Origin of the sequence: Micromonospora sp. NPDC051196 (assembly GCF_040682415.1) — a bacterium.
Classification (GTDB): Bacteria; Actinomycetota; Actinomycetes; order Mycobacteriales; family Micromonosporaceae; genus Micromonospora.
The window spans coordinates 1-57223 of the sequence record NZ_JBFBAY010000019.1 but is presented as its reverse complement, the minus strand read 5'-3'; the positions used below and the strand labels follow the sequence as shown (position 1 = coordinate 57223).

The window sequence follows — 57223 nt, the reverse complement described above, 5'->3', positions numbered from 1 at the left end:
GGCGACAAATGGACGCTGCTGACCATCACGGTCCTGGCGTCCGGCCCACTGCGCTTCACCGCGCTGCACGAGCAGGTCGCCGGCATCTCGCAGCGGATGCTCAGCCAGACGCTGCGCGCCCTCACCCGCGACGGGCTGGTAGCCAGGACCGCATACCCGCAAGTACCCCCGAGGGTTGAATATGCCCTGACGCCGCTCGGCCGCTCACTGAGCGAGGCCGTGGACGGACTCGTGCACTGGGTCCGTGGCCACCAGAGCGACATCCTCCGCAACCGCCACGAGTTCGACCAGGCACCCGCCGAGAACACAGCCACCCCACCCCACGCGTAGCCGCGCCCGATCACCCGCGACTGCGGCAAAGCGATCTTCAGTCGAGTTCAGACACACTGTCATCGGCAAAGCCGTGAGCGGCTGGTCATGTTCCGGAGGCACTGTAGGGGGCGAGGATTAGTTGGGGCGGCGGTCGAGGTCTTGCGGGCGCGGTCGTAGCGCATGGTGCCGGCCAACCTCATTGCCGCGACGTACGGCGTAGATAAGTCGTAGGCCCCTGTGCGCGGACATCCGCCCGTCGGCCCCACCGACCGTTCGACTTACCCCGGCACCCTGTCACGCATCGCGACGCCCGGCCGGCAGCACATCCCGCACCCTACGCGTTCGTGGAGCCGGTCTTGCGGACCAGCATGTACCCGTACCGGGGCTCCGCGTCTTCGGGTGGGGTTTCGCCTTGAAAAACCAGGGCGAAACCGGCGGCGGTGAAGCGGTCCTCCATCTCCCGGGCCGAGAGCCAGTACCGATCGAAGTCGATGCCGAGACTGCCAACACGGCTACCGGGACCGTTACGATGCCCTGTCCCGTCGCCGTGCTTGAACGCCGCCACCAGGTAGCCGCCCGTCCGCGCGACCCGGGCCAGCTCGGCGAACGCCCGTACCCGGGCGTCCGGTGCCAGGAAGATCAACGAATACCAGCAGACCACCCCAGCCAGCGACGCGTTCCCGAACGGTAACTGCCGCAGATCGGCGACCGCGTACCCGAAACCCGGATGCTCCCGCCGCGCCACCTTCACCATTCCTGGCGACAGATCCACCCCGCGCGGCGACAGGCCCCGGCTCGCGAGGTACGGAAGAAGTCGTCCGGTGCCGCAGCCCACGTCCGCGACCTCCGCGCCCACGGCCAAGGTCAGCTCGGCGAACAGGTCGAGCATCGCGCGCTCGACCGGCATGCTCTCCAGCACCCCGACCAGGTTTTCCGCGTACCACTCCGACAGCACGTTGTGCGCGTCCCGCAGTTCCTCGGTACTGGCGTCCATCCCTCCGCTGACCCTCTCCGTTGTCGGCCGTCGGGGCGGCGAATCTACCGCAGGACGCCGAGCTGAACGATGCTCGCGGGCGCCAGGCAGAATGTTCCGAAGAGGATGGCCGCAGGGCTCAGCCGCGGCTGGCGTACAAGTAGACGGTCACCGCGTCGGGGGCATCGAGGTTGAACAGGACGGCTCGACGTGTGCCGTCGGCAGTGGGTTGCTCTTCATCGAGGCCGGAGACGGACTTGGCGGTTTCGGGGTCCCACAGGTCGCCGCCGCCGACGTTGTGTTCTGCGTCGACTGCCCGTAGTCCGGGTGCGGGCGTCGCAGTGAACTTCGCCGTGGCGATGAAGGCGTCGAGCTCGGTTCTGGGTATGCGAAACTTCGCCGAAAGCAGAGTCTCCAGGCCGTTGCTGTAGGCGGCGGTAAGGAGCACGGTTCCGGGCGGCAGGGTCACGTGAGCGACCGCTTCCACCTGAGCCGCGCTGGCGACCTGCGGCGTGGACTGCACTGGGAGCAGGTCGATTCCGTTGGTGCTGGCGACGAGCCCGGCCCCACAGCACGTGACCAGCGACAGCACGAGGCTGATGCACGCAAGTACCAACGCTATGGTGCCGCGCCGATTGCGGGTGGCCGGGACAACGGTCTCGATCATCGCCGACACAATACGGTGTGCACGCTCATCGGCACGTCCGGACACCGGGTGGCCTCGGGAGCAGTCACCGTCGGGTGGCACGCGGTCGGCGGTAGAAGCGGACGTTTCCTGGGGCTTGCCGATGGCGAGGGTTCGTCGGCACGTCGACATCAGTTGATCGCCGTTTCGCACTTTGGTGCCTGACAGAAGATGGGCCTGGGCGGCCACACCGGTCCTGTGTGGGCATGCTCGTGCCTGACTGGGCGTACCGCCGATCCGGACGCCTCGTCTTCAACGGCGAGTCAGGCTTCCCCGGCCCGCCGAGCACCACGGCGTGGCGAACTACCGCCCTTTCGTCGCCGGTCAGCGTCGTCGTCGCGGCCCCGGTCGGATAAGAGCAGCTTCTGGTCGACCACGCGAAGACCCTGGCCGCCGCATACGAGGCACTGCCCCTTCGTTAAGCCGAGTAGTTGTCAGTAGCGACTACAGGAGATTGTGCTTACGGGCGAAGTCCGGGAACTCCGTTCCGGAGCAGGGCAGACGAGCACCCGTTGCTCTCAATGCCTCAATGAGGTTCCCCGCAGCCGTCAGGGTCTGCTTGCCGTCCCGGCAGGCCGCCGCGAGAAGCCAGATGGTGCCGTGAACGCGGGCGCCGTAGGCAACGGGCGACCTGCGTCGCGTTCCTGTCGTCCGTGATGGCCACGCCTTCCCGCAGTTCGGCGGCCGCGAGGACGGACGCTTCCCCGAGGTCGCGCTCACCTGAGCCGAGCCGCGCGGCCCATTTGGTAAAGCACCGCACCTCATCGAGCGTGTCCAGCTGGGCAGTGGTCAGCCAGCCCGCCTCGCAAGCAACGGCCAGTTCACGATGATCCTCAGATCCCGCCCGCAACTCCTCCCGAACCACCTGAGTCGTCCAACATTCGGCATCGAGCAGCAGATCCTGCAAGACGTCCAGCCGGTCAGCGAGAGTGAAGTGGCTGAAAACCATGGTGTCGAGCACAAGGGACGGAGCTGACGTGCGGTGGGCGACTCACGGCGCGATTTCCAGGTCGTCGTCCTGCGGTAGGTCCGCCTCGGCGATGTGGCCATGCATCAACTCCAGAGCCCTGGCACGTGTGATTCGCCTGTTCCGCAACGCTCCCATCACGGCCTTTGCGTACGTGGGCGATACCCGTACCGACTCGAGGTCGGGCTGCGGTACCCAGCCCACCGCCTCCATGAACCCCGCGTAGGTCGGCCGAACCTGGCTCCAGGCCCTACGGGTCTCTGCGTCGATGGCCCCTGCCTGCTCAGCCTGCCGCAGCGCCAGCAACCAGGAGGTACGGTATCGAGCCGCATAGCTCACGATCTGATCCCGGCTCACCGTCCCACGGGCTGCGGCAATCGCTTGCACGGGCAGCAGCAGTTCGGCGGCGAAGGCATCAATCACCGTCTCCCGTTCTGCACGTGAGGCACTCAGGCCGAGGTCGGCGGAATATTCATCACCAATGATGAGGTGCCCCAACTCATGGGCAGCGGTAGCCCGACGGCGGCCAGGATCGCCCGTGGTGCTCACGACAGCAACGGCGATGTCGCCCTCGACGAGCGATGCGCCGTCGCCCGGCAGGTCGGTGACCAGAACCCACTGACCTGCGCGCTCGCAGACGTCCATGATGCTGCCGATCGGTCCATCGCCGAGATCGAACCGCTGCCGTAACCACCGGGCTGTTCCACGCGCATCGTCCTCGGACGTCACCGGATGCGGGTAGCGAAGCAGCGGACGGGCACGCAGGACGCCAATGTCCAGCAATTGCTGGACATTGCGCAGCCACTCCACCAGGGCGATTTCGAGGCGTTCCGACGACAGTGCTGCCTCAGTGTCGGTTTCCTCGGTCAGCGGCGCCGCCCGTCGGGACAACACCGCTGGCGGCGGCTGAATCAAGTACTCCATCGACACCTTCAGCGCCCTGGAGAGCCTAGCCAGCTCCAAGCCGTCCAAACGGCGGCTGCCAGCCTCAACCTTGGCCAGCATGGTGCGATCTAGCCCCACCATCGTGGCGAGATCCTGCTGCGAGATCCCCAACGAAAGGCGGGCTTGTCGTACCTGCTCACCGACAAGGGGCCAGTCCCAGCCATCAGCCATTGTGCGATAATCGCACACTCCGCGCCGGAATGGGTCAACACACGGAAGTCCAGGATTCCGCGTATCCTGCTGACGCCGCAGGGTCATCGCACGTTTCGCGGCTTCGGGGGCAAATCCGAAGCCGCGAACCCCGCCGCCGAAGCTCGTCATCCGGCAGCACGGGCACCGGCCAGCAGACGCTCGACCTACACACCCACCGTCGAGCAACTCGTCGTGCTCAGCTATCTCGCTCCGACAAGCACCGCGCTGCCTCCGGCCTTCGCGACGATATTCCGTTCTGGCAACCAGCGCCGCCACGCACCAGCCGCGAGCTGGCGCCACCGTGCAGGAGCAGCCGCCGCCGTGGTGGCGCCGAACAACTCCGCGTAGCCCAAAGGTTCAGGTCGTCGTCGTGTTCGTGTCCGCACCTGCGACCCCGCGCGAAGCTGTCGCCTATCCGTCCGCCAATGAGCTCCTCGTGGCGAGGGCGCGCGAGGCGTTGGGGCTCAGCGTCGCCTGGACCTCTTCAGCGGGTTGGTTCAGTGCTCGTTCTGTTCCTGGAATTCGACGATGGCGGCGCCGTTGTCTCGGGCCCAGTCGGTCAGGACCCCGATCGGTTCGACCAGGGTCTGCCCGAGTGGGGTGAGGCTGTACTCGACGCGTGGGGGCGCCTCGGCGTAGGCGTGGCGTTCGACCAGGCCGTATGCCTGCAGGCGGCGCAGGGTCTGGGTGAGGACCTTGTGGGAGATGCCGCCGATAAGGTGGGCCAGCTCGCCGGGGCGCCGGGGTTGCAGGCTGAGGGCGAACAGCACGATCACCGTCCACTTCTCGGCGATGATCTCGACGGCCAGACGGGTGGGGCAGTCGGCGAGGAAGACCTGACCGTGGGCGTCGTGCACGAGGTCAAAAGGTACCAGCGGGTTCCTATCGGCTCCGTAGCGTTTTCCGGTGAAGCCCACCAGGAGCACAAGGAGCCATTCATGCCACGAGTAGTCGTGTTCGACGAGACCGGCGGACCGGACGTTCTGCGCGTCGTCGATGAGCCGGTCGTCGAGCCCGCAGCCGGCGAGGTACGCGTACGGATCGAGGCCTTCGCAGTCAACCCGTTCGACCAGATGGTCCGGGCCGGGCAGTCCCCGCGGCCCGTGCAGTTGCCGCACGCGCGGCTGGGCGTCGAGGGAACCGGTGTGATCGACGCGCTCGGGCCCGGGGTGACCGGACTGGCCGTCGGCGACCCGGTCATCCTCGGTGCGATACCCGACTTCGAGACCAGGGGCGCGTACGCGGAGTACACCACGCTGCTGGCCGACCGGGTGGTGCCACGGCCCACCGGGCTGGAGCCCGTCGGTGCGGCGGCGCTCTGGGTGTCCTACTTCACCGCCTACGGCGCGCTGGTGGACAGGGCCAGGATGCGGCCCGGGGACCAGATTCTGATCACTGCGGCGTCGGGCGGTGTCGGGCGGGCCGCGATCCAGATCGCCAACCAGATCGGCGCCGTGCCGATCGCGGTCACCCGACAGAGCGCCAAGGTGGAGAGCCTGTTGGCCGCCGGAGCCGCCGCGGTGATCGCCACCGACCGGGAGGACATCGGGGAGGCCACCCGGCGGCACACCCGTGGGGTGGGCGCCGACATCATCCTGGACGCCGTCATGGGCCCGGGCCTGGCCGAACTGTCGCTGGCCGCGAAGCTCGGCGGCACCCTGGCCACGGTGGGCTGGCTGGACCCGCGGCCGGCATCCTTCCCGGCGAATCCATCGCTGACCATTCACCGCTACATGGCTTTCGCGGACATGGTCGACCCGGAGACCGCGCGGCGCGTCGCCGCGTTCCTGGCCGCCGGTGTCCGCACCGGCGTGCTGCAGCCGACGGTGGACCGGGTGTTCACGTTGGACGACATCATCGAGGCACACCGGTACCTGGAAAAGGGAACGCCGACGGGCAAGATCGTGGTGACGCCGTAATCGTCGCCGATGCGCCGTAGGCGCCAGCCTGTTCGTCTGCCTGGCCGGCACCGCCGGAAGTCCGAGTTCGCCGCCATCTTCGACGGCCTCGAACTGGTTTCGCCCTGCGTGGTGCCGGCCAGCGAACCCCCGCCGCTGACGCCAGGGCCGAGAATGGGTTGTCCCAGTCAATCTCCCCGCCAGCTTGATCGACCGCGTCGAGCAGCTGCTCGCAGGTCCGCCACGCCCGCACAGTCGAGTCCCGCGTGTCCCGCGCGTGCTTCCAAAGGCCATCCCAGCCGTACGCCGGGCACCGCCTAAAGAGCGAGACCGCCTCATCCCACCGAGGGCCAGCCGGTAACCGGACAGCGAAGGCGCACACCGAGCGTTGCCGCTTCCAGCGGCAGCCAGCCCGTAGCCGGCTTAACACGTATCGGCTACCGGCTGGAGCGACGTCCGCCGGTGTCGCACACTCTCCGGCACGGGCGATCGGGGACGGCGCGGCGCTCCCGCTGTACGCAGGGTGTCGCCGCGTAGCCTCCATTGTCAGATGCCACGGCCGATCGATCAGGTGAAGCATTGATGATCTAGGAACCCTAAGCGACCACGGAAACCTGGGGAGGTTCCGAACTGGTAAATGTGGATCGAATGGGCAAACTGGACCGAGTGTGTCTACAAGTCGCATCGTCGGATCGCTATAACTGCTGCTCATGAACCGCTGCGCCCGGTCACCGAGCCGGGCGAGGATCGCAACCATGTGCCCGGCTCCGTGAGCCAATCCAGGATGCGCGCGCTGCGCCCGGTCACCGAGCCGGGCGAGGATCGCAACAACTACCCGCGCTGCAATTCCCACATTCGGAATCCGGCTGCGCCCGGTCACCGAGCCGGGCGAGGATCGCAACGGTTTGTCGCGCCGGCCCTCCCGGCTGTCGCTGGCCGCTGCGCCCGGTCACCGAGCCGGGCGAGGATCGCAACGCCGGCTGGTCGACGGCCGGCGTGCAGGCCGGCGTGGGCTGCGCCCGGTCACCGAGCCGGGCGAGGATCGCAACGCGTCCGGCCGCGACCACGCCCTGGCGCACCGCGCCGTGCTGCGCCCGGTCACCGAGCCGGGCGAGGATCGCAACCTCGTGCGGGCCGGGAAGATCTACGCCGGCCGCGGCGCTGCGCCCGGTCACCGAGCCGGGCGAGGATCGCAACACCCCAGCCGTCCCCGATGTCGAAACCGTCGGCCTCGCTGCGCCCGGTCACCGAGCCGGGCAAGGATCGCAACAGGCGGGCGAGGAGGCGGGTCACCTCGCACCCGCCCGAGCTGCGCCGGGTCACCGAGCCGGGCGAGGATCGCAACCCGAACGAGGCCGACGCGGTCGAGGATGCGGGCGGGCACGCTGCGCCCGGTCACCGAGCCGGGCGAGGATCGCAACGGCCGCGAGCCGAACGCCCTGGAGCTGTCGCGGTTGAGCTGCGCGATGACGGTCGAGGCGCTCATCTTCGACTTCGACGGCCTGCTGATGGACACGGAGACGACGCTGCTGGAGAGCTGACGTTGGGAGTGGCGGCGGCATGGCCTGGAGTTCGATCCGGTCGGTTTCTTCGCCGACCATGGCGGCGACGCGGACGAGCCGCGGTACGGCGCGCTCGCCGCAATGGTCGGATCGGCCTACGACCGTGAGTCCAGTCACGCGCTGCGGATGGCGTACCGGGCCGGAACTGAATGCGGCGCTGGAGCCGGCACCGGGCATCGTCGGCTGGCTGGACCGGGCCGCGGAGCTGGGGCTGCGCTGGCGAGCCGGTGCCGGTTCCTGCGCGCGCATGTGTCGGAGGGTGTCTTGGTGGTTGAGGAGCAGGCGGTTGAGCAGGGTGGTGTGGTCGGGCAGTTGCGGCGGTAGGCGTGGTCGGTTGGTGCGATGTGTCGCGGTTTTGTCGGTTGTGAAGCGCAGAAAGGGCGGTGGGCCGCCCGTGCGGGCGGCCCACCGTGCGGGTCGGTCAGGTGGTGGAGGTGTGGAGTACGTGGGCGGCTTGGCGGAGTAGGTTCTCGATGGCTCGGCTGGCGGTGTAGAGGTCGTGGTGGTTGTCGATTTCTGTGGCGTATGCCCAGTCGAAGGTGCCGTTTCCTATGGCGGGGACGTGCCAGAGGTCGCCGTCGTGGTCGAGGAAGAGTGCGCAGTTCCAGGGGTCGGCGAGGAGGGTGAGGGGTTGGGTGGTGCAGGTGATGGTGCAGGCGCAGTCGGGGTTGTTGTAGGTGGTGCGGGGCTGGTGGTGATGGACGATGCAGCGGCAGTCGCAGAGCCGTCGCCACGGTGGGATGTAGGCCATCGGGATCCTCCGGAGTCGTGGGTAGGCGTACGCGGCGGCCCGCCGCCGGTGGTGTGGGGCGGGTACGCGGTGGGCAGGTGCGGTGTCATCGCGGTTTGCTGCTCGTTCTTCCGGGGCCGAGGAGTGCGGTGTTGGATCTGGCGGGTTTCCTCGGCGGTGAGCAGGTAGGCCCGCAGCTGCGGTGTGCCTTCGCGTCAGGCGCGGTAGAGGCGGTGGGTGCCGTCGATGAGCAGCGGGGCGGGTTGCTGTCCGGTGATGGTGAGGTGGGCGACGATCAGGGTGTGGTCAGGTCGGTGGTCATGGCATAGGTCCGGTGGAGGTCGGTGCTGGCCGGGCCGATGAGGCTGACGGTGTGCGGGTCGTCGAGCCGGGTCAGGCCGTACGCGGTGGCCCAGGTCGCGACGTCGAGCGGTCGGGTGTCGCGGGACAGTGCCGCGATCAGGGCCTGCGCGGCGTTGAGAGAACACCTGTGGCCCGAAGTGGAACCACTGGGGCTGTCGAGGGCTCGTCACGTGGTGCCCTTGGTGGTGGTGACGTGGCGGTAGATGGCGACGCAGCGCAGGATCAGTTCGTGTGACGGCAGGGTCAGCAGTCGTTGCCGTTTGTCGTTGTGGAGTCGGTCCCAGATCAGGAGCGTGACCGAGGCCGACCACATGTCCACGATCACGCCGTCGATCTTGAGGTGCTGCCGGTTGGCGACGATGCGTCGTAGCGTGTCGATGAGGGTGGTGTCGCCGGGCGGGTGGTTCGCGTCGTCGGGCCGGGCGGCCTCGGGCAGCAGGGTGTAACAGTCCTCGCAGGTGTCGTCCCTGCGTGGCGGCTCGTCGGTGTCCCACCGGTGGATGTCGGCGGCGGGAAGCCCGCACACCGACTGTCGGGCGTCGCGGGGGTGGAGGAGGTGCCGGCTCATCGGCTGCCTGCCCGGCCGGATCCGCACGTCGTCGTGCACTGCGCCATGGGGATGCGTCCCTTCGTGACACCTGTCGGGGCAGCGGCCTGGGATGGCCGCTGCCCCGACAGGTGTGCGTGATCAGACCTTCAGTAGGTCAAAGGCAGCCACCTTCAGCTCGCCGACGTTGCCGGTGATCACCCTGTTGGCGCGGACGGTGGCGTTCTTGGCGGGCTGGTAGTGGTCGAGGTACTCGGTGATGGCCTGAAAGCCGGCCCACCGGCTGCCGGCGATAGCCTTCTGCGTGTCGGCCTCGCGGATCAGGTACTTCAAGGTGCCGAGGCGCTGCTTGGCGTTGTTGCGGGTCTGGTCGGAGGCGTTGTCCTTGACCGGCCACACCTGAGCAACGACGGTCTCGAACTCCCGCATGGTCATCTCGGTCTGCAGCATCCGCTCGGCGGCCTTCTCGAACGTCTCCATGTACTGCCACATCAGCCCGAGGGCTTCCCGGGCCTGACTGATCTGCGAGTTGACGTTGGAGGTGTGCCGGAACGTGTAGTGCCCCACCGAGTTCGCGAACGCCGCCCGTTGGGTGTTGGCACACACCACCCGGATCGGGCTGGCGTCCACCCGCAGCGCGGCGCTGCCGTCGTGGCTGGTGGTGCCGATCAGGTACAGGTCCAGACGGTCGACTCCGCCGATCTGCATCGCCTGCGGCAGCTTCATCGTCACGAACACGCTCTTGCCGCGGCGCAGGCTGCCGGCGGTCTCGAAGTGGGCGCCACCGACCTGATCGACCAGGCGGTCGAGCATGTCGGCGCACTGCTCGTTCTGCACCACCGTGTAGTCGGTGCCGACGATGCCGAGGTACTCGGTGGCGCCGGTGACCGGGTTACGGCGGACAGTCATCCGCTTGTCGTCGGCAGGGATCTGCACCTCGACGCCGTCGACGATGTCGATGCCGACGGTGCGGATGGTGCGCACACCCCAGTCACCGAGCCGCGCCGCGGCCATGATCTCTTCGGCGCGCATCGTGTCCTGCGTGACGGTGCCGAGCTGGTGCCACGCCGACAGGCGGGCGGATGCGAACGCGGTCGTCCCGTCGCTGAAGGTTTCCAATTCGTGCGGCACAGGGTTTCTCCCTTCGCTTACGGCTGCGGGGCCGAGCACACGGCGCGGCCCCGCAGCGGGGTGGTGTGAGTCAGGACTGATCGCTGTCGTCGGTCTGCCCGGTGTCGGCGGGTGCCGGGTGGGCGAAGGTCAGCGGGGCGTCGGAGACCAGGAGGATCCGGCCGGCGGCGGCTGCCTTGGTCAGGTTGTTGCGTACCGCCCCGTTGCTGACCGCCCGGTCCAGCTGCGCGGCAAGCGCGGTGGCGATGTCCTGTGGGGTCATCGCCGTGCCGGGATGGGCGGCCAGGTGCTCCAGAGTCAGGCGTTCCAGCTCGCCCCGCCCGAACGGCTGGCTGCCGTCGGCGTTGACGCTCCCGTCGCCGCTGCGCGGGATCGTCGTCCTGGCGACGCCCGCCAGGGGAGAGGGCGTGCGGGTGGGCAGGGTGACGACGTGTGTCTCACCGTCCGCGTCGACGATGTGCAGCGTGCCGTCGGGGCGGATCAGCGACTGCACCGCCGCGATGGCGGTCGGGGCGGTGGCGAGTGCGCGGATGACCTGACGGCAGAGCGGGCAGCGGGGTGGTTGCGGGTTCGGGTCGACCTCACTGGCCTTGGTCGGGCCCGGGATCCACCGCTGCGGCAGGCCGGGAAGCCGGCGGGCGGCGTCGGCCTGCTCCATCGCGGTGAGCAGCCGGGTCGCGGTGGTCTGCCCGATGCCGCTTTCGGCCACGATGACCTCCAGGGTGGCGCCGTCGTCGCCGTGGTCGGCCAACACACCCTTGATCGCCATGACCTTGCGGTCACCCGGCCGTGCCGGCTGCATCACGGCAACCCGGCGGGCTGCCTCGTCGGTAGTGTCGGCGTCACCGCCCTCGCCGCCGTCCTCCTTCGCGTCGCCGGACCCTTCGTCCAGGCCGGTCGAGCCGCCGTCGTCGTGGCCGGCGCCCGGCTCGCCCGGGTCGGGTTCCGGGTCTGTGCCCTCGGCGCGGTGGGTCTCGTCGTCCTGGCCGGGCTCGGCGTTGACGTCCGGGTCGGTCGGCGGGGCGGGCAGGTCGACCGATGCGGTGTCCGGCTCGCCGGGACCGGTGTCGGGACTCGGGTCGGCGTCCTCGGGGGTGCCCTTACTGGCGGTGTGCATGTCACCAGGGCTGACGTCGTCCGGCGTGGTGCCGCTGGCATCGACAGGGGTGACGAGGGTCCAGCGGGCGGGTATGCCGTCGGCCGAGTCGGCGTCGGCGTTCACCGGCACGACAAGTCCGGCGTCGGCCAGGGTCCTCAGCGCCTTGTCCGTGGTGGAGCGGGCCTTGCCGGACTTGTCGGCCACCTCGTGGACGGTGCCTTCACCGAGGTCGGTGAGGGCGTCGAGGACGGCCTGCGTGGCAGGCGTCAGGGACAGGTGATCCATCAGATTTCCCTCCTTCAGGGGTTGGTGGGGCGGCCCGGCACCGTGTGGTGCCGGGCGGTGGTACGCCGGGCCGCGGGCCGCAGCCCGGACGGCGATCCGCGAGCGGACTGCCGTCCGGTGTGCGGGCAATGGCGATCCGGTGGCTTCGACCGACGTGACACCGCACGGACCCAGCAGGCCGACGCCGGTGACATCGCCGCCGCTGATGAGCCGGGTCCTGAGCCGGCGACCAGGGTCAGCAACTCGCTTCGCCGCTACCCGCCGCATCTCGGCGGCTGCGGGTCGCGGCGCGAAACACGATGGTCGGGCCGGTGGAGGCCCGGCCGGTGGCCGGGGTGTCCCCGCGGTTGACAGGCCGCCGCACCCGGGCCGGCTGCTAGCTGGTGAGGTGGGTGAGCTCGGCGGGGGTGAGCTGGTCGGGGGTGCGGCTCCGCCAGGTGTCGGAGTGGCGCAGATGCCACCAGCGCAGCAACGCTCGGCAGGCCGAGGCGAGGTCATCCCCGCACACCGGCAGGGGATACGTCATCGCGGGTGCGGTGAGTTGATGCAGGGCGCCGATGTAGGCAGTCGCCGTCCATCCCTGATCGGTTTCGGTGACCTCGCCGACGACCCGGTCGGGGTAGGGAATGTTGAAGGCGCTGGCGGCCTCACTGTCGGGCACCACCAGCCACGTGTGCTGCTCACGTCGGCGCAGGGTGGCCACGCCACGCGCCGGGTCGCCGCGGTACAGCAGCAGGTGACGCTCGTCGCTGCTGCCCAGTACCGGCCGATGGTTACGCCACGCGCGGTACGCGGTGACGAGTATGGCCCCGAGCACGAGGTGTCGTTCGCGGGCGGCGAGGGCGTCGGTGAGTGTCTGCTGGTAGCCGGCGATGTGAAGATCGGCGCTGGCGGCCAGACCGCGGCGGCCCCGGCCGGCGAGGGCGTCCACTCGGTGGAGGGCCTGGTCGAGTGCGGTGGTGCTGTCGGTGAAGTCGCGGGCGGTGGTGTGGAGGAGGCGGGCGAGGTCACCGATCGGGTTGAGGGTGGCGGTGTCGTGGCGCCACAGGGGCTCGGGGAGGACGTCGTGGGTGTCGGCGGCGATACGCCGCAGCGCCGGATCGGTCAGGAACACGGAGGACTCCTTCGCGGATAGGCCGGGCATGGCGAAGGCCGGTCGCCGTACTGCGGCGACCGGCCTCGTGGCAGGTGGCGGGTGCTAGGCGAGGGTGATGGCGCACAGCCTCGCGTCGGGGCGAAGACCCCGGACGTAGGTGCAGGCCTCGTTGAGGAACCGGAACCGGTCCGCGACTGAATCGCTGGCCGGGGTGAGGAGGCGGCCTTTGGTGGTGATCAGCGCGTCACCGATCAGGGCGATGCGCCAGTGCAGCCCGACGTAGGTGTGTTCGCCCGCCTGGTAGGCGGACAGTTCGTAGGGGTCGAGGTGGTGGGCGATCATCGCCAGTACCTGGGGTTGCTGTTCGAAGCGGCGACGTGCCTCGTTCGGGGGGATGGTGGCGGGGGCGGCGTGGTGGTGGGCGAGGAAGTCCTCCCACGGTCGGGCGGGTCGGGTGGTGGTGGCGATGAGGGTGTTCCAGGCACGCCACCGCAGGGTGGCGTGCCGGGCGGCGGTGGCGGCGGTGCGGGTCAGGTCGAGGCGGCTCTTGCGGCCTCCGGCGGCGCGGGTGACCGCACCGAAGCGGCGGACTGCGTCGAGCAGGTAGTAGCCGAAGAAGCGGGTCAGCCAGCCGATCACCGGCCGGTGGCGTACGTGGTAGCGGCGGGTCGGGGTGCCGTGGGCGTCGAGGAGGTCGTGGACCTTCTCGCAGGCGGCGAACCAGTCGGCGTCGGCGCCGGGGGAGAAGCAGACGGTGACCGTCAGTCCGACGATCGCCGCAGGTGTGGGCATGACAGGGTGCTCCCTTCACGACAGAGGTGGGGGCGGGTGGTGCCACCGGGCGGGGCGTCTGCACCGGGACGGTTGCCGTGTGGGCGCGAGGGGGATCAGGAACCGACCGCGAGGGTGGGTGGGTGATCCCGCTGGCGCGGGCAGGTCCGAGAGGGAGAGACGGGGCGGCGGTGCGAGCAAAAGGTGAAGCTGCACCGTAGCGTCGTGACCTGACAGCGCCATCTCCGCTGCGCCTTGTCAACATGCCGCTGAGCAGCCCTGACAGGAATGGCGGTGCGGCTGTCAGGGCCTGTCAGGTGAGGAAGACACCGTCGTCGTCGAAGGTGGGGTTGTCCGCCACCGGCTGGCCGTGATCACTCGGGAGGTCGGCCAGCCGCACCCGGGTGGTCGTGCCGGCGGCAAGCCACACCGCGTCGGCCGGGTCGGCGGCATGCGTGGCGGTCGCGCACGGCACCTCGCCGCCCAGCAGCCGGTGCAGGTGTTCCTCGCGGTGGGCGCTGCCGAGCCAGAACAGCACCGGGTAGCGGGGGCCGCCGCGGCGGGTCAGCTGTGCGTAGCGGTCGAGTTTCGCTACCACCCGGCCCAGCGGTTCGGTGCCGGTGTCGGCTTCCAGGAAGAACCCCACCCTCGTGTCGCCGCTGCGCCACAGGCCGTGTCCGTCGGCGGTGATGGTCCGGAACTGCTTCGTCGTGGTCGTCTCCGACCACCACCGGTCCAGGCTCGTGCCCGGCCGGTGGCGGGCGTGGGCGGTCAGTCGGACGAAGAATTCGTTCGCCAGGAGCAGATGCGCCAGGTGCGGGTTGGCCGACAGGCGGTGCACGATCTGCCGGGTCGCCCGCACGGTGGGTTCGGGTCGGTGGTGGGCGGCGGCCTGGAAGCGGTGCCCCAGGTGGCCGAGGGTCCAGTGCCACGGCCGGGTGCCGCCGCCGTCGCGGTGGAACCGGAACCGGTCCAGCAGGCCCAGGGCGGCCAGTTCACCGAGGCGGAGCTGACAGGTGCGTCGGGCCTGAAACAGCATCCGGTGGATCTGGTCGGTGGTGAGCACCTGGTGGTCGTCGAGGAGTTGCAGCAGCCGGCGGTCACGGCCGGTGATGTGTGGGTAGATGGCCAGCAGGCCAGCGGAACGCGATGTCGCCATGAAGCATTACCCCGATGCAGAGAGAGTCCCGAAGGGAGTCTGGACAAGACGATCGTGGTCGTGGGGTTGCCGTAGCCCCGATCAGCGCAGGTCAGGGACCTGACAGGCCCGCAGGCGCAGGCTCGTTGGGGGCCTCGTGTCGCCGACACCCCCACACGAGCCCCCACCGCCGCACCCCGCCGAGCCCCCGAACGAGCGGCCGGTCACCGATCGCGGCTGTTCAACCGTCGCGTCATCGCCGTACGGGCGAGCTGCTGCATCGGCGGCTCACCCTCGGCGTGGGCGTGCGCGGCGGCACATTCCTGCCGGATCGCGGTCGCCTCACCCACCACCGGCACGGGCGGGTGAGTGGTGAACGTGAACGCCGGCAGTTCCCGGTTGTCGACCAGCAGCCGGGCAGCGGCCGTGTACACGTCGAGGTGCGCGAGATCATGCTCGTCCACCTCAGGTTTGGTATGCCGGGACAGCTCCCGGCCGTCGGCCGGGTCGACAGTGAAGTACACCTTGCTGCGCGCGTTGGCCGACACCGCCGCGGCGATGTCCTTCGGTAGCTGCGCGAGGTCCTGGTGGGCCAGGACGAGCCCGAGGCGGAACCCACGCGCCTCGGCCAGCATGTCACCGACACTGCCCGGCAGAGTGAGGAAGTTCTGACACTCGTCGATGTAGAGGACAGCGTCTTTGCGCTGGTCCTCAGCGACCGCGGCGCGGGCGATGGCGGCCTGCCACACCCGGGCGACGATCAGCGACCCGAGGATCCGGCTGGTCTCCTCACCGAGGATGCCCTTGGGTAGCCGGCACAGCAGCACCCCGCCGTCGAGAACCGCACCCATGTCGAACGAGCTGCGGGCGTTGCCGATGACACTCTTGACGAAGTCACGCAGCAGGAACGCCCGTAGCCGGGCCAGGACGGGGGCGATGACCTGGCCGCGGAAGGTCTCGTTGATGCCGTCGTACCAGAGCCAGAACCCGCCGAGGCCGTCCGGGTCGTCCAGGCCGTGGGTGAACCGGCCCCGGAACTGGCGGTCCTGCAACAGCGACGGCACCAGACTCAGCGTCGGTTTCGCGTGCCGCATCAACGTCAGACAGGCCACCCGCATGGTGTCGTCCATGCGTGGTCCCCACTGACCGGCGAAGATCCTCGCGAAGATCCCGACGAGGTTGTCGACGGCCAGATGCGGATCGCCCTGGTCATCGAGGGGGTTGAAGCAGGCCGGGTTGTCCTGGTCCGGGTCGATGATCGCGATCCTGCTCGCGTACGAGGCGGGAAGCCGGTCGAGGATGTCGGTGATCAAATCTCCGCGTGGGTCGATGACCACCGTCCCACGGCCGGCTTTGATGTCACCGAGGATCATGTTCAGCAGCAGCGTGGACTTACCGACACCGGTCTTACCGACCACGTGCAGGTGCTGGCGGGCGTCGGTCACCCGCAGACCGACACTGTGACCGCCGAGCTGCGACCGTCCGAGCACCTTCACCCCACGGCCACCAGCAGGCACCTGCACCGGCGCGGGCACGGCCTTGGCCCGCGCCCGATCCAGGCCCGGCACCGCGAGGTCCTGCGGCAGCGCGGCGAGCGCGGCCAGTTCCGGCACGGTGGCGAGGAAGCCTCGTCGTAGCCGGCGCCCGGCGAGGGTGGCCACCGGCTGCGGCATCTTCATCCGCCGCAGCCGATTCGGGCCGGTGTACGTCGCCGCAGCCGAGGCGATGGTGTGTCTGAGCCCGACCAGACGCTCCCGGACCTGCCTCGCCCGTTGCTCGTCGATCGGCTTCCGGTCCGCGGCGACGGCGTACCGGACCGCGACCTCGAAGTGCGGCACCCGCACCGCCTTGTCCACCACCGTCCGCGCGTCGGCGCCAGCCACCGGATCCCGCTCCACCGGTCGCCGAGTCGTGGCCGGGGTGTGTGGCCGGGACGGGCCGGGCGTGAAGACGTCGAGGATCCACAGCAGGGGTGCGACGGCCAACTGCGCCGCGCCCGACACCGCGCGGGCGGCCACGTCGGGTCGTCCGTGCGGGTGGGTGCCGGCGGTGGCGGCAGCCCGGCGGGCGGCGCGGACCCGGTAGGCGGGGGCCGGGCGGGCCAGGACCTGCACGCACGCGTGTTCCCGATGACGGACCTGCGCCCCGGCGGCCAGCAACGCCCGCAGCGGATCACTGTCATGCTCGGCACGCAGCGGCAGGCCGTCAGTGTGCTGCGGCCAGTGCGCCCCACCCACCTCCTGCTCCACCTCGGTGGGGATCGGCGCGGCAGCCTCCGCGGTGGACAGGGTGGCGGCGGGCCAGGCCGCCCGGACGGCGGCTTCGACCGCGCCGGGCGGCACCGTCGCGGGAACCCACACGCGGATGGTCAACGTACGGCCGGTCCACAGGTACTCCCAGGCGACGTGCGGATAGCCGAACAGCCGCCGTCGCCACACCGACGGCGGGGTCAGCACCCCCATCACGGTGATCCAGAACGCGGCAGCCGCCTCCGATGTGACCTCCGGCGGGGCGGCAATGGTCAACCACCGTGCGCCGACGGCCAACCGGCGGTGCCGCCAGGCGAGCACCCGGTCGTGGCCGACCATCGCCGCGACGATCGCGGCGGCGGCGAACAGCCCGAGCCACGGCCGGGCGACCACCCACTGCCACACCTCGGCGGGCCAGGTCGGGAAGGTGGTCATCCGGCCTCCCCGAGACCCGTGACGGCGATGCGGTGTTCTGCGGCCGACCCGACGCTGCGGAACGGAATCCGGATACGGCCGGCGACGAGCAGGCCCTCGCCCCGGGGTGCGGACAGCAGCAGTCGGGACTCACCGGCAGTGAGGTGAAATGCCTCCGCCACCGCATCGATGGACTGTGCCGACTGGCGCATCAGCACCTGCGTCGCGGCGTTGGACACCACCGCCAGACCGAGGTCGGTGGCCAGGACGTCGGCGGCGTCCTGGGTGATGACGCACAGCCCGGCGGACCGTTTGCGGGCCGCCTTGGCCATCCGGAACAGGAACCGGGCGCCTTCACTGTCGCGCATCAGCAACCACGCCTCGTCGACCACGACGAGCTGGCGACGCCGGTGGCCGCTCGTGGGCGGGGTGTCGATGCCCGACCAGATCGAGCCCAAGGCCAGCAGCGTGCCGACGGTGCGGAGTTCGTCGGGCAGATGCCGCAGCGACCACACCACCAGGTGCCCGGTCGGTGCGGTGGTGGTCGGCCCGTCGAACAGGCTGGCGAAGTTCCCGCTCGTCCATGGGGTGAGTCGGGCGGCGAGCTGCCCGGCGGCCGGGTCGTCGTCGGCGCCGAGGGTGGCGGCCAGGTCCCGTAGCAGCGGCGCCGGTTTCGTCCAGGTGGCCGGGTCACCGGTGATTCCCGCCCCGGCATAGGTGGCGGTGATCGCCCGATCCAAGGCGGCGCGTTCGGCGGGCGGTGGTGCCGCGCCGAGCATGACCGCGATGAGTGTGTGCAGGTACAGGCCGCGGCGGGTCAGGGTGTCGGGCCGCGGGTCGGCGGGCAGGTCGAGCGGGTTGACCCGGACACCGGGCCGGCCGAGCTGCACGACGGTCCCGCCGACGTGCGCGGCCAGCGGCGCGTACTCGTCCTCTGGGTCGATGACCGACACCGCCGTGCCCTGGTAGAGGTTGCGCAGCACTTCGAGTTTGACGAAGTAGCTTTTGCCGGCGCCCGAGCGGGCGAGGACGACGCTGTTGTGGTTGTCCTGCGCCCACCGGTTCCACACCAGCACCCCGTGGGAGGTGGTGTTCACCCCGAACAGCACCCCCTCGGGTGGGGCGATGACGCCGGGTGTGGGGGCGGCGAGGTCCGCCGAGGCGAGAGGGAACGCGGCGGCGAGGGCGGTGGTGTCGAGGATGCGGCGCATCCGCAGCGGATCCACCCCCAGCGGCAGGGTCGATATCCAGCCCTGCTGCTGGCGGAACGTGGCCGGCTGCAAGTCGAGCAGCACCGACGCAGCCGCCGACCTCACCCCCGCGGCGACGGTCGCCAACTCCTCGAGGGTCCGGGCGTGAATGGTGACGTAGATACCGACGTCGAACAGCTTCGCCGCACCCCGCGCGACCCGTTCGGCCAGATCCGCGGCGTCCACCGCTGCCGCCTCGACCATCGGGTCACCCAACCGCCCCTGCTCGGCATCGAGGCGCCGCGACGATTCGAGGCGGGCCCGTTGACGCTTGAGCATCGGCGCCGCCACCTGCGGTACGACGGGCTCCAGGTGCACCGCGACGTCGACGCGGCCGGGGTAGGACAGCAGAGGATCGAGCCAGGCCGGACCGACCTCGGCCGGATAGCCGCACACCACGTAGGTGGCGGCGTAGCCGTCACCGACCCGCAGATGCGACGCCGTGACCTCCAACGCGGCCGGCGACGGCATCCCCATCCCGGCCGCAACGTTCCTCGTTCCGGTCTTGCGCAGGTTCATGGTGTACTCCGAAAGGTGACAGGGGTGCCCGGCACGGCCCGCGGGCCGGGCACCGGTGGAGACAAGGGGTCGACCGCGTGGGCGAGGGCCGAGGCGACGGCCGGCCCGTCCAAAGCCGCCGCTTCGACACCGAGCCCGGACAGGGCACGCACCGCGGCGTCGGCCGAGTGCGCGCCGGAGACGACCGCGAGCACCTGGCGGCGCAACGGGTCACGCTCAGCGTCGAGGTCGAGGAGAAAACCGGCGTGATCGTCGGCGGCGGCCTGCAACGCCGGATGCGGCAGACGTGGCGCGTGGTCGACGATCAGCTGCGCGTGGGCGCTCAGGTCATGCCGTTGCGCGGCCACGACGATCTGCGCCGCCCCGGTCAGGCTGTTGAGGAACCTGCCGAACCCGTCCAGCAACGCGCTCTGTTCGCTGCCGGTGCGCAGATGGATGTTGGTGGTGCCGCACGCGATCACGACCTTGTCGCTGCCCTCGCAGGTCAGGACCCCGGTCGGGCTGACCGCGGTGACCGGGGAGCGCAGCGGCGCCGGTACCGGCGGTCGACCGGCGACGGCCGCGACCATGCTGGCCCGGGCAGCGCCGGGGGTGAGTGTGCGGGGGCTGGAGGTCAGGGCGAAGCCGTGCCGAAGCCACACATCCAAGGGCAGACCGTCGCGGCGGCCGAGCGCCACGACGATCGCGACGGCGAACACGATGACCCCGGCGACGATCCACGCCACCGGCGGCAGGACGTGCCCGACAGTGCGGTACACGGTGAACGCGGCCAGGCCGACGCCGCCGAGGATGCCGAGCTGCCGGAACGTCAAGCCGAAGGCGATACGGTCAGGTTCGTTGACGTTGGCCGGTACGACAGCACGCGGCGTGTCATCAAGCTGAGTCATTGGCGACTCCCGTAGGTGGGTGGGCGGGGGACCTGACGATCGGCTGCTCATGGCTATCCCCGTAGTCCCGCTGCGGGCCGGCCGAGACCGCGTGCCATCCGCTGCACGGCGACGGTGCGCAGGATGAGCGCGGTGATGTTCGGCGGCCGGCCCTGGTGGGTGACGAACCGGTGCATCAGGCTCGGGATCTTGACCGTGGTCCACAGCACGACGACGACGAGCAGCAGGTTGAGGGTGTCGGAGGCGGGCAGGCCGAGCAGGATCGGCAGGTTCGACTCCGGGTCGACCAGCAGGTTGATGCCCGCCGAGAACGCGACGGCCTGCACCGCCGGGGTGGCCAGACAACCCAGCAGGGCACGCCACCACAGTGTCGCGGCACCCTGGGTCCACGGGGTGGCGTAGCAGGCCAGCGCCACCGGCGCGATCCCCGCCAAGATCACCAACAGGCCGATGCGGGCCAGCCAGCCGGCCACGAGCAGGAACATCAGCACCACGATGAGCAGCCCGATGACAGTGATCAGCAGGGCGTTGCCCGGATCGGTCATCGCCGACGCGACACGCGCCCGGACGAACGCGATGGTCTCGGTGGTCGGCGCCGCCTCACCGGCCATCGCCACCGTCAACGCGTTGGCGATGCTGATCAGCACGCCGGTGAGCGGGACCGCGAACGCCGACAGGATGAACCCGACCACGAGCCGAGGCACCAGGTGTTTGACGTGGTACTGGGTTTCGACGGAATCACCGAGCATCACCGCGATACCGGCGGCGATGACTGCGACGGCGAAGCAGGCGTTGACGACCAGGGCACTGTTGCCGGCGATCGCGCGTACCTGCGGCAGGACCGTGATGTCCGGTGAGACGAAGATCGACGACGTGAGGAAGGCCAGGAGCCCGCCGAGAAGAGTGTTGACCATCTCGGCGAGCCAGCCGACCAGGCCGTCCATCAGCCAGGTGACCATGCCCGGTGACATCTCAGCCGCCGAGGATGCCCTGCAACACCTGCAGGATCACCGGGGCCAACACCGCGAGGGCGTAACCGACCAACGCGGACTTGAAGTTACCTTTCGCCTGCTCGATCTGGGCCGGATCGCCACCGGCCGCCATGTAGCGCAGGCCACCGATGACCAGGAACATCGTCGCGACCAACGCGATGATCCCCATGATCCATCCGGTGATGTTGGCAATGACCTGGTTGATGCTGTTCACCGCCAACGGCGGCGGCGTGGCGGCGAGGTCAGACAGGACGGACAGAGTCGTGTGCATTGCGGCGCTCCACAAGGGGCTGCGGGGCCGCCACGGTGGGAACCAGGACGAGGCCGGTAATGGGTCCGGTGGGGGCGCTCCTCCCTTACGTGTAGCGAAAGGGATTGCGGTGTCAGTACGCCGCGCCAGCCATGCCGAACCGGTGCACCTCGCCCGGTCCCCACCGGGCGGGCATGCCGTGGATGACATGCACCGCCCAGATCTCGGCTGTCAGGTCGATCGAACCCACCCCGAACCTGTCACCCCCTGACACGATCGATCAGCTGCTCTGGGCTGACCGGTCCTTCACCGGGTGAACCCCGGTCCCGATCCCTCGACGCCCAGTCAGGGCTGAGCTTCGAGTGGGGAATGCGGCCCCGGTGACCAGCGCGTCCGGCCGCAGCATCTCCTTCACCCACCGCAAGGGTCAAAACCACCGGCTCGCTGTCGCCGGATACCTGCGGGCCTTCGTCGCCGCCACCCACGCCGAACCCGCCAAGCAGCACTACCAACGCCGACGCGACCACGGCGACCGGCACCCCGCCGCGCTGCGCCGCCGGTCAACCGGCTCCGCGGCTGCCTGCATCGCTGCCTGGCGACAGGCCAGCGATACGACCCTGCCAGGGCATTCGACCCGCGGCAGGACAACGCCGTCGCACGAATCACGACCAGCTCTGTGCCTTCCGCCAGGTCACGTACTCGTCGAAGATCCTCGCCAGACCACCATCCTCTGCTCGTCGCTGCAGATACTCGTCAAGCAGCCGAAACAGCGTTTCGACAGCCGCCCGGTCGAGCTCAACCTCCGCCTCAAGCTGCTCACGGTGCGGCGGACCATCCGGGAACGCCTGGTGCAGCACCAGTGCCCTCCAGACCAGATTGTCTCCGTGCCCGCAGCGGACCACCAGCCACTCCCTGAAGCCTGCAAGTAACTGCCAGTCATTGCCGGCCTCGCAGCCATGAATGAAGACGGTGAAGTCGTGAAATGAGCCGTCCAGCCCGAACATCCCGGGCCGCCGATGCACGTCCGCGAAGAGCTTTCGGTAGTCCATCCCGCGATCCAACCAATCCCCGCCACTTGACCCCTCGAGGCGATCGAAGGTCTTTTTTGATCGTCCCCAACCGGGGACTGCTCGGTCGCCTCGCCGCCCGGCGATGCGACCGGCTACCAGAGGCCCCTTTCGGCAGCGTGCGCCTACTTGGAAGTCAGCTCCTGCGCCAGCCGATCCAAACCGCCCTTGATCAGCTGCGCGTACGCGTCATCGCCAAGCGCGCCGATCCCCGCCTGCGCACACTGGAGGAACTCGCGGGCACGGCCGAGATCGCCGAGCTTTCGGTAACACTCACCCAAGTTGAGATGCAACGACGGATACAAAGCTGCCACCGACATCGGCACCCCAGCCTGCGCAAGCCGGTCGTCGGTGAGCAAGCCGGCCGCTGTCAGCGCCCGCTCGTCCCAGACCAGCTCCTGGTGCACGTTGTCCTGCACATCGGCCATCGAGTGCGCCAGAACGCAAACATGCAACGGATCGCCGCGCTCACCACCGATCTCATCCCAGATCTGCGCAAAAAGGTCGCGAGCAGCCTCACGCTGGCCCTGCTGATGATGCAACTGCACCCCTTCATTGATGCGAGCGAGGGTTTCATCGGCGATCATCAGCTACTCCTGCAGGGCTCATCTCGACGATGGCACGGATCGTACTTGCCTCAACACCCAACGGCAGACCGTCCGAGCTGTCCAACTCCCATAGGGTGAAGCGTCGACCTTGATAGAGGAGCCGCCGGTGATCAGGTCAGTGGTGTTTGATGTCGGTGAAACGCTGCTGGACGACACACGGGAATTCCAGGCATGGGCTGACTGGCTGAGCGTGCCACGGCACACCCTGTCGGCCCTGGTGGGGATCGTCGTCGCGCAGGGCCGCAACAACGCCGAAGCCTTCCAGTACTTACGCCCCGGCATTGATCTCACTGCGGAGCGAGAGCGGCGGGAGGCAGCAGGCCTCGGTGAACAGATCGGCGAGGCAGACCTGTACGCCGATGTGCGTCCCGCCATGACCGAGCTGCGCAGACGCGGGGTGTGGGTCGGGGTGGCGGGTAACCAAACCGTCCGGGCTGCTCACCTGCTGCGCACGTTGGCCCTTCCCGTCGACGCCATTGCCACCTCCGGCGAGTGGCAGGTCGCGAAGCCGGACCCGCTGTTCTTCGCCCGAATTGTCGAGTTCGCGCCAGGGGGGCCGAGCGAGATTCTCTACGTCGGTGACCATCGAGACTACGACGTCACCGCTGCCCACGCGGCCGGCCTGCGGCCGGCCTTGATCAAACGCGGCCCCTGGGGGCACCTGTGGGCCGACGACCCCGCCATCGCCGACACCGGGGCCTGGGTGCTGGAGTCGTTGGAGGAGCTAGCGGATCTGGTCCGACCGAGTTAGCCGATGGCTCCGGCTGACCACGTGGCGAACTCGTCGAAGGAATTGCCAGATGCAACGACAGGACGTAACGCACTGACAGCGTCCCGAACGTGAGGATGAATCCGAGTGTGTTCCGGTGCTGCCGTCCTCGCCGCCCACAGGGATTCGACGGCTCGCTGCGGAGAGCCGGTCTGAATGTGGGCGCGGGCCAGGTCGATGTAGAAATGGGACCGCCGCTCGCTGGGGACAGAGGCGGGGGGAACCCAGCCCGCAGCGGCACGAAGGGCAGCGTCTGGCTCACCGGAGTCGAGAGCCAGTGTCACTTCGTGGATCCGGACAGAAGAAGGCCCGAAGGCGGTGCCGTGATACTCGCCGTCGGGCAGCCTCCGCGCGCACTCGCTGGCTTCCCTCAAGTGATCATGGGCATAAGACGGTTGACGGGCCAGGCCGGCAAGCACCGCTGCCCGCATGTGCAGCGCACCGTACGTCGCCCGCCCTGCTGGCTGGCTGATGCCGCTGATGCTGGTTGCTGCTTCCTCCAGGAGCATGCGGCCGAGTTCGGGTCGGCCGTTGTGGAAGAACAGTTCTCCACGTACGTACTGGGCGGTGCCGATGACGGTCGGGTCGGACGTGTCCTGGGCGACCTTGGTCATCATGGTGATGATCCTGGCGGACAGGTCGTGGTGGCCGAACTTGTCCGCGAGAGCATCAGCGGCTCGGTATGCCTGCGTGAGGAGGGCCGCCGTGAACTCTCGCCGCGCATGGATCGAGGAGCGTTGAGCACGGTGAAGCTCGTCGAGTAAGGCGGGGATGACGATGGCGAGTTTCCGGTAGTTCGAGGTGAGGCGCAGGCGTACGACATGGTCCACCGCCGTCCGTAACTCGGCTGCTGGGCGGACCGGACCGTCTGGCGGGATGTCGAACGCATCGAGGCAAGCCCGCAATCCGCTCAGGTCAACCTCAGGTGTGGTGGCGGGGACGCGGAACGGTTCCGCCGACCCGGGACCGTTCCTGTCGGGATGTGTACGCCGCGGGCTGTAGAGACCGAGATCCGCATCGGCGACCGCGCTAAGGACCTGACGCAGAGCGGCACGGCGCTCGGGACTTGGCCACCGGTGCTCTCCACGTTCCAGCTTGCCGACCCATCGGAAGTCCACGTACAGAGCGGCGAGATTCCGGCCGGGATAAAGACGGTCAAGAGCCGCGTTGACCGCGTCGGCCAACTCGACTCGGGACATGCACTGCCCAGGCCGCACTGGGGAAGACAACCTTCGTCGGGCACCACTGAGGACGGTGTTCGGCCTGATCGTTGTGTCCGGATGGCGAGGCACCGTCTCTCCCGTCGACCGAACGTGCCGGCCCTGCCGACTATGCCACACCCACGCCGACCGGAAGATTCGACCGCAGCGGGGATCAGGAGAGAATTTGCCGCCCATGATCCGCGCATCAATCAGCGCGATGAGGAACGTTGGCGTGTCCAGATGAACGAATTTCTGCCTGACCTTCAGTTGTCGGTTACCTCTTCCGTCACCACACGAGGCCACCCCAGGAGCACCGGGATGGCCTCGTGTCGACGACAGGCAAGGACCAGGATCAGGCTGCGGCGGGGTGTTCGCCTTCGCCGCAGGAACGTGTGGGGCTGGAAAGGTCGCCTCGAGCGATGGCGGCGGCGACGATGCGCTCGGCGCGGCGCCGGCGCATCCGCAAAGCGGACGGCGTCAGGCCCTGCGTGGCAGCGAGGTGCTCGATCAGCGCGTCACCGAAGCGGGTGGCGCTGATGAGTTCGGCGGCGTCGACGGTGATCAGGCCGGTGGCGGCTGCTCGACCGAGCAGCAGGTCGGGATGCCCGTACGGCATCTTCGGCGACCGTGATCCCGTGGGCAGGTCCAGGGGAAGTTCCTGGCTGTCGTCGGCGGTGATGACGCTGCTGCCGGCCCGCCAGGCGGCCCAGCACAGCCGTAGCCACAGGCGGGGTGTGTCAAGGTCGGCGGTGCGCAGGGCGTGCAGGAATCCGGCGAGGACTTCGGAGTCGACGTCGTCGGCGTGCCGGGGGTGACCGCGGCTGATCTTCGCCGCGAGGTGTGTCAGTGCGGGTAGTGCGACGCCGATCGCGCCGACGACCCAGGCAGGTCCCCATTCGCGGGCGTGGTGGGCGAGTTGCCTCCACAGCTCGTCGGTGGTGCTGCTGTCGTAGCGCTGGAGTTTGACCAGCGTGCGCAGTTGGTCCAGCGGCAGTGTGGTGTCCGGCAGGCCTGGTATCGGCCGGGCGTCGAACACCAGCGGTGCGGGTTCACAGGTCAGCAGCGTGAACGCGGTCTCCGCGGTGGTCAGCGCCGTCTCGGCTGCGCGGTTGCGGGTGGTCGTGGCCATGGTGGTGTCTCCTTCGACGGGGCCTGCCGCGGGGTGCGGCGGCTCCGAGGCCATCGATTGGGACAGCCTGACCTGACACCAGAGCCGGTTGCCAGGTCCGGACAGGTCGTGTCCGGTCCTGTCAGGTGCGCCGCTGACGGCGGGTCGGGTGGGGTTGTCAGATTGCCGGTGTGACGGGTCGTGTCAGGTCGGGGGTGGGTTCGATCGGCCTGTCAGCGGCGCACTGGGAATCGTCAGTACGTCCGCCGGTCCGGGGGCCACCGTGCCTATGACCGACAGCAACCCGCGCCGTGCACCGATCCCTGTGGGGGATGTGGTGTCCGGTGACCCGCCCGTGCCGATCACTGTCTGGCCGGTCCCCGCCCCGCAGGACGGTGAGACCATGTCCAACGCGATGGCGGTGCGGCTGGTCCACAACCTCACCCATCCCACCGATCTCGTCATCGATCTGGTGGTGGGGCCACAACTTGCCCGCGCGGTCATTGCCGCGCACCGCCGCAGCCACCTTCACCACCGGCACCCCGACTGGGGTCGGGAACCCGCGATGTTGATCGCCACCGGCTGGCCGGTGGACGACACGTCGCCGGGGGAGTTCTTCGCCCGCTGCCGGGCCGGCCTGCTGCCGGGTGGCTGTGTGGCGGTGCTGCTGCCGCACGGTGACCTTGTCCTGCCGGTCGATGTCGTCATCGCCGCCAAGCGGGCCGGGTTGGCGTACCTGCAGCACATCGTGGCGGCCGACCGGCCGCCTCGGCCCGGTCAGCGTACGCAGCTGGACATCCACACCGACGTGTTGATCCTGACGCACCGCGGCGGCGCCGATGGCTGAGTCTCTGCCGGTCACGTCGTTGTGGTTGACCTGTCAGCAGCCGGCTCGTGACCAACGTCGAGGCCGGTACGTGCCGGCGACATCGAGCCATCCGGGCAAGATGCTGCCTCATCTGGCCGCACACGCGATCAGCTCCTACACGGCACCGGGGGACCTGGTGTTCGACCCGATGTGCGGGTCCGGCACCACCCTGGTCGAGGCCATGCATCTCGGCCGGCACGGCCTGGGCATCGACATCGAACCTCGGTTCACCGCGCTGGCCGCCGCCAACATCGCCCTCGCCCGGTCGCAGGGCGCGACCGGATCCGCGCGAGTGTTCACCGGCGACGCGACCACTCTTCTCGGCGTGGTACCGGCGTCCACGGTCGGCCGAGTGGGACTCGTACTCACCTCACCGCCATACGGGCGCGGCACCCACGGCCTCGTGCAGGTGACCGGCAGCGGGGTCCGTAAACGCAACCACCTGTACGGGGACCGGGAACGAGGCAACCTCGCCTACGACGGATGGTCCCGTTTGATGGACGGGTTCGCCGCAATCCTGGCCGCCAGCTACCAGCTGCTGCGACCCGGCGGCACCGTGGTGATCACCTGCCGGCCGGTGCGCCACCACCGGGACAACCTGATCGACCTGCCCGGCGAACTGCTCGCCGTGGCCCGCTCGGTGGGACTGATACCGGTGCAGCGGTGCGCCGCGATGCTCGCCGCTGTCCGTGACGGGCAGATCGTGCACCGCGCCTCGATGTTCGGGCTCATGGCCGTCCGCAAGTCACGGGCCCAAGGTCTCCCCGTCCACCTCATCGCCCACGAGGACGTGCTGGTCCTGCGGCGCGGCCCACAGTCCTGACGGTCAGGAACACCCGCGTGTTGCACGGCGAATCCGGGTAGCCGATGGGCTTGTCATGCCATCGGCACTCGGGTTTGAACCTCCCTGATGGGCAGTGACCTACGCAGAGCCCCGGTGATGCACAGCGGACCGGCGACGTCCTTCGATCGGACGGGCTACGCTCACGCTCACTCGAACTCGACGGGGGCGGCTCGTGGCCAAGTGGAACGACTACCAACTCATGACGACCGTCGCCGGGAAGATCGGCGGACCACGCGTGCTCATCCTCGCGATCGCCGCCGGAGGTGCCCTCGTCTACAAGGGCGGTGAGGTTGGCGTAAAGGCCGTTGTCAGGACAACGAGGTCCATCAAGCAGGCGCTCCACGTGCACGCCCAAGCGGCAGCCATGTCGCGGATCTACCGTGTCGCCGAGGACGCCGACGCCGGCGGCGGACTGACCCTCCGCACCGGCGACGAGTTCCGTGTGCTGGCTCGTGACGACACCGCGATCCTCATTGAGGTCGTCGGTAGCACGAAGAATCCCTGGTACGTGTCGAGGGACCTGCTCGCCGCCATCTCGGACTTCACGATCGACGGCGACCGGCCCTAAATTCCGGTGATGAGTCACCGCCGTCCCACAATGCTCAGCGCAACGTTGTGGGTCATCGGGCGGCCTGACCGGCGCGGGGTGTGACGACTCTCCGGAGCGGCAGGGCGATGAGCAGTGCGATCGCCACCAGCAGGGCGCTGACCCATACCGGGCCGAGGTCGCCGGCGTCGGCCCCGAGGGTGATGGCGGCAACGACGGGCCCGCCAGCAGCACCGATGTTCAGTGCCGCAGTCGCATACGACCCGCCCATGGTGGGCGCGCCGGCTGCCTCATAAAGGACCCGGGTGATCAGGGTGCTGCCTACGGCGAAGGACAGCGTGCCCTGCACGAGCACGAGGAGCAGGAGCGCTACCGGTTGGGTAGCCAGAGCCGCCAACGCGACCCAGCCGAGTAGCAGCAACGGGCCACCGATAGCGATCACGATGTGGGGGCGCTGATCGGAGAGGCGTCCCGCGATGGTGACACCAGTGAAGGACCCGACCCCGAAGAGCACCAGCGCGACCGACACCCACAGGCCGCGCAGGCCGGCGGTGTCCGTCACGATCGGTGCCAGGAACGTGAACGTGGCGAAGGTGGCCGCGTTGACGAGGGCACCGAGCAGCATGACCAGGAGCAGCCTGGGCATCGCGAGTTGAGCGATCTCCCGGCGAAGAGACGAGCCGGGTGCAGTGCCCTGAGAGGTGGTGTCGACACGGGCCGGGATGCCCTTGATGACGCCGACGGCAGCGGGAAGGCAGAGCAGGGCGATCGCCCAGAACGTTGCACGCCAGCTGATCAGCGTGCCGAGCACAGCACCGCCGGGTACTCCAACGATGGTGGCCACCGTCGTGCCCGCAAGCAGCACCGCCAGTGCGCGCCCTTTCTGGTCAGTGGCGACGAGCGTGGCGGCTGTGGTCAGTGCCACCGCGAGGAAGCCCGCGTTGGCCAGGGCGGCGAGCACGCGGGTGGACAGCAGAACCGTGAAGCTGGTGGTGAGAGCGCCCACGACGTGGGCCACGGCGAACACCAGCACGAAGCCCAGCAGGCTGGCCCGGGCTGGCCAGCGGCGCGCGAGTGCCGCCATCAGTGGCGCGCCGACGATCATTCCGGCAGCGAACGCCGAGGTCAGGATCCCGGCGGCGCCGACGGACACGTTGAGGTTTGCCGCGATGTCCGGCACCAGGCCGGCGAGCATGAACTCCGAGGTGCCCATGGCGAAGACCGCCACGGCAAGCAGATAGAGCGGGAGAGGCATCACAAGCTCCGAGGTGAGCGAGAAGGAGAAAGGCACGTCTCGTCACCGCGGCCAGCACCCCCAGGGTGCGCGCAATGTCCCGCCCCGCCACGTCTGCGGGGGAGCGGGTTAGGAACTCAGCGGTTCAGGGGGCTGACGGCGTGACCGAAAGCCCCCACCGTGGATGCCTCAGGGCTCGACATGGCACAAGACATTACTCAAACCCCCAGGTCATCATGCAACCGGTTTCCGACGGGTGAACGTCGTCAACCCCCTGTTCCGCACCATCTCATGCCCGGCAGGAGTAGCGGTCCGAGTCGGTCGGCTCCATCTCCCGCATCGATCGCCGAACCAACTCGACGAGATCAACGAACTCAGGAAGCCCTACGACGTCGACAGTCACCATGAACTCCCGCGATGTCGGACTGAAATCCGGCGCCGGTCGACGCCGACACCGAGGCTGTCAGGGCCTGTCAGACCCGTAGGGCCTGACAGGCCAGCCGCACCAGCAGCACCCTGGCTAGCCTGAAGGCTCTCCTACATCTCATGTGCTGAACTGACGCGTCCCGCGACGGCATCGCGCCCACCTTCCCGGTCGGCCGCCCTCTGCCCGCCTCAGCCACCAGCACCCATGTCGCCGCCTCGCGACCAAGGCGCAAACCCCTGCCCCTGTCGGCGGTCACCGCATCCGGTGACCGCCGATTCCCCATGTCCCAGAAAGGACACGATGCGTCGCCTCACCCTGTGCCGACACCACGGCACCCTCCCCGCCTGCGACCGCACTGCCACCCCGCCCCACGGCAGCGCCGCACCCGACAACCAGCGGTCCGACCATACCCACAAGACGATCACCGTACGGTCGACGCCGCGTACCGCGCCGTACGCCCACCGCCGTCACACCAGCACCGCCCCAGAGGCGGTGCCACGATGACCGACCCCATCCGCGAGCAGATCCGGGTGCTGCGCCTGGAAACGACTGCCGCCGTGCAACAGCGGCAGGCGCTCGCAGACGAGGCACGCTCCGCGCTCCTCACGGCCCTAGAGCGTCGGCTGGTCTGCCGGCCCGGTGTGGAAGACGCCCTCGCCGTCTGGGGTCTGGATCCGCTGCCGCAGCGGTGGACGGTCTCTGCCGACGCGCAGCTGTCATACACGCGGTCGCATACCGATGACGCGCAGGCCCACGCGCAGGCCCGCTTCGGTGTGCCGGACGAGATCCGCCAGTTGGACCCTGCGGTGGCGGTGTATCCGCAGCGCGTCATCGAGGTGACGCCGCTGCCGGCGGGAAACGGCCCGCCGACGTCGCGGTGGTACCGGATCACCGTGCAGGTCAGACTGCACGTGTGGGCCACGGCGAGCCGGGCGGCCGACGCACATTACGCCGCCCGTACGGCGATGCAGGCGCACCTGCCGGCGCTGGCTGCCGCCGGCATCGTGCTGACCGGGCTGACGTGGCTGGCCGACAGCCCCGACGACAGTGCGGTGTCGGAGTCGTCCAGCGCTGGGCAATCCACCGCTGACGATGACCTTGCTGCGGCGACGGCGGAGCGGGCTGCCGCGTTCGATGCCCTGGTCGGCCTGCGGCGCAAGATCCGCGCCCGCGCGATCCGTGCCCTGGTCGACGCCGAATTCGACGGCCCCTACCAGCACAGCGCGCGGAGGGTCGACCGGTTCCTGACCGGTCTCGGGCTCGACGCGTTGCCGCGGGCCCACCACGTCACGGTGGTCGTGGAGCTGACCCTGCTGGTCGTCGCCCGCACCGTGGAGCAGGCCTGCGACGCGGCATCGCAGGTGATGCGGGCGGTGACCAGCACCGGTCTCGGTGAGGCGTGGGAGGCGTACGGCTGGGCCGAGTCGGACTACGCCACCGGCGAGCACGGCCGGTGGCGGGTGCCGTGGCGGCACGAGTACGAGACGTGGCTTCGCGGCCACGCCACCGCCGCTGACGCTGGCGCCGCCGCCCACGATGCCGTGCGTGTCGCTCTGCACCACACCCTGGCCGGTCTCGCCCATGAGCTGATGACGGTGACCGCCACCGTCCACACCGCCGGTATCGATCAGTTCCTGGATCCCGACCGCGACTGACCGGCAAAGCCCACCCTCGGTCCGCCACCCGCGCACGCCGCTGCCGGACCGACCCGCGGTGACCCACCCGCGTTCACCCGCCCACGCCACACCCATCCCGCCCGCACACCCTCACGAGGAGAACAGCGTGTCCTTCGCCGAAAAGCTGACCCTACGCTCACCGGCCGACGTGGTGACCGCCGTGCCGTACCTGCTTGGCTTCCACCCCACCGACGCCAGCATCGTCGTCATCGTCTCCCGCCACGGCCGGGTCGTCTTCGCCGCCCGCACCGATCTACCGGCCCTCGACGCACCCGCCCACCAGATCCGCGACCTCGCCGGCCGACTGATCCCGGTCCTGCACCAGCAACAGCCGATCACCGAACTGCTGCTCGTCGGCTACGGCACCGCCGAGCACGTCGACCCGGCTCTGCACGCGGTCCGCGACGCGTTCACCGCCGAGGGCATGACCGTCCTGGAACTACTGCGGGTGACCGGCAGCCGCTTCGTCAGCCTGCTCTGCGACAACCGGGCCTGCTGCCCGCCGGAAGGAACCCCCTTCGACCCGACCGCCTCACTGGTCGCCGTGCAGGCCACCGCCGCCGGGCTGGTCGCCTTCCCGGACCGAGCCGCCGTCGCCGCCCGCTTCGCACCGCTCACCGGCGCCGCCCGCGACCGTATGCAGCAGGCGACCGACACGGCGGTGGCCCGACTGGAGGCCCTCATCGCCGACGACACGGCTGCCGTGGACGAGGCCGGCCCGCGGGCGGTCCGGGCGGCGCTGCGCCACCCCGACCGGGCACTCACCGATGACGAGGTCGCCTGGCTCACCGTGCTGCTGGTCCGCCTGTCCGTACGGGACCTCGCCGCCGACCTCACCCCACCCACCGACCAGTACGTCACGTTCTGGACCGACATCACCCGCCGCGCCCGCGAAACCCTCGTTCCCGCACCGGCCACCCTGCTCGCGATCACCGCCTGGCGGTGCGGCGACGGGGCGCTGGCCGCCATGGCAGCAGAACGCGCCCTGCAGGTCGATCCCGGATACCGGCTTGCCGACCTGCTGCTGCAGGCGCTGCACGCCGGACTCCCACCGTCCACGTTCGCGCAGACCGCAACGCCAACCGAACCCGACGCGGGCTGACCGCCGTGCCTCAGCATTCCGCCCTGCACCTGGCAGCCGCCCCAGCAGCCCTCCCACCGGCACCCGTAACGCCCTAGCGCGGCTGCCCGTCTACCCGTCCGTCATAGCCGCCCGAAGGAGAGGCATGACCATCCACACGCTCACACCCCGACCCGGATTCGAGCGCTACACGATCCAGGTCGGCTGGAACCCCCACCACCCCCACCACACCTACTTCGCCACCGTCGCCGACTTCACCAACAACCCGACCGCTACTTCCGACGAGGAGCCGAGCAACCTGCAACTCGGCCTGATCGAGACGATCCTCGACCCGTCGGAGGTGCTCCGCGCCGTGGAACCCTACGCCGTCATCCCGGCTGACCTGACCGCCACGCTGCACGCCGACCAAGCCGCCCACCCGCCCCGCCGCTCCCTGAACACCCCGCCGCCACGAGGACTCCCGTCGCCCGCCAGATCCGGCAACCCGGCCGCTCACCCACCGGCTGTGCCCGGCCCGGGACGTACCACCCGCAGGCGTCCCACCGCATCCGTCTGGTTCCCGCCCATCGCCATCACCGACAGTCGACTGCTGCGTGCCGAACTACAAGCTGTGGAACGAGACGCCGGCTGCGAGTTCGACTACGCCGCATCAATCCCCGAGGGCCGCCGCTACGCCACCCGACGCCCACTGATCATCATCGGCACCGACCTCGTAGCCCGGGTCCGACGCCCCCTGATCTGCCGTGGCCTCGTCGTCATCGCCTCGGTCAACCCACCCGACGCGCGCGTGTGGGAGCCCACCGGACGCGTCGGCGCCACCTACCTCATCGTCCTGCCCACCGCACGCGACTGGCTGGCACACCACCTCCTGCGCAACCTACCCACCTGACAAGCCACCACCCACCGCGCGGACCCCGCGACAACCTCGATCACCGCGCACCATCCGCCCACCACCGGTGCCCAATCCGGGCGGCACAACGACACCGCCCCCCGCTACCGGCACCACAAAGGAAAGGCCCGCCGCCGGCGGGCCTTCGTCGTATCCGGGACCCGGGACGCCAGCGCCTACGAAACGTGTGCGTCCCGGGTTCTCCACCAGAAATGGAGGAACCCAGTGTTCACCACCCTGGCCGTGATCGCCACCACCACCGTGGCGATCGTCTTCGCCGCCTGGGCCCGCCACGCGGTCGCCGAGACGCGGCGCCTGCGCGCCGCGCTCACCGACGCCGCCTGGCAACTCGCCCACGACCCCCTCACCGGCCTGCTCAACCGCGCCGGACTCCTCGCCGCCCACACCACCCTCACCACCCACCCGCACCCCATCCTCGTCATCCTCATCGACCTCGACGGCTTCAAAACCGTCAACGACACCCACGGCCACGACACCGGCGACGACCTGCTCATCACCATCGCCGACCGCATCGAGGAACTCACCGACCTGCACGGCGGTGTCGCCGCCCGACTCTCCGGCGACGAATACGCCGCCCTGCTCCCCGTCTGCCGCCACGACGTCGACCGCATCGCCGCCGCGTTCGTCGCCGTCATCGCCGCCCCCACCCGCCTCGACATCGACGGACACCTGAGCACCATCACCGTCACCGCCAGCATCGGCGTCGCCTGCGTCGAGAGCACCGACAGCCTCGGCGACGTCGCCCTGCACCGCGCCGACATCGCCATGTACCACGCCAAACACCGCGGCGGAAACCAACACGTCACCTACACCCCCGGCCTGCACATGCCGACCCGCGCAGCCCGCCGCGGACCACGCCCCCGAGACCTGCACCCCACCGACCGGGGGACCGGCGCATGAACCTCGGCACCCTGATGGCCTGCGCCACCTGCGGCTACAGCCTCACCACCCACCGGCACGGCGACCAGACCCGCTACCGGCACCCGGTCAGCGAAACCGACCGACACCCACCCGTCCCCGTACCCGCCCACCTCATCGACGACGTCTACGACCGCTGCCACATCTGCAGCGCCACCCACCCCATCTGGAACTACCGCACCGCCGAACTCGAAGCCCAAGGCCTCGCCGGCACCCATGAGGTCATCCAGACCTACAACACCCACTGGCACGTCTGCCTGCGCTGCGCCCAGCACATCGAAGCCGACGACCCCGACACCCTCACCGCCGCCAGCGCCGCCCTCATGGGCTGGCACCCCCACGACCCCCGCCACACCATCCTCGGCATGGTGCACCGGGCCATCGTCCTCACCCGCGAAGGACGCACCCTCATCACCACCACCGACTGGCCGGCCGCCACCATCACCCCCGACATGCTGCCCAAGATCCGCGACCGGCTCACCCGCCTGCTACGCAGCCCCGCCGACTTACCCGACCCACTCCACACCCCCACCACCCGACACACCCTCGCCGACGACCTCGACCGCGCACCCCTGTACTGGATCAACCCCGAATTCACCCGCCTCACCCACGACGTCACCGGCAACCAACCACCCGCACCCGTCACCGACCGCATCACCCCCACCCGCAGCGGCCTCCTCGCCTGGCCACACCCCATCGGCCAACACCACCAGATAGCCGCCGTGTCCTGGACACCCCACACCGACGGCTGGCACCTCCTGGCCTACCGCAGCATCGGCACCGGCCTCACCAACGACCTCATGCCCACACTGCGACACGACATCGGCTGGCTCATCCCCACCCACACCGAACACCTCCCCGCCGGCACCACCATCGACGGCCACCACCCACTCGGCCCACTGATCACCACCTGGCTCCTGATGAACCAACACATGGCCGACGCCGTACCGGCGAAAATCCCCAAGGCCATCACCAAGGCCTACCAGCGACAACAACGCCCCACACCCGACGTTCGCCTGATACGGATCACACCACCCACCACCACGCCGCTAACCGAACCGACCTCTGACAGCCGCGCGCGCAGCCGGGTGCAACCCGACTACCGCTACTGGGTCTCCGGACACGAACGCAACCAGGCCTACGGACCAGGCCGACGCCTCCGCAAAACCATCACCATCGAACCGTTCCTCAAGGGACCCGACGACAAGCCGATCAAACTCAGCACCACCGTCCGGATCCTCGGCACACGCCAACCACCGGACACCACCACCCCGGAGTAGCAGAACAAGTCGGCGCGGTGGCGGGAGAACCAGTCCGCCACCGCGCCACGCTCGTCGCGACGCCCCTCTCGCCGTGAGCAACGCCAGCCGCCAGACAGAGAAGCTTCACCACCAGCCCGTCGTGGCCGGACACCAAGCGGCGAGATGCAGCGTCCAGGCGTGGTTGGGCAGATAGGTGGCGTTGGTCAGGTACGACAGGATCCCAGGCCGCCGTGGGGATAGGCGGACTCTGCCAACCTGGTCGTCGGCCGGCATCCGCTCATGCCGATGAGCGTGCATCTGATCTTGGATGCGTTGGGGAGTTAATGATGGTGGATCCAGCCGATCGGTGTGTTATGCGGCTTTGCCGACAGTGACGGCCAGCCTGTGAGGAGGGCAAGCGCGGACCGCTTGTGAACTTGTAGAACGCCGCTTGGCGGAGTAAACCGTCGCCAGCCGGCGGCGGTTGGCAGTGTCGGTAGAACCGGCTGTAGCAGGCGCGCTGCGCCTCCGAAGCCGAGGAGACACCATGAACGTCAAGATCGAGCCAGCCAGCCGCACTAGGCGGCCTGTGCGGCGGGTCGGCTCGCTGCTCGTCGCCGCAGCCCTTGGCACGGCTATCGGCGCCGCAGGCCTCGCCGCCCCGGCCCTCGCGGTCGACCCCACGCAGTGCACCAAGGGCTACAACAACGCGAACACGGCGTGGGGTACCTGCACCGGCGGCGGCGACTGGCGCGTCGTGACCTGGTGCTGGGCCACGGGCTCGACCAACTCGGGTTGGTGGAGCTGGCCGAGCGGGACGCACACCCAGTACTCGTCCTGCCCGGGCTGGAGTCACGTCACCGACATCATCATCGAGGCTCGCTGATCGGTGCGTGGTGGCCGCGCGGTTCCAGTGCGGCCACCACGCGATCGTCACACACCGAAGCGTCCGGCGAGGTCCCGCGCGACGATCAGGGCGAGCCGACTCACGACGCGGATGTCGGACTCAAGGACCTCGTCGGCACGAGCGTGGTACGCGTCGAGGTACGCGTCCACTGACAACGAGCCCTTAGCGAGCGTCGCGCCGGCAAGCTCGACGGCGTTGGCGTCGTCGGTCAGCGCGATGGCGATCCGATGTGCTTCACCAGTCGTCAATCCTGGTGCGCCCGCCTGCAGCGTGGTGACCGCACGATCTCGTTGGAGCAGGACTGGCGGTAGCTCGATGTGCTCGTCCCCGGCGTCGTCAACAGCGAAGCGGCTCTTGGCTTCGACGGTGGAACAGCGGTCGAAGGCGGCCCAGATCTGTGCCTGCCGCTCGGGAGGCTTCTCACAGATCTGCTCGTCGAGCTTACGGATCAGATGCCGGTCGGAGCGGTGGACGAAGCCATCGAGCATGCGGCGTAGGACTGGGTCCATCGCTCCGCCCGGATCACGGGAGATCCACAGCCGCAGGTTGTCGCGGAGCCGTTCCACTTGGACCGCCAAGTCGTGATACCAGGCACTGGCGGTGGCGGTTTGATACCACCCCTTCGTGGATAGGTCGACGTGGCTGGCAATCCGGCGGGCCAGGCGGCTGACCGCAAAGACGTTGAACGCGAGCACACCCTCGCGGAAGGCTGGATCAGTGAACTCCTCGCCGATCAACGCCGGGTTCAGCCCTTCGTACGGGCTGCCGGTCCGTCTGGCCCGACGCAGTCGTGGACGCCCTGTGGGGTCCATGGCAGTAGGGCTGAGCTGGCTACCCTGCAGGAGCTCCTCCACGGCGACGATCGCTTCGTGATGGGCGAACGTCAGGGACGGATCCAGCGGCAGGTCGCCCCGCAGGGCGTGGCCACCGCGGGCCGGTCCCGTGCCTGCGTCGAAGACGTGACCACGTTTGGTCCCCGGGTGCGGATCGTCCAGGGCCGCTGAGTAGAAGACGTAGTGGCCGGTGAATCGCACGCCCGGGTGCAGTGCGGCCAGCATTTCCTGGATGCTGCCCTTGTAGCCGGTGTCCACGATGACGACCGGCCCGGGAGCCGACTCCACCTGCAAGTCGCTGGCTTGCAGGTACCCCTGCAAGCGCTGCCACGCCCTGCTGCTGGGTGTGCCCGGTCGGCGCTTGCGGAATGTCTCGATCTCCGCGAACGATTGACCCTGCCGTTCCAGGTCGGCCAGCGCATCGTCCACGATCGCGCGGGTAAGGTACAGGCTGCGACAATGGGCGGCGCTGAAGTGCGGGTCGATCGCGCTGACGACATAGCCGAGACTGAACGAGTCTCGCCCGGCGAATATGATTCGGGTTCGCGGATCCCGATTTACGGTGTCCTGCAGGTAGGGCAGGATGTCGATGGCGGCCTTGACCATCAGCGGAGCGAGCAGGTCGCGGCCCACATCGAACGTCGCCGAGATGACCCCAAACTTGGTGCGGGTGTCGATGCCGAACGCACCAAAGAACACACCGAGGAACAGCGGTCGCACCTCGAACCGCGAGATGTCAACGGTCAGCAGCGGATCGAACAGCGAATCGGGGTCCGTCATGGCTGCCTCAGCAGGACGACGCGAGCCAGTAGCACGGCACCCACGAGGGCAAGCACCAGGTGAACGATCACCCAGAGATGATGTAGCCGCAGCCGGTACACCCGCGGATAACGGGCGGCATGCTCGGTGCGGGAACTGATCCATGTGGTTTCGATGCGCAGGTGTGGACGCAGCTGGTCGAGCTGCTGGCGGAGCTGGCGTGCCTCGTTCATATGCATCTGATGCCGCTCGTAGTACTTGTGGCTACTCATCGCTCCGACGAACGCGAGCGTCACAACGACAAGGGCGAGCGACACCTGCACCAGTACGGGTCCCACGCCGACGCTGGCGAAACCCGTGACGGCACAGATCAGTGCGATCGTGATGCTGAGGATCGCGCGATGGTTCTCACTCTGGCGCGCCTGATCCCGTTGCTCCTGCCAAAGCCGCAGCAGAATAGCCACGTCGTCGGCGGACTCCTGTGGTGGCGTGGGCGGCTGCGGTTCGGCCGGCGCGGCAACAGGGCTTGCCCGATGCTCGCGGATCGTCTCTCGCGCGCGTTCCCACCTCGGCAACCACTCCAGTGGATCGGCACCGCATGCCTCGACATACGCCTTGACGGTGTCCCAGCTGGGCAGATGGTCACCGCCTGCAGCCTCGGCCAACGCTGTGCGCGACCGGCCCGTCCGCCGCGCCATCAGCAGGTACTTCGGTGACCCCGCCTTCTCCCGCAAGGCTCTCAGTTCCTGCGCGAACTCGGCGATCGGACCGTCATCTGCGCGAAGCGGCCGTTCAGGCCGGGGCATAAATCGATGCGAGGTAGTCCGCCACGCCCGCAGTATAGTCGCAGATATCGATCTTCAAAGGCTGTTCAGTCACGCCGTGGTCGACAGAGCCTGGCGGACACGGCACGCATGATCACGTGCCCGCTCATGCCGCGATTCGCGCTGTCACCTTGTGGCGGATCGCGTCAGGCTCACGGCGACGCGGCTACTGGCGGCCCGGCCGTCTCGATCCGCCGTAGAGGTCACCATGCGTCAGCGATCAAGGCGCTGGCCCGCCAGCATCAAGACGCCATCTGGGCGCTCAGCCAGACCCTCAGCGGTCAGAACCCACCCACCCCGCTACGAAATCGAGAGTTTTAGATAGTTTCGAGAGGCGACCGGCGGCGGGCCGGCGCGAGGTAGGTCCGGCACCAACCTTCAGCTTCATCCCCGGGTCAGGCCCTGGGGCGGCCAGCTTGGGCTCTTGCGGTTCGGGCGATCAGCCTTCGGTGGTCGGCCTGGAGCAGGTGCCGGACCTCGTCGTGCTCGGGGCTGTCATTCAGGGAACTGGCCAGCGCATATCTGACGGCTGGCTCTGGGTCCTTCGCCAGCTTGACGCCTAGGTCGGGCCACTGGCTGGGTGCGCGCACCCACACGCGTGCGGCGAAAGCTCGGGGTGCCTTGTTGGGATGCGCGGCGAAGACCGGGAGGTCGATCTGGAGGGCCTCCACTGGGAGAGCGATCAGTGCGTGCGCGATGTGGAGCCAGTCGGTGTCCCGTGCGCCATACATCAGGGAGATCGCCAGTTCCTGCACCTGCGTGAACTGCTCCTGGGTGGTCGCGAGGGCGGCCGCGACGCGCAAGGCGAGAGCAGCCAGCGGCGGCGTGCCACCGGTGAACTTGAAGCGGGCGAATGGGTCGTTGTCGATCCCGAACGCGACCAAGCTCTCCGTCGGCTCCCGGACGAAGCTCATCAGCGCGTCGAACGTCGCGGACCGCGTCGCCGCCGGCAACGTGGGAGCGAGGTACAGAATCGCTTTGAGGGCATCGGAACGATTTTCGGCGGCGTCGCGCACCTCGGCCACCCTGTCCAGCATTGCATCGGTGAAGGTAGTCCGGTCCGTGTCGTCAAGAGTCCGCACCAGCAGGGCGGTTTCCTTCAGTGTCGTGCCGAAGGTGGTAACGCTAGGGTTGAACACGAAGGGCTGCGAGTCGCGCTCGAAGCTAGAGCGAGCAACCGCCAATACCGGCTCGACGTCGCTACCGGCGAGCACGAGCGTGAGTGCGGCATACCGATTTCCCTCTGAGGCCGCTGACGCCAGACGCTCCGAAACGCGTGGTGGGTTCGAACGGAAGAGAAGCTCTCCTTTGCCGGACGCGTAGTCGGCGATATGATTGTTCAGTAGCACGGCATCGCACAGAGTGTCGATCACCCGGGCGCTCAGCGAAGGGTGACTTTCGGCAATGGCAACCGCTGCCGTGATGTATTCCTCGTAGAACGCGAAGAACGAGTCGGGCGTCGACTCGGATAGGTGGTCCTGCGTCAGGTTTAGGAATCCTTCTGCCTCTTTCAGCGATGCGGCGCCGCAGGTTCCGGCGAACGCTCCAAAGGCAGGCCCCCACGTGTCAATGGGTGAGCGCGAGAACTCCTTCGTGGTGAGCTCGCGATACGACGCACTTGCCCACTCCCGGGCCGTCTCCTCCGGGATGAGCTCGGCGGCCACCGACGCAAAGCGGAAGGACGCCGCGCGTTCCCAGGCCGGCTGATCGTCCGACGGTGGATGGAAGTCGAGCGGCTCGTCGGGCAACCGGCCGACCAGGGCCTTCAACTTCTGCGAGTAGCTGCCGTAAACGTAGTGCCTGATCGCCTCGGTCCACTGTCCGGTTTCCGTGTACAGATCCCCGAACCGCTGGTGTGCCAGGAACTCTTCCTGCCAGTCGGCGCCCAGTACCGCATAGGAGAGGTGCTGGTGCAGGTTGTGTCGCGCGTCGGGCCACCGCTTGTCGAGGATGTTGGACTTCGCCCGTGAGGCGTACGGCTGTGGCTCCGGCAGCACTGAGCCGCTGCCGCCGACCTTGAGCGCCTGCGCGACCAGGTGAGTGTCCGCCGCCTTCAGTTGCGGGCCGAAGTTCTGCCTCGCGACCCAGACCGTGGCGTAGAGCCAGGACGCGGCGGAGTCGTTGAGTCCGGCCTGGACCGCCACGTCGATCGCATCTTGCCATCGCCGGAGCGCTTCGCCCGTCCGCCCCTTGATCGCCAGATGCCGCGCATGACGAGCGGCGATCCATGCGACGGCGTTCGGCGGATAGTGCCCTCTAGCGCCGTCAAGCCGACTCCAGTCGTCGGCCACTTCGGCGAGGCACATCAGAATGCGCGCCCGGATCGTCAGGTGATCATCATCGAGAGGGGTCGTCAGAGCGGCATCGCGCAGGCGGTCCATCCGCGTGGTCAAGAGATCGGCGCGGCGCCACACGATGCACTGTTCCGCGAGCATCAATGCACATTCGATATATTTCATGTCAGTGCTCTGGAGCGCATCAAAAGCAGCAGCTACGTCATCGATACCTACGGAGTGGTCATAGCCGAATGCAGCGACGTATGAAAGCGCGCTGATTGATCGGAGAATCGACTCGGACAGGTGTTGGCGATTGCTGTCTAGCTTGCGTATGTGCCCGGCCACGGCGAACGAGTTTCCGTAGGTGTGGAGAGCCCATCCCAAGTTGAGGCGCAAAGCGGCAGCAGATTCGAAGTCGCCGCCGGATTCGAGCGCCTCGCACTGGCGGGTCCGGAGCAGGATCGCATGCCGGGCGAATGGCGAGGCCTCGAGTCTCGACGCCACCTCGGCGAACAGCGACGCCGCCTCCAGAGGAGACTCGGCCACTCGATCTTCTGCCTGCTGAAGCCGCTCCGCCTCGCCCAGATGGGCGATCGGACCGCGAAGCACCGCGTCCGACGTGACTGGCGGAACGCCGTTAATGCGCCGCGCGATCGCCGCGAGGTCCGCGTCGCGCACAAGGCGGTCACCCTGGCGTTTCTGCTGTTCTTTCCACTCCAGCAGTTCCTCGATCGTGTAGGCCGAATCATGCTGGTCAACCGGAGGGTGATGCAGGCCGCAGAGGAGAAGCAAATTCTCGAAGCCATTGATATCGCCCGTATACGCCGGGTCATGGCGCGGCCCTTCGGGCGACTCGGACCGGATGTGCGCGATCTGCGCCGTCGGCGTCAGCAGGCCTCGGTCCTCGAAGATGATCGGGCTCGCGCACCCGGGGTACGCGCAGTGAGCCGCCGTGCCAAAGAGGAGCTTCAGAGTTCGATCCTTGTAGCTGCGTGGCACTGGATGACCTTAGCGTGCACCCGCAACCAATCACGCGGGTGGAGCGGAGCGATCCTCGGCGGGAGCTGCGGTCCGCACTCCGGCGGACCTGCGACATGACCGTACTCTTGGGTTGAGCAGAGCGCGGCTGTTGGTGGGCCAGTACCAACGCCGTTCGTAGCCAGATGAGGATGTCGGCGATCTGCACGGTGGCCCGGTAACGGCAGGCGAGCTTGTCGTACCTGGTGGCCACAGCGCGGAACTGCTTGCGGCGGTTCATCAGCCGTTCGATGGTGTTGCGTTGGCGGTAGCGGTGCGGGCGGACGGTGGGCGGCCACCGCGTGGTCCTTTCCGGCCCCGGTTGGCTTTCTGGTCGTCCTTCTCGGAGATGTCGTGCGGGATGCGCCGGGCCCGCAGCACAAGGCGGTTGCCGCGGGATCTGTACGCCTTGTCCGCCGAGAGGAATCGAGGCGTTTGCGCGGACGGCCGATCCCGCCGGGACGGGTCACGGCCACGTCGTCGAGCAGCCGTACCAGTTGGCGTGTGTCGTGGTCCTGGCCCGGGGCCAGGTGGCTGGTCAGGTTCCGGCCCCGTCCGGCTCAGCGCCTCGATTGGTAGTTTGTATCGCGTGCAGTACATCACGCCCTCAGGATCACAGCATTGGCCGCTCTTCTTCCGGCCCAAGCGCCTTGATCTTCAGGAGTGGCTTGCGCAGCAGATGGCACATCCGCCTCGGCCGCCTGTCCGACGCCAGCATCTGGTATCCCAAGCGCTTCTGCGGCAGTTCTCGGGCCCCGGAAAACCGATCAAGATCGGCACCTACCACCTTGAATGGAAGGCCTACAAAGAAAAGGCTCCAAAGTCGTGCGGTTACCTCAATGACTGGACAACATCATTCACCGGTGAGATGGAACAGGCGTGGCAGCCCACGGAGAACCTCATTCCGAGCGCTATTGCCGCTATCATGGGTGGTCGAGTTCTAGGCGATCCGGCGCTGCTTACTGTGCTAAAGCGCACAATAGCGATCCACCGGCTCAGGAGTCACACACTCCGGCGTTTTGGTCAGTCGGCTGCAGACGAAGCCATTGCCGAGTCCCTGAGGCGCCTGACCGCGACTCAGGCCGTCAGGAGGTATCTTGCCCAAGAGTTTCGCGCCCTGCACGGGCGAGAGGCAGCAAGTGAGGACGACCTGCGCTCGGTTCTGGTAGATAAGGCCAAGGGCTTAGCCAACTGGGACCCGGCCATCAACTTTCGCAAGAAAATGGACGAGTCGTTCGAGGATTTGAAACGGATCGTTGATCAATGCAACGTGGAGATCCTACGCGCGCCGCCTGGTCGTCATTTCATACTCGGAGACACCCCAGTCTTTCTGGTGCCCCCAGCTGGACGCACACGTCGCTCGCGTGACTTGCCTCTATTCGACTCGCAATTCATGATCCTTCCAGTGCATCCCGATTACTGCTTGAGGCTCCCAACTAAGACGAATTCCATAGTCGCCATCGGTCATCGCGATCTAGAACGCATAAATGACGAGCAGATCGCAAACGCTTACCGGTACGTGTACTTCACGCCTGATGCGCGGACACTTAACTTTGTTAATGCCAAGGCGAAGCGATGGAGGCCACCTCCGGTGATAACTGAGCTGGTAGCTCGATAGGTTCAGCCGGTGCCTCCGCAACTGCTTCCGTGCTTACTCTCATGCCGCGAGCTATGCGAAGACCGCCAGGATCGGGAAGCCCGTCAGGGCTCATGTTCCCGTGGGGTACAGCTTGGGGTGCTGGGCAACGACAACAACGGCCGTGCCTGGAGAGATAGCGACCGGGCCGTCGTCGAGTTCGACCTGCAGCAGTCCGTCAGCGATCCGTAGGGTCAGGATTTGTTGCTCGTGGTGTTCGACAGTTCTGCGGAGTCGAGGCCCTTCGTGCAGCGCCGACTCGGCGCTGGCCATCGCGATCGTGTCGCCCCATCTGAGCACGTCAGGGCGGGACGCCCAGTCCATTCGGCATCCAACCGAACGCCGGCCAACACGGCCTCGACCATGGTGGGGCGTACCTTGACGCACGGCGGCGATGCGAACTTCCACCTGTCCGATTCTCCCAGTCGGCGTCCAGATCTTGCCGCCGGGCGGGCGCGCTGAGGAGACCGCCCCCTTGTGGGAGTCCTGCCGTAGACGGTCGATGGGAGAGCCGACTTTCAACGATCGGTCGTGACAACGGCGGTGACCAACAGCAGGACGCCGATCGTGATCTGCGTGCACAGGGCACCGAAGAAGAGCTTCGGGTCATTGACGAACAGGCGAAGTACTCGGAATGGTCCCGGCAGCGTTCTGCCTGCTCGTAGGCGACGCTCGGCCCACAGCCGTAGGACGAAGTTTCCGAGGGCGAACGTAAGGAACAGAACCCCGAGGACCCCGAGGACCCCGAGGACCCCGAGGACCCCGAGGACCCCGAGCGGAGCCTGCGGTGATGCGTCTGCGGAGTTGCTAAGGCTAATGGGGAGCACGGACCGACGCTCGCACGGCTTTCGAGCCTTGTAAAGATCATCAGCGCGTCACCATCGCTTGTCGATCGGACGGCGGCATCCGTCCTGACGATCCATGGGGGTTTGGCTGTTTGCCTCGATCAACCAACTCCGACTGCAGGCTTCTGCCGCTTCGGGAGGGCTGGTGTTCGTCGCCGGCGGTGACGCACCGTGATGTATGACTATCTCTTCTGCTTCCGCTTCCAGCGCCGAATCTTCCGATCAACTCGTTCTGCGCGTTGCAGTGTCGGCCTTCCTGGGCCGGTACCGTGGGCAGACTCGCGTCCATACCGAGTCGGACCTGCGAGTCTTCCTCCGTTGGTGCACCGAGCACGGCCTTGACCCGCTGGCTGCAGCGCGGGTGGACATCGAGCGGTACGTGCGCTGGCTACAGGACGTGCGCCGGTACCAGCCCTCGACGGTGTCGCGGCGCCTGTCGGTGGTGGTTGGGTTCTATCGGGTCTGCGTCATCGACGCGATCCTGGAGCACTCGCCAGCCGACTACGTCCGTCGACCCACGGTGCCTGCCGAGTCGCCGACCCTCGGACTGGGTCACCTGCAGTTCGAAGCCCTGATCACCACAGCCCGGAAGTCCTCGAACCCGAACGACTTCGCCCTGGTCGCGCTATTGGGCCTGCTCGGGCTGCGGATCTTCGAAGCCTGTGGGTCGAACATCGCCGACCTGGGTGAGGAACACGGTCACCGTGTCCTGCGCGTGCGTGGCAAGGGCGGCAAGGTAGTTCTCGTCCCGTTGCCACCCGCAGTCGCCCGAGCCATCGACCGGGCCGTCGATGAGCGCACCAATGGGCCGATCCTGCGCAACACCCACGGCCGGCGGATGGACCGGCACGCCGCCACCCGCCGACTCAAACACCTCGCCCAGGCGGCAGGGATCCGAATGCCGAGGATGCACCCCCACATGCTTCGCCACACCTTCGTGACCACCATGCTCGACGCCGGCGTCAGCCTCCGCGACGTGCAGATCGCCGCTCGCCACGCCGACCCCCGCACCACCATGCGCTACGACCGCGCCCGCAAGAACCTCGACCGACACCCCAACTACATCCTCGCCGCGTACATGGCCTCCGGGACGTAGCCAGCCTTCACGGCTCTGCCGAGTTGAGTGCACTCGATCGTGGCCAGTGTCGACATTAGGTGAGTATTCGACACGGCCTACCGAATTTGCTTGCAACATCGTCGCGCAGTCCTCGTCGGTCGATTGGCGGTGCCCATCCCATTGGTCCCAAGAGCCCTCCGTTGCAACACCGGGCGGTAACTCACCATACAGCAGCAACTCGCGTCAACGGCTTAGTCTGCGCACGGGCGACGCCGCTTAGCGCGACGACCATTGCTGGGCATCGGTGCAATGGCCTGCTCTTCCGCGTCCGATGCAATGGCTAGCCTCGATGATTCGCGCTTGGCGCCGACCACGTCGGCCCAGCAGCCCTGATCACTGTTGATCGATATGGGTGGGCTCTGGGCATGGTGGTGGGCGTCTGTCGCGGCGGTGGGCGTGGTCTCCTGGTCCTCCGGTCGTTGGGACGGTGGCTGTGCCGGTCAGCCGGGGTCGGGGATGGCCGCGATCCGGTTGAACGCGGCGGCGATCTGTTCGGCCCAGGGCCAGGTGGCCGGGGATGCGCAGCCAGCGGCGGCGTTGGCCGTGCACGAGGCGGGCGGCGGTGCACCAGGCGGCGTTGATGGCGAACTCGCGCGACGGTAGTCGGCGAAGGCCGGTGTCTTTGGCGCAGCGGATCCGGTCTTCGACGCGAGCAGCTCGGCGGTGTTGTCGCAGGTCACCAGGATCGGATGAAAGCCGTAGGTGTGCTTGTAAGTGGCCGCCGCGCCTTCCTTGTCGCTGTGCGCGATCACGATCGTCGAGTCCACATCCAGGACCACCACACCGGCACCGAGTACCGGCCCGCCGCCCGTGCCGCCAGGGGACCACCGAACAGCTGCCACATCCGGGCCCGCACCGCCGCCCGCGCCTGGGCGACGCGCCGCAGCTGCATTGCCCCAATCTCATCCAAGGCTCGCCACACCGTGGTGTCCGACGCCACCGACCCGAACACCTCCCGCCGGTGGCGGAGCACGTCGATATCGGCGATCGCTTCCCCACCGTTAGCGAACATCACCGCGAGGTCGACCAGCACCCGACCCCGATCATGCACCGGCCACCAGCCGGCTCGGGCCGGCCCCGCTGACAACGCCACGGTCAGCCCGGCCCTATCAGTCAGCATCCGCAGCAACGCCGCACCGACGTGCGACACCACACCCGAACCACCCGCGGTGACCCGCAGGTCCCTCGACCACGCCGTAAGCTGCACCTCGGAAGTGCCTACCTCGAAGAGAAACCTGTAGGTGTCGCAATCACAAGCTTCCCTTGCAGGGTAGGCACTTCCGCTGATCTACACGTCGGCAAACAGCGCATCTCGGCGATCACCATGAATCACCCGGGCTAGAGAGAGAAACGTTTGTTGACGTCCGCATCATTCGCTAGAGAGCAGCCAATCCGCGATGGCGGCACTGATGGGCAGACCTGAGAGCTCTTCGATCCACCCGAATTGTCCAGCGGGGTTCACCTCAACGAACACCGTCTCCCCAGAGGGCGTCACTATAAAATCGAACGCTGCATAGCGCAGCCCTGCTAATGTCATGAACTTCTGGAGCTGTCTGCTAACCGATTCATCCAAGCCCCACGCGGCATGCGGCGTGTTGGCCAAGTCGTATCGCCGCCAGTCCGTTTTCGTTCTGCTCGTGTTCTGCGAGTCAATGCGGCAAGCAAAAAGCTGGTCATTGACAGCTGTCACGCGTAACTCGTACGCCTTCTCCGTATATGGCTGCAAGAGTACAGGCGCGTGTGCCACCGCCTCTGCAAGGTCTTCGGCCTCGCGCCTGGCTAGCCGGGTTGTGAAGAGTGCCATGGTCGCATCGTCCTCCCCGCCAAGGAGTTTGGCGGCCCAAGCACCAACGGGTTTCACGGCGAGATCGCCCCGAGATCCCCACTCCTTGACAAAGCGACGCCATGTTTGCGGCGAATCGGTCAAAACAGTTGGAATGGTAGAGAAGCCTACCTCGCGCGCCAGTTTGGCACCAAACAGCTTGTTCTGGTCGAGAAGTCGGTCCTTATTAGCGGAATTCATCCATACCGCGTCTACGGTGAACAGCGAGTTCATGGCAACCCGGTACTGCGCGCTGATAAACGATTCGACTGCGGCGTCGCGTTGGCTGTCCGACGAAGGAATCGGCACTGCCGGCTGGCGACGGAAGACTTTCGTCTCCGGCCCTATACCAATCTCCTGGCCGGTGGCCTCGTCTCGTACCAGTGCAGAAGTCAGGCCGTCGGCATGGAGCATCGACAAGGAAACTGCTGGATCCGATAGCCTCGAACACTCGATGATGCGGGAGGCCCAGCCCCGCGTTCGGAGTGCGATGACGACGAGCTGGGCACTACCCTCTAGATCATCGGAGATTACGACAGGACTCTGCACGCTCAGTCTTCGTGGAAGTCAGTGTTGGTGTCGCGCCCGCCATCGGTTTGGGTCCGCCACGGACGCATCGAGGGTCCTTGCGGGCTATTTTCGTACTGAGGGTTGCTTTCCATCTCCTGGTTCGTCGCGGATGCGTTCAGTGGCGCTACGTCCACCTTCTCTGCGAAGCGCAGCATCAACGGGAGGTCAGGTTCGGCCAGGGTTTGTGCAGAGACGGTCTGGCGTAGTTCGGGCATACGTACACCTACCTCGCGGATCGAAGCCCAGCTCGGATTGATCGTCGGTCGTCATCGTCAGGGATTAGTAACACCATTTCAAGGAGTTGTCGGTTCCGCGACAGAAAATCGAGTGCGTTCCTGACACGATGGCATAATCTATGTTCGGGTGCCGTTTCTCGCCTCGGTTGGTCTTGTGCACGATCCAACCCAGCTCCGGAACGGTAGTCAGGCCGGATGACGGTCTTGCCACAGCACGGTCACACGTACTGTCATGCCGCGATCTGGTCGCTACGCGGAGTCATCTGGCGCCACCACGGCGGCGGTTGCTCCTGCTACGTGGCGCCGGCTCGCGGTTGGTGGGTTGCGGCGCTGGCTGCCAGTACGGAATGTCGTCGCGAAGGCAGAAGGCCGGAGGCAGCGCGGTGATTGTGGGGGCGAGATAGCCGCGCCCGACGAGTTCCTCGACGGTGCCCTGGTCGAGGATCTCGACTGGGCATGCCGTGCATTCGCCTCGTTGGCTGCATCCCGGCTCGGCCGCCAAGAGCCGCCGGACGTGGACGAAGGCATCCTGAGGGAAATCAGCTTGGACGAGGTACCAATGGCCGGTCTGGTCGGCTGGGTCGTGCAACGCGACAACACCGGGCTTCATGGGTCGGTACACGCGGTCGCCGTCGTGCCGAATGGCGAAGACCTGATCAAGTAGGTCCACAGAGTCCCGTGTCGGGTGGGTAGTGGTGAGCCAGGCGGCGGCTTCGGTGGGGCTGCCAGGCCCCCACAGGTACTCGGTAGGTAGTCGGGTGTTCTCGTATCGACTGTTGAAGTAGTGGAGGTCGGGGTCCTCCAGGCGGGTTCCCGGGCTGAAGAAGGCGCGAACGATCGCGCACTGTTCGATGTCGTCGAGACGAATCAGGCCGACGGTGAGGTGGTCGACTGGAGCGAGAGACATAGTGCCGTTGGCGTTCCAGCCGATGAACAGCACGTCGCGCTCGGCCGGCGCGGGATAGAGACGGCCGCCCGGCGTGGGTACTCCCCAAAGCTGATTGATGAACTCGGCCAAGTCGCGCAACGTCATCGCGCAGTCGACCGGAGTAAGCAGGTGCGTTGACGAGGGGTGGGCGACGGAGTTGCGGAGCTTCGCGAGCAGTTGCTCGACGCGGCGATTGCGTTGCCCGCGGAGCAGCCCAGCGGCCCGCGCCCATTTGCGTAAGCCGTCGAGCATGCCGTTGAACTCGACAGTTGCCGGGCCGCGTCCCACCAGCAGCCGGTAACCGCGGCCCGGGGAGAACCGCTTGGCCGCTTTGTATACGTCGTCGTACCCGCCGATGGTGATCGTATTCTCGAAGCCGTCGCGGTGCATGAAGGTGCATGAGCCGTCGTGGAAGTCGATGAACCTGTCTCGCAGAGCCTGCTCGACGACCAGCAGCGCGTGGTCGTTGACCAGGGTGTAGATCTCGTAGCACAGCACCCCGTACGCGTGGATGTTGCGCAGCCGCTCGAAGGCATCACGCGTACCCTGCGCCACGGCGTCCGCAAGGTCAATCTGGGCAACCGTTTCCTGGTGGTAGGTGGCGGCGGACTCCGGGGTCAGCATGCGATCTATGCCGAGACCCAGCGGGGTGAAACGCTGGGTACGTTCGTCGGTCTCGCGCAGCTGAGCCAGGGAAATGATCTGCATAACGGCCTGGTCTTTGAGTCGTCGATGGCAGACGCCATGCCCGGAACTCATGCCGAACCGAACAGGATACGGCAGCCTGAGCCCGACTGTCGCCCAAGTTCCGCGGTCGCTCTTTAAGCTTCGGTGCACGGAGCTACCGCGATCTGCGCGGCGGTGAGTTCATGAGCGGAAGCGCGCCGAGGGCCTCAGGTGACCGCGACGGGCCGGCCTCGGCCGTCCTGCGCCTCCTCTGACAGAAGAGGAGGCTGGTCAGGTGTCCACCCCGCTCGGTCGTCGGGCATTATAGGCGGAAGTTGTCAGGGAGTGCTTGTACCGTCGATCGACGTGATCACCCAGTACTTCCCGCAGGCGGCAGAACGCCTCCAGGCCGCCCAACTCGCCAGGCAACGGCTGGATGCCGCCTGGAGTGCCCTGCTGGGTGAAGGCGTGTTCGACACGGGCATTGTCACCAACCCCGACGGCAGCGGGGTGATCGTCGCCTATGCAGACTGGCCGGCTGGATCACGCGATCATCTGACCGCTCTGTTTCGGGAGTGCGTCGTTCAGCTTTGGGAATGCCTGGATGCGCTCGTCACCGAATCAGTGGCGATGTTCAGCATCCGCCAGCGGGTGCTGAACTCGGACGCTCCGCGGTACTTCCCGATTGCTGATTCGCCGGAGAGCTTCGGCGCGCTACTGAAACAAGGCTGCCTCGACGGCGCCCTCGATCGGCAGGTGGCGCTGATTCGGGCCTGCCAGCCGTACCGAAGTTCGCCTTCCGATTCCGTCCTGGACAAGCTGCGTGCCGGTCTACGGTGCCTGGTGGAATGGGAGAACCGGCTGGACGACGGATCGCTGATCGGTGCGTGGGCCACGGCGACCGATCCGCAGATTTTCATCGAACCACCCGCCGATGCTGTTGACGTGTACCCGGAACCGCCGGGAGAGTTGGTGGACGAGCGTGTAGTGGCGCGATATCGAGCAAAGGCCATCGCCACGGAGGCTTCGGTCTCCGGCCAGGCTGGAACCTTCATCGACCTCGCCCTGCCGGACGGCTTCGAGCCAGGCAGCCCGGATGACACCTTCGGTGTGCGGCTGCGCCTGGCCATCCGTGTCGTCGGGATGTTCGCCGTCGCGTTCGCAAACTTCGTTGACGAGACGCCGGGCGCCAAACGTCTGGCGGGCGGCGCAGTCGACGCCGCAGCATCCTGGACCGACGCTCGACGCTCACCGCGACGGTGGACCGACACCGAGCTGGCCGCCGTGGCTGCCTCCGAGCTGGGCCTCGCCACGGTCCGCAACGCCGGTGACCTCACATTGATTGTTACGACACCGCACGGAACGTTCGAGCGCGTCATTCCAGACGCTAGCCCGCTGCCGGAGCGCGTGCGTCGAGGCACCGCTGCCGAGAGTGCCATCCACGACGCAGCCGCCACGTGGGGCCTGCCCGACTTCGTGCTGCACCCCCAACAGGAACGTAAAGGACGCGGCGTTCGGGAGGTCGGCGACGGACTCATTGTCGCGGATGAACGCGGGGTCGTAGTTCAGGCCAAGAGCCGCGAGGGACAGCCTAAGAACCCGGAGCGCGAGTCAAGCTGGCTAACGAAGAACATCACGGCAGCGGTTAAGCAGGCGAACGGCACGGTCCGGCAGCTAACCACCAAACCCAGCACGATGATCAACGGCAGGGGTCGCGCGGTCACCATCGATGGCAATGAGATCGCCTGGGTCACGGCCATCGTGATCGATCATCCTGATCCGCCCGAGGCCCACCAGGTGCCGATACTGGAGAGCAAGATCCCGACCATCGTCCTGCTTCGCCGTGACTGGGAGTTTCTATTCAACCAGCTGCGTTCTTCGCGGGCCGTCGTGGATTACCTGCATCGGGTCGGCAGCTCGACTGAAACGCTGGGCACAGAGCCGCAGCGATACTACGAACTCGCGGCGGCAGACCGTGAGGTCGTCGATGCACCTCTAGACCCGGCCTGGGCGGCATGGTCGGGCCGCCGCGCATCTGTCCCACTGCTTCCCGCCGCTCCTGCCGGCAGTGATGATGACGAAGCCCACGCCATGGTCCGGATCATGTGCGAGGACATCGCCACCAGCCCGCTCAATGGGCAGACCGAGGAGAACCTCCTCCGCGTCCTGGCCGCGATCGACCGGCTGCCAGTCGGATACCGTACTGACCTCGGTCGCCTGCTGCTCAACGCCCTGCAGGCGTTCCGCGTCAAAAAGCCAGACCAGACCAGCTGGCAGTTCCGCACGTTCCGCCCGACCGCCCCAGGCGAAGTTCAACTCGGGTTCGGAGTCTGCAACGAGCTGTCCGAGATCACTCGTGCCGCATTCCGGTCCTGGTTTCTGCTACGACACCACGAGCGCAGTACGGTCGAACCGCTCGATGGTCGGATGTCCATCGCAGTGCTGCTCACCCCGGACCGCACCGGCCAGCGTGAGTGGGACACCACGATGATGGCCATCACCGGCGACCCAGGGCTCAGTCCGGAAGAACTCGCCGTCAGCCGGCGGCTGTGGAACCGGGAATGCTGACCGCCCGCGACTGCAGATACACCCGGTCGGACATCATCGAAATCGGCTTTCTACACGGCGTCGTCCGGCGCCTCGACGACTGAACAGTCACCAGCGGGTTACCGTCCCGTAAGGACGTGATTCGTCCCCACTGTCGAACCCAGCCCCCGTCTCCATGCCGGCGACCATACCAACGCCCGTCACCGTCGCGCTGCCCTGCGTGACCGCCCCGTCGGCTGGGACGGCAACAAGGTGAGGGTCGGCAGTGGTGTCTGGCGGCTGGCGGGTCTCTCAGCCCGGTATCGAGATTTCGGTGACCGTGGCGGTCCCTTGTACGGACCGGCCGTCGTGCATGGTGATCGTCTGGTCAGGTCGGAGATCACGCCACCCGTCGGGGGCCAGGGGAGCCAGGCGAACCGATCCCGTCGCCCCCGGCGCCAGTTCGGGAGCGTATTCGGCCCAGTTCCGGGCGACACGGAAGTTGGGCTGACCGTCGGGCATGTATTGGCCGATGTGCCACAGCGGCCGCAACACGCCCTTACCCGGTATCGGGGTTTGCCGGCCTCCCTCAGCGGCCGGCACGAGCGTCAGCTGGGTGCGGATTATCCCGTGGATGCTTTCCCAGCGCCGCCACCGGCACCAGGTGGCTGTGTCGGCAAGCCACATCAGCTCCGCCGCCCCAATCAGCAGGTCCCACCACTGCGCATCGGCAGGCCAGCCGTCGAGGTCGGCGAGGAGATCAAGGGCGACTTCCCACTCGTGGTATCTGAGGCCATCCACTACGTCGGCGACGGTGGCTCCGGCCTCGTTGGTGGCGTTGGCCGGAACCATCGTGGCCGCCCGGCCGAGCAGTTCAGGAACATCCACCTCGCCATTGTCCTGGCCACACCGCCTACGGCGACGCCGTATCCAAGCGCTGCACACCATGCCGCCGCACGAGCGCGGCCATGTGGCGCCAGAGCCCTGCTCGCAGAGCCCGGAGCTACCGCCGTTCAGTGCGGCGATCTTCTGGTGCACCGGTAAGGCACTAAAGGAGCGTCGCTGCGAGGTGGACCGCGGATTTCCTTCGAGTTGGGACCCGAGCGCTGGCGGCTTCGCAGGCCACTAAATACGGCCATCGAGAGTCGAAGCTACCGGCGTGGTGGGCCTGCCGTCGACGTAGCAGGGCACGCCGAACCGGCCAATCTGGCGGTTTTGGTCTGGGTGGTTGTTGACCAGTGAGTGTGATGCGACAGCATGTAGTGGTGCTTGAGGACCCGATTAGATGGCGCAGGCTTGTGGCGGAGTACGGTGAGCTTCGTCGGCCGAGCTCCGGGCTGACCCGACAAGCCCGTGGCCGGCGGTTCAACGGGATGATCGCCGAGCTTTTGACGGTCTTTGGTGTGCGGGCAAAGCCGGACCAGCGGAGTGTCGGCGAGCTGGACGTTGTCTTCAGCTACGCGGGCCGGCGCTACATTCTGGAGGCCAAGTGGGAGCAGGCCAAAACGGGGACGGGGCCGATCGCAAAGCTCCAGCGACGCGTCGAGCAGCGCATGGCAGGAGTGACCGGCGTCTTCCTGGCGATCAGCGGCTTCACCGATGAGGCTATAGACGAGGTCGACAAGGGTCGGCGCTTGGATGTGCTGTTGCTGGACCAGTCCCATTGGGAGGCGATGCTCAGCGGGTTCGTGCCGCCGCAGGACCTCTTCGAGCTGGTCACGGATGCCGCTTCCTTCCATGGCCGCGCCTACACGCCGCTCAACGAACTCCTCAAGCATCGGACCGAGACGCCCCAGGTAAGGCGCGAGCCGATAGCGAAAAACGCGGGCGGACTGCGTCGAGTCTCCGCCGTCGTTCATGCCGGCATGTGGCGTGCAGGAATCGGCGCCGACCGAAGTGGCGCGCCTCTGCTGACCCTCGAACAGGGCATTCTCTCGGTGGACATGGCAAATCAGCGATCGAAATGGGTTGCGCCGGTCTTCGGCTGCAGCAACGGTTCGGTTGCCACGGCGGACGGTGCACTTCTCATCACCCGAGGACACGGCGTTGGCCGGTGGGCGACGGGCCAGCTGACCGTGGTGTCGAGTGGAGCAGCAAACCTCGACGACAGTCACCTGCTGATAAACCCCGACGGATCAATCTGGTGTCTCGACCGAGGATCGGCAGGGGGAACACCAGCGCGCCTCATCAGGCTGGGCACGCAAGTCGGCGATGAAGAGTGGTATGAGCTGCCTCTTGCGGTCACAGCGGCAGCCTGGTTGACCAGCACCAGGCTGGTGGTGTCAAACGGGGCCGACCTTCTCCTACTGTCATCGCAGTTCACCGTGGAGCAGCGTCTGCCGGCACCGGCAAGAATTGTGCGCACACTGATCGCTCTGAACGAGCGGCAGATCGTCCTACTCTTGGACGATCTGACACTGGTGCTGGTTGACGTCGATATGCCAGAACGCATGTCGCTGGGCTGGCCGAGCGGCATCGCTGAGCTCCCCGGCGCGCTCGTCCGTCGCACCGATGATTCGCTATTCGTCATCGGGCGTCACCACGCCGAGGAGGGTCACCTAGCAGTCGCAGAGGTCGAAATCGTCGGCCACAGCCGCACTGGCAGCGGAGATTCTCGCAGGCCGGGGCCGAAGGCCGGTGGCAGCGGCTCCTGGATCTCACCAGTTGAGGCCACTCCACCTTCACGAGGCAGGGCTAGGGCAGGGGCGAGAGCGGTCGCGGGACGACCAGCGGTTCGAGTACCCGTCGAACCGACTCTGGCGGCAGATGCCGGCGTGCGCGTCAATCACGACATGTCAGCCGACGAGCGCCTCACCGAGCAGCGTCGTGGCTACGCAGACGGCGTGACAGCGGCTGTGGCTATTCCCCTGTACGCCATCGATGGTCTTCTTGCTACCAGGTTCGAGATCGCGACCTGGCTGAGGCCATGGCGAGAGCACTGGGACCGCATCATTTCTGGACACGCTGCCCCCGAGGAAACAGTGCCCGACTGGTTACCATCGATCGCCCAGTTCCTCGGGGTATACGCCGCGCCCGCCGGCGTGGCACATGCACAGCTCACGCCCTCGCTGCCCTATGTCGTCGGTTTTGCCGATGGGTTGAGGGCCGTCTGGCAGGATGCTGTCCGCGGCCGGCTCGTTCCTCCCGATCGAGAGACACTCAGCCAATGGGTTCGTACCCCGCTGAAGCGGCCCGGCCTGCCGCTCGGCCTCCACACCATCACCGACCTGCGAACCGTCGCCGAGCGGGCCCGCAGGTTGAAGACCTGGAAGTGGTTCGGGCGCATCCTTCTGTGGGTGCTGACGCTTCTGTTCTGCGTGGGCGAAATCGGCGCGATCAGTGCCACCGTGACCGGGGAGTACGAGCCGAACAGCGTGACGAATGCTGTGATCGGCAACGCATGCTTTGGCATCCCCTTCATCGGCCTCCTCTGGTTCGCCATCTGGGACGTGCGACGGCTGATCAACGGTGGCCAACCTCCGCGTCGGAGCCCTACGCCGTCACAAACCACTCAGGAAATTCGGCCCACGCACAGAGCTGAAGCGGCAAGCACCCCGACAGAGCCGCTGGTCGAGCCGCCTCGCGAGCATGTTGACTGGGTGCTCTCCCGCCCAGACCGAGGCAACCCACCCGCGGACTATGCCGCCTTCGCCGCAAGCAGCGGTATGTACTGGACGATCGTCGGCATCAACACGCTCCTGATCATCCTGCTGGCGATCATCATCGCCACAACCGACATTCCGTTCATCGTCAAGGCCCTACTGGGCCTGTTCGATGCGTTCCTTGTCTTCGCCGCCATCGGATTTGCCAACATAGCCAAAAGCCCCACTCGCCTGGAGATCGGCAGGGCGGGAGTTCAGGTCTACAGCCGCAGCGGGACCTACTGGTTCCCCTGGCAGATCCTGGATCGCGTCGAGATCATGCGTCTCGAAGCAGGCACCCGCCATCTCGTTGGATGGTGTGCCAACCCTGAACTATTTCCGGAGTCGGCCAGCGTCGGCGGGGGACCGCGCTTCCTGCCGAAGCTGAAGGCGGTCGCAATCTGCCCACTCAGCACTCTCCATACTCGCCGCCATCTCGTGGCCCGCGCTCTTCAGAACTATGGTGGCAACCGCTATCGCAGTCCCAGCAGCTCCTAACAGTGAGGATGTACTAAGAGTTCCTAAGAAAATGGTCTCTGAGGCTTGTCGCCCTTTGTAGAGGTTGATCTACGATGTCGGGCCGTGAGGCGTGGTGAGCAGCCGCCGTGGATCGTGCCGGACGGGCTGTGGCAGCGCATCGAGCCGTTGCTGCCCAAACCTGAGCGCAATCCGCGGCATCCGGGGCGTAAGCGGATCCCGGACCGGCAGGTGTTGTGCGGGATCTTGTTCGTGCTGCACACGGGCATCCAGTGGGAGTTCCTGCCCCAGGAGTTGGGGTTCGGGTCCGGGATGACCTGCTGGCGGCGGCTGGAGGAATGGAACCGGGCCGGGGTGTGGCAGCGGTTGCACGAGCTACTACTGGCAG

At 67.6% G+C, this 57223-nt stretch carries 51 protein-coding genes, 1 pseudogene and 1 CRISPR repeat array (1 of these 53 cut by a window edge); of the genes and pseudogenes, 19 read left to right on the top strand and 33 right to left on the bottom strand.

Features of this window, described 5'->3' with window-relative positions:
* Window positions 1-330, top strand: the 3' portion of a protein-coding gene (locus tag AB0M35_RS25930) for a helix-turn-helix domain-containing protein (RefSeq protein WP_363748541.1). The gene continues 96 nt to the left of window position 1, outside the view; only the last 330 of its 426 coding nucleotides appear in the window; its start codon lies off the left edge, out of view; its stop codon occupies window positions 328-330.
* 316 nt (window positions 331-646) lie between these two features.
* Here the strand turns inward: AB0M35_RS25930 and AB0M35_RS25925 are convergent, their stop codons facing one another.
* The 5 genes from AB0M35_RS25925 to AB0M35_RS25905 form a co-directional block, all read right to left on the bottom strand.
* Window positions 647-1306: a class I SAM-dependent methyltransferase gene (locus tag AB0M35_RS25925; protein ID WP_363748539.1), complete on the bottom strand. Its 660-nt coding sequence runs from the start codon at window positions 1304-1306 to the stop codon at window positions 647-649.
* 118 nt (window positions 1307-1424) lie between these two features.
* Complete coding sequence (locus AB0M35_RS25920) at window positions 1425-1952, bottom strand: hypothetical protein (protein WP_363748538.1); 528 nt, start codon at window positions 1950-1952, stop codon at window positions 1425-1427.
* Between the two features lie 544 nt (window positions 1953-2496).
* A complete protein-coding gene (locus tag AB0M35_RS25915; protein WP_363748537.1) occupies window positions 2497-2919 on the bottom strand; it encodes a hypothetical protein in 423 nt (140 codons plus the stop codon).
* Between the two features lie 42 nt (window positions 2920-2961).
* Window positions 2962-4053, bottom strand: a complete 1092-nt coding sequence (locus tag AB0M35_RS25910; protein WP_363748536.1) for a helix-turn-helix domain-containing protein — start codon at window positions 4051-4053, stop codon at window positions 2962-2964.
* Window positions 4054-4571: 518 nt separating this feature from the next.
* Window positions 4572-4931, bottom strand: coding sequence for a helix-turn-helix domain-containing protein (locus AB0M35_RS25905; RefSeq protein ID WP_363748535.1), 360 nt, complete (start codon window positions 4929-4931; stop codon window positions 4572-4574).
* A gap of 81 nt (window positions 4932-5012) precedes the next feature.
* Between AB0M35_RS25905 and AB0M35_RS25900 the strand changes: the two genes are divergently transcribed.
* The gene (locus tag AB0M35_RS25900; protein WP_363748534.1) at window positions 5013-5993 is read left to right on the top strand and encodes a zinc-dependent alcohol dehydrogenase family protein; all 981 of its coding nucleotides are present in this window, start codon (window positions 5013-5015) and stop codon (window positions 5991-5993) included.
* Window positions 5994-6689: 696 nt separating this feature from the next.
* Window positions 6690-7393: a CRISPR direct-repeat array (repeat unit 37 nt; unit sequence GCTGCGCCCGGTCACCGAGCCGGGCGAGGATCGCAAC).
* Between the two features lie 562 nt (window positions 7394-7955).
* Here the strand turns inward: AB0M35_RS25900 and AB0M35_RS25895 are convergent.
* Window positions 7956-8285 carry a hypothetical protein gene (locus tag AB0M35_RS25895; protein WP_363748533.1) on the bottom strand — a complete coding sequence of 110 codons (330 nt, stop codon included), beginning with the start codon at window positions 8283-8285 and terminating at the stop codon, window positions 7956-7958.
* 128 nt (window positions 8286-8413) lie between these two features.
* On the opposite strand from AB0M35_RS25895, the gene AB0M35_RS25890 reads away from it, so the two are divergent.
* The gene (locus AB0M35_RS25890) at window positions 8414-8593 is read left to right on the top strand and encodes a hypothetical protein (protein WP_363748532.1); all 180 of its coding nucleotides are present in this window, start codon (window positions 8414-8416) and stop codon (window positions 8591-8593) included.
* Between the two features lie 200 nt (window positions 8594-8793).
* On the opposite strand, the gene AB0M35_RS25885 is transcribed toward AB0M35_RS25890, so the two are convergent.
* The 13 genes from AB0M35_RS25885 to AB0M35_RS25825 all read right to left on the bottom strand — a co-directional run bounded on the left by AB0M35_RS25885 (window position 8794) and on the right by AB0M35_RS25825 (window position 22909).
* Complete coding sequence (locus AB0M35_RS25885) at window positions 8794-9195, bottom strand: hypothetical protein (protein WP_363748531.1); 402 nt, start codon at window positions 9193-9195, stop codon at window positions 8794-8796.
* A gap of 120 nt (window positions 9196-9315) precedes the next feature.
* Complete coding sequence (locus AB0M35_RS25880; RefSeq protein ID WP_363748530.1) at window positions 9316-10305, bottom strand: DUF932 domain-containing protein; 990 nt, start codon at window positions 10303-10305, stop codon at window positions 9316-9318.
* 70 nt (window positions 10306-10375) lie between these two features.
* Window positions 10376-11689, bottom strand: a complete 1314-nt coding sequence (locus AB0M35_RS25875; protein ID WP_363748529.1) for a helix-turn-helix domain-containing protein — start codon at window positions 11687-11689, stop codon at window positions 10376-10378.
* A 376-nt stretch (window positions 11690-12065) separates the two neighbouring features.
* Window positions 12066-12803, bottom strand: coding sequence for a hypothetical protein (locus AB0M35_RS25870; protein WP_363748528.1), 738 nt, complete (start codon window positions 12801-12803; stop codon window positions 12066-12068).
* Window positions 12804-12887: 84 nt separating this feature from the next.
* Complete coding sequence (locus AB0M35_RS25865; RefSeq protein WP_363748527.1) at window positions 12888-13577, bottom strand: hypothetical protein; 690 nt, start codon at window positions 13575-13577, stop codon at window positions 12888-12890.
* 292 nt (window positions 13578-13869) lie between these two features.
* Window positions 13870-14715: a replication-relaxation family protein gene (locus tag AB0M35_RS25860; RefSeq protein ID WP_363748526.1), complete on the bottom strand. Its 846-nt coding sequence runs from the start codon at window positions 14713-14715 to the stop codon at window positions 13870-13872.
* A 203-nt stretch (window positions 14716-14918) separates the two neighbouring features.
* On the bottom strand, window positions 14919-17378 hold the full coding sequence (locus AB0M35_RS25855; RefSeq protein WP_363748525.1) for a DUF87 domain-containing protein: 2460 nt from the start codon (window positions 17376-17378) through the stop codon (window positions 14919-14921).
* Entirely contained in the window at window positions 17375-19126 is a 1752-nt protein-coding gene (locus tag AB0M35_RS25850; protein ID WP_363748524.1) for a DUF87 domain-containing protein, read from the bottom strand. The genes AB0M35_RS25855 and AB0M35_RS25850 overlap by 4 nt, the downstream gene beginning before the upstream one ends.
* Complete coding sequence (locus AB0M35_RS25845) at window positions 19123-20013, bottom strand: PrgI family protein (RefSeq protein WP_363748523.1); 891 nt, start codon at window positions 20011-20013, stop codon at window positions 19123-19125. Before AB0M35_RS25845 ends, AB0M35_RS25850 begins: the two co-directional genes overlap by 4 nt.
* A gap of 53 nt (window positions 20014-20066) precedes the next feature.
* Window positions 20067-20984 carry a conjugal transfer protein TrbL family protein gene (locus AB0M35_RS25840; RefSeq protein WP_363748522.1) on the bottom strand — a complete coding sequence of 306 codons (918 nt, stop codon included), beginning with the start codon at window positions 20982-20984 and terminating at the stop codon, window positions 20067-20069.
* Between the two features lies 1 nt (window position 20985).
* Window positions 20986-21276 (bottom strand): pilin, encoded by a 291-nt coding sequence (locus AB0M35_RS25835; RefSeq protein ID WP_363748521.1) that lies wholly within the window; start codon window positions 21274-21276, stop codon window positions 20986-20988.
* Window positions 21277-21917: 641 nt separating this feature from the next.
* Entirely contained in the window at window positions 21918-22304 is a 387-nt protein-coding gene (locus tag AB0M35_RS25830) for a hypothetical protein (RefSeq protein WP_043720429.1), read from the bottom strand.
* 143 nt (window positions 22305-22447) lie between these two features.
* Window positions 22448-22909 carry a hypothetical protein gene (locus AB0M35_RS25825; protein WP_363748520.1) on the bottom strand — a complete coding sequence of 154 codons (462 nt, stop codon included), beginning with the start codon at window positions 22907-22909 and terminating at the stop codon, window positions 22448-22450.
* 127 nt (window positions 22910-23036) lie between these two features.
* Here AB0M35_RS25825 and AB0M35_RS25820 point away from each other — a divergent pair, with 127 nt between their 5' ends.
* Complete coding sequence (locus AB0M35_RS25820) at window positions 23037-23681, top strand: HAD-IA family hydrolase (RefSeq protein ID WP_363748519.1); 645 nt, start codon at window positions 23037-23039, stop codon at window positions 23679-23681.
* Here the strand turns inward: AB0M35_RS25820 and AB0M35_RS25815 are convergent.
* The gene (locus AB0M35_RS25815) at window positions 23678-24883 is read right to left on the bottom strand and encodes a hypothetical protein (RefSeq protein WP_363748518.1); all 1206 of its coding nucleotides are present in this window, start codon (window positions 24881-24883) and stop codon (window positions 23678-23680) included. The genes AB0M35_RS25820 and AB0M35_RS25815 overlap by 4 nt on opposite strands.
* 370 nt (window positions 24884-25253) lie before the next feature.
* Window positions 25254-26030: a hypothetical protein gene (locus AB0M35_RS25810; protein WP_363748517.1), complete on the bottom strand. Its 777-nt coding sequence runs from the start codon at window positions 26028-26030 to the stop codon at window positions 25254-25256.
* 382 nt (window positions 26031-26412) lie between these two features.
* Between AB0M35_RS25810 and AB0M35_RS25805 the strand changes: the two genes are divergently transcribed.
* The 3 genes from AB0M35_RS25805 (at window position 26413) to AB0M35_RS25795 (ending at window position 28289) form a co-directional block, all read left to right on the top strand.
* Window positions 26413-26856: a hypothetical protein gene (locus AB0M35_RS25805; RefSeq protein ID WP_363748516.1), complete on the top strand. Its 444-nt coding sequence runs from the start codon at window positions 26413-26415 to the stop codon at window positions 26854-26856.
* On the top strand, window positions 26849-27700 hold the full coding sequence (locus AB0M35_RS25800; protein ID WP_363748515.1) for a DNA methyltransferase: 852 nt from the start codon (window positions 26849-26851) through the stop codon (window positions 27698-27700). Before AB0M35_RS25805 ends, AB0M35_RS25800 begins: the two co-directional genes overlap by 8 nt.
* Window positions 27701-27893: 193 nt before the next feature.
* A complete protein-coding gene (locus AB0M35_RS25795; RefSeq protein WP_013732968.1) occupies window positions 27894-28289 on the top strand; it encodes a hypothetical protein in 396 nt (131 codons plus the stop codon).
* A gap of 52 nt (window positions 28290-28341) precedes the next feature.
* Here AB0M35_RS25795 and AB0M35_RS25790 read toward each other — a convergent pair whose 3' ends face one another.
* A complete protein-coding gene (locus tag AB0M35_RS25790; protein WP_363748514.1) occupies window positions 28342-29523 on the bottom strand; it encodes a Cmx/CmrA family chloramphenicol efflux MFS transporter in 1182 nt (393 codons plus the stop codon).
* A 706-nt stretch (window positions 29524-30229) separates the two neighbouring features.
* Between AB0M35_RS25790 and AB0M35_RS25785 the strand changes: the two genes are divergently transcribed.
* The 7 genes from AB0M35_RS25785 to AB0M35_RS25755 all read left to right on the top strand — a co-directional run bounded on the left by AB0M35_RS25785 (window position 30230) and on the right by AB0M35_RS25755 (window position 36641).
* A complete protein-coding gene (locus AB0M35_RS25785) occupies window positions 30230-30433 on the top strand; it encodes a hypothetical protein (RefSeq protein ID WP_363748513.1) in 204 nt (67 codons plus the stop codon).
* Window positions 30430-31584 carry a hypothetical protein gene (locus tag AB0M35_RS25780; RefSeq protein ID WP_363748512.1) on the top strand — a complete coding sequence of 385 codons (1155 nt, stop codon included), beginning with the start codon at window positions 30430-30432 and terminating at the stop codon, window positions 31582-31584. The genes AB0M35_RS25785 and AB0M35_RS25780 overlap by 4 nt, the downstream gene beginning before the upstream one ends.
* A 127-nt stretch (window positions 31585-31711) precedes the next feature.
* Complete coding sequence (locus tag AB0M35_RS25775; RefSeq protein ID WP_363748511.1) at window positions 31712-32707, top strand: DUF4192 domain-containing protein; 996 nt, start codon at window positions 31712-31714, stop codon at window positions 32705-32707.
* Window positions 32708-32831: 124 nt separating this feature from the next.
* Entirely contained in the window at window positions 32832-33575 is a 744-nt protein-coding gene (locus AB0M35_RS25770; protein WP_363748509.1) for a hypothetical protein, read from the top strand.
* A 225-nt stretch (window positions 33576-33800) separates the two neighbouring features.
* Window positions 33801-34496, top strand: a complete 696-nt coding sequence (locus AB0M35_RS25765; RefSeq protein ID WP_363748508.1) for a GGDEF domain-containing protein — start codon at window positions 33801-33803, stop codon at window positions 34494-34496.
* Window positions 34493-35794 (top strand): hypothetical protein, encoded by a 1302-nt coding sequence (locus AB0M35_RS25760; RefSeq protein ID WP_363748506.1) that lies wholly within the window; start codon window positions 34493-34495, stop codon window positions 35792-35794. Before AB0M35_RS25765 ends, AB0M35_RS25760 begins: the two co-directional genes overlap by 4 nt.
* 508 nt (window positions 35795-36302) lie before the next feature.
* Entirely contained in the window at window positions 36303-36641 is a 339-nt protein-coding gene (locus AB0M35_RS25755; RefSeq protein ID WP_363748504.1) for a hypothetical protein, read from the top strand.
* Window positions 36642-36688: 47 nt separating this feature from the next.
* Here the strand turns inward: AB0M35_RS25755 and AB0M35_RS25750 are convergent, their stop codons facing one another.
* From AB0M35_RS25750 to AB0M35_RS25735, 4 genes and pseudogenes are all read right to left on the bottom strand, one after another.
* Window positions 36689-38275, bottom strand: a complete 1587-nt coding sequence (locus tag AB0M35_RS25750; RefSeq protein WP_363748503.1) for a hypothetical protein — start codon at window positions 38273-38275, stop codon at window positions 36689-36691.
* Window positions 38272-39060 carry a helix-turn-helix transcriptional regulator gene (locus AB0M35_RS25745; protein ID WP_363748501.1) on the bottom strand — a complete coding sequence of 263 codons (789 nt, stop codon included), beginning with the start codon at window positions 39058-39060 and terminating at the stop codon, window positions 38272-38274. The genes AB0M35_RS25750 and AB0M35_RS25745 overlap by 4 nt, the downstream gene beginning before the upstream one ends.
* Before the next feature lie 413 nt (window positions 39061-39473).
* Entirely contained in the window at window positions 39474-42353 is a 2880-nt protein-coding gene (locus tag AB0M35_RS25740; protein WP_363748499.1) for a hypothetical protein, read from the bottom strand.
* 175 nt (window positions 42354-42528) lie between these two features.
* Window positions 42529-42642 (bottom strand): annotated as a pseudogene (locus tag AB0M35_RS25735) (IS5/IS1182 family transposase); the annotation flags it as partial.
* A 318-nt stretch (window positions 42643-42960) separates the two neighbouring features.
* On the opposite strand from AB0M35_RS25735, the gene AB0M35_RS25730 reads away from it, so the two are divergent.
* The gene (locus AB0M35_RS25730; protein ID WP_363748497.1) at window positions 42961-43989 is read left to right on the top strand and encodes a DUF4238 domain-containing protein; all 1029 of its coding nucleotides are present in this window, start codon (window positions 42961-42963) and stop codon (window positions 43987-43989) included.
* Window positions 43990-44079: 90 nt separating this feature from the next.
* Here AB0M35_RS25730 and AB0M35_RS25725 read toward each other — a convergent pair whose 3' ends face one another.
* Window positions 44080-44331 carry a hypothetical protein gene (locus AB0M35_RS25725; protein WP_363748496.1) on the bottom strand — a complete coding sequence of 84 codons (252 nt, stop codon included), beginning with the start codon at window positions 44329-44331 and terminating at the stop codon, window positions 44080-44082.
* Window positions 44332-45030: 699 nt separating this feature from the next.
* On the opposite strand from AB0M35_RS25725, the gene AB0M35_RS25720 reads away from it, so the two are divergent.
* The gene (locus AB0M35_RS25720) at window positions 45031-45948 is read left to right on the top strand and encodes a tyrosine-type recombinase/integrase (RefSeq protein WP_131309620.1); all 918 of its coding nucleotides are present in this window, start codon (window positions 45031-45033) and stop codon (window positions 45946-45948) included.
* Window positions 45949-46409: 461 nt separating this feature from the next.
* Here the strand turns inward: AB0M35_RS25720 and AB0M35_RS25715 are convergent, their stop codons facing one another.
* The 5 genes from AB0M35_RS25715 to AB0M35_RS25695 form a co-directional block, all read right to left on the bottom strand.
* On the bottom strand, window positions 46410-46751 hold the full coding sequence (locus tag AB0M35_RS25715) for a hypothetical protein (RefSeq protein ID WP_363748494.1): 342 nt from the start codon (window positions 46749-46751) through the stop codon (window positions 46410-46412).
* Window positions 46718-47176, bottom strand: coding sequence for a hypothetical protein (locus AB0M35_RS25710; RefSeq protein ID WP_363748492.1), 459 nt, complete (start codon window positions 47174-47176; stop codon window positions 46718-46720). The genes AB0M35_RS25715 and AB0M35_RS25710 overlap by 34 nt, the downstream gene beginning before the upstream one ends.
* Window positions 47177-47338: 162 nt before the next feature.
* The gene (locus tag AB0M35_RS25705; protein WP_363748491.1) at window positions 47339-48205 is read right to left on the bottom strand and encodes a hypothetical protein; all 867 of its coding nucleotides are present in this window, start codon (window positions 48203-48205) and stop codon (window positions 47339-47341) included.
* A 137-nt stretch (window positions 48206-48342) separates the two neighbouring features.
* Window positions 48343-48576, bottom strand: coding sequence for a hypothetical protein (locus AB0M35_RS25700; RefSeq protein ID WP_363748490.1), 234 nt, complete (start codon window positions 48574-48576; stop codon window positions 48343-48345).
* A 280-nt stretch (window positions 48577-48856) separates the two neighbouring features.
* The gene (locus AB0M35_RS25695; protein ID WP_363748489.1) at window positions 48857-50233 is read right to left on the bottom strand and encodes a hypothetical protein; all 1377 of its coding nucleotides are present in this window, start codon (window positions 50231-50233) and stop codon (window positions 48857-48859) included.
* Between the two features lie 324 nt (window positions 50234-50557).
* Here AB0M35_RS25695 and AB0M35_RS25690 point away from each other — a divergent pair, with 324 nt between their 5' ends.
* Window positions 50558-52759 carry a hypothetical protein gene (locus tag AB0M35_RS25690; RefSeq protein WP_363748488.1) on the top strand — a complete coding sequence of 734 codons (2202 nt, stop codon included), beginning with the start codon at window positions 50558-50560 and terminating at the stop codon, window positions 52757-52759.
* A gap of 270 nt (window positions 52760-53029) precedes the next feature.
* On the opposite strand, the gene AB0M35_RS25685 is transcribed toward AB0M35_RS25690, so the two are convergent.
* The gene (locus AB0M35_RS25685) at window positions 53030-53605 is read right to left on the bottom strand and encodes a hypothetical protein (protein ID WP_363748486.1); all 576 of its coding nucleotides are present in this window, start codon (window positions 53603-53605) and stop codon (window positions 53030-53032) included.
* A gap of 359 nt (window positions 53606-53964) precedes the next feature.
* Between AB0M35_RS25685 and AB0M35_RS25680 the strand changes: the two genes are divergently transcribed.
* Window positions 53965-56856, top strand: a complete 2892-nt coding sequence (locus tag AB0M35_RS25680; RefSeq protein ID WP_363748574.1) for a restriction endonuclease — start codon at window positions 53965-53967, stop codon at window positions 56854-56856.
* A 111-nt stretch (window positions 56857-56967) separates the two neighbouring features.
* The coding region (locus tag AB0M35_RS25675) for a transposase (RefSeq protein ID WP_363748572.1) at window positions 56968-57223 on the top strand (256 nt) is incomplete at its 3' end.

What these genes read in the sequence shown, in the direction of transcription:
- AB0M35_RS25925 (WP_363748539.1), bottom strand. Translation starts at nt 1,306, where the DNA reads ATGGACGCCAGTACCGAGGAACTGCGGGACGCGCACAACGTGCTGTCG.
- AB0M35_RS25920 (WP_363748538.1), bottom strand. Translation starts at nt 1,952, where the DNA reads ATGATCGAGACCGTTGTCCCGGCCACCCGCAATCGGCGCGGCACCATA.
- AB0M35_RS25915 (WP_363748537.1), bottom strand. Translation starts at nt 2,919, where the DNA reads ATGGTTTTCAGCCACTTCACTCTCGCTGACCGGCTGGACGTCTTGCAG.
- AB0M35_RS25910 (WP_363748536.1), bottom strand. Translation starts at nt 4,053, where the DNA reads ATGGCTGATGGCTGGGACTGGCCCCTTGTCGGTGAGCAGGTACGACAA.
- AB0M35_RS25900 (WP_363748534.1), top strand. Translation starts at nt 5,013, where the DNA reads ATGCCACGAGTAGTCGTGTTCGACGAGACCGGCGGACCGGACGTTCTG.
- AB0M35_RS25895 (WP_363748533.1), bottom strand. Translation starts at nt 8,285, where the DNA reads ATGGCCTACATCCCACCGTGGCGACGGCTCTGCGACTGCCGCTGCATC.
- AB0M35_RS25885 (WP_363748531.1), bottom strand. Translation starts at nt 9,195, where the DNA reads ATGAGCCGGCACCTCCTCCACCCCCGCGACGCCCGACAGTCGGTGTGC.
- AB0M35_RS25875 (WP_363748529.1), bottom strand. Translation starts at nt 11,689, where the DNA reads ATGGATCACCTGTCCCTGACGCCTGCCACGCAGGCCGTCCTCGACGCC.
- AB0M35_RS25865 (WP_363748527.1), bottom strand. Translation starts at nt 13,577, where the DNA reads ATGCCCACACCTGCGGCGATCGTCGGACTGACGGTCACCGTCTGCTTC.
- AB0M35_RS25860 (WP_363748526.1), bottom strand. Translation starts at nt 14,715, where the DNA reads ATGGCGACATCGCGTTCCGCTGGCCTGCTGGCCATCTACCCACACATC.
- AB0M35_RS25855 (WP_363748525.1), bottom strand. Translation starts at nt 17,378, where the DNA reads ATGACCACCTTCCCGACCTGGCCCGCCGAGGTGTGGCAGTGGGTGGTC.
- AB0M35_RS25850 (WP_363748524.1), bottom strand. Translation starts at nt 19,126, where the DNA reads ATGAACCTGCGCAAGACCGGAACGAGGAACGTTGCGGCCGGGATGGGG.
- AB0M35_RS25845 (WP_363748523.1), bottom strand. Translation starts at nt 20,013, where the DNA reads ATGACTCAGCTTGATGACACGCCGCGTGCTGTCGTACCGGCCAACGTC.
- AB0M35_RS25840 (WP_363748522.1), bottom strand. Translation starts at nt 20,984, where the DNA reads ATGTCACCGGGCATGGTCACCTGGCTGATGGACGGCCTGGTCGGCTGG.
- AB0M35_RS25835 (WP_363748521.1), bottom strand. Translation starts at nt 21,276, where the DNA reads ATGCACACGACTCTGTCCGTCCTGTCTGACCTCGCCGCCACGCCGCCG.
- AB0M35_RS25830 (WP_043720429.1), bottom strand. Translation starts at nt 22,304, where the DNA reads ATGGACTACCGAAAGCTCTTCGCGGACGTGCATCGGCGGCCCGGGATG.
- AB0M35_RS25825 (WP_363748520.1), bottom strand. Translation starts at nt 22,909, where the DNA reads ATGATCGCCGATGAAACCCTCGCTCGCATCAATGAAGGGGTGCAGTTG.
- AB0M35_RS25810 (WP_363748517.1), bottom strand. Translation starts at nt 26,030, where the DNA reads ATGGCCACGACCACCCGCAACCGCGCAGCCGAGACGGCGCTGACCACC.
- AB0M35_RS25805 (WP_363748516.1), top strand. Translation starts at nt 26,413, where the DNA reads ATGTCCAACGCGATGGCGGTGCGGCTGGTCCACAACCTCACCCATCCC.
- AB0M35_RS25800 (WP_363748515.1), top strand. Translation starts at nt 26,849, where the DNA reads ATGGCTGAGTCTCTGCCGGTCACGTCGTTGTGGTTGACCTGTCAGCAG.
- AB0M35_RS25790 (WP_363748514.1), bottom strand. Translation starts at nt 29,523, where the DNA reads ATGCCTCTCCCGCTCTATCTGCTTGCCGTGGCGGTCTTCGCCATGGGC.
- AB0M35_RS25785 (WP_363748513.1), top strand. Translation starts at nt 30,230, where the DNA reads ATGCGTCGCCTCACCCTGTGCCGACACCACGGCACCCTCCCCGCCTGC.
- AB0M35_RS25780 (WP_363748512.1), top strand. Translation starts at nt 30,430, where the DNA reads ATGACCGACCCCATCCGCGAGCAGATCCGGGTGCTGCGCCTGGAAACG.
- AB0M35_RS25770 (WP_363748509.1), top strand. Translation starts at nt 32,832, where the DNA reads ATGACCATCCACACGCTCACACCCCGACCCGGATTCGAGCGCTACACG.
- AB0M35_RS25760 (WP_363748506.1), top strand. Translation starts at nt 34,493, where the DNA reads ATGAACCTCGGCACCCTGATGGCCTGCGCCACCTGCGGCTACAGCCTC.
- AB0M35_RS25755 (WP_363748504.1), top strand. Translation starts at nt 36,303, where the DNA reads ATGAACGTCAAGATCGAGCCAGCCAGCCGCACTAGGCGGCCTGTGCGG.
- AB0M35_RS25750 (WP_363748503.1), bottom strand. Translation starts at nt 38,275, where the DNA reads ATGACGGACCCCGATTCGCTGTTCGATCCGCTGCTGACCGTTGACATC.
- AB0M35_RS25745 (WP_363748501.1), bottom strand. Translation starts at nt 39,060, where the DNA reads ATGCCCCGGCCTGAACGGCCGCTTCGCGCAGATGACGGTCCGATCGCC.
- AB0M35_RS25725 (WP_363748496.1), bottom strand. Translation starts at nt 44,331, where the DNA reads ATGGACTGGGCGTCCCGCCCTGACGTGCTCAGATGGGGCGACACGATC.
- AB0M35_RS25720 (WP_131309620.1), top strand. Translation starts at nt 45,031, where the DNA reads ATGACTATCTCTTCTGCTTCCGCTTCCAGCGCCGAATCTTCCGATCAA.
- AB0M35_RS25705 (WP_363748491.1), bottom strand. Translation starts at nt 48,205, where the DNA reads ATGCTCCATGCCGACGGCCTGACTTCTGCACTGGTACGAGACGAGGCC.
- AB0M35_RS25700 (WP_363748490.1), bottom strand. Translation starts at nt 48,576, where the DNA reads ATGCCCGAACTACGCCAGACCGTCTCTGCACAAACCCTGGCCGAACCT.
- AB0M35_RS25695 (WP_363748489.1), bottom strand. Translation starts at nt 50,233, where the DNA reads ATGCAGATCATTTCCCTGGCTCAGCTGCGCGAGACCGACGAACGTACC.
- AB0M35_RS25680 (WP_363748574.1), top strand. Translation starts at nt 53,965, where the DNA reads ATGCGACAGCATGTAGTGGTGCTTGAGGACCCGATTAGATGGCGCAGG.